This is a genomic window from Citrobacter sp. Cpo109, from assembly GCF_030332565.1.
Lineage (GTDB): Bacteria > Pseudomonadota > Gammaproteobacteria > Enterobacterales > Enterobacteriaceae > Citrobacter > Citrobacter portucalensis.
The window spans coordinates 113,021-170,691 of sequence record NZ_JAOWHQ010000057.1; the positions used below are offsets into that span (position 1 = coordinate 113,021).

General features: G+C 54.1%; 51 protein-coding genes, 3 tRNA genes and 3 pseudogenes (1 of these 57 cut by a window edge). 34 read left to right on the plus strand and 23 right to left on the minus strand.

What is annotated here, in order from left to right; translation table 11 throughout:
* Positions 1–49: 49 nt before the first annotated feature.
* Positions 50–471 (minus strand): annotated as a pseudogene (locus OGY71_RS11315) (B3/B4 domain-containing protein); the annotation flags it as partial.
* A 12-nt stretch (positions 472–483) separates the two neighbouring features.
* Between OGY71_RS11315 and OGY71_RS11320 the strand changes: the two are divergent.
* The 3 genes and pseudogenes from OGY71_RS11320 to OGY71_RS11330 form a co-directional block, all read left to right on the plus strand.
* Positions 484–726: pseudogene (locus OGY71_RS11320) on the plus strand (EamA family transporter); the annotation flags it as partial.
* A gap of 54 nt (positions 727–780) precedes the next feature.
* Positions 781–1,725, plus strand: coding sequence for a dihydrodipicolinate synthase family protein (locus OGY71_RS11325; protein WP_191221599.1), 945 nt, complete (start codon positions 781–783; stop codon positions 1,723–1,725).
* 264 nt (positions 1,726–1,989) lie between these two features.
* Positions 1,990–2,064, plus strand: coding sequence for an AraC family transcriptional regulator (locus tag OGY71_RS11330; protein WP_231133698.1), 75 nt, complete (start codon positions 1,990–1,992; stop codon positions 2,062–2,064).
* 90 nt (positions 2,065–2,154) lie between these two features.
* Here the strand turns inward: OGY71_RS11330 and fecE are convergent, their stop codons facing one another.
* From fecE to OGY71_RS11370, 8 genes are all read right to left on the minus strand, one after another.
* The gene (gene fecE, locus OGY71_RS11335) at positions 2,155–2,922 is read right to left on the minus strand and encodes a Fe(3+) dicitrate ABC transporter ATP-binding protein FecE (protein ID WP_003832212.1); all 768 of its coding nucleotides are present in this window, start codon (positions 2,920–2,922) and stop codon (positions 2,155–2,157) included.
* Complete coding sequence (gene fecD / locus OGY71_RS11340) at positions 2,923–3,879, minus strand: Fe(3+) dicitrate ABC transporter permease subunit FecD (protein WP_164562931.1); 957 nt, start codon at positions 3,877–3,879, stop codon at positions 2,923–2,925.
* Positions 3,876–4,874 carry an iron-dicitrate ABC transporter permease FecC gene (gene fecC, locus OGY71_RS11345; RefSeq protein WP_164562930.1) on the minus strand — a complete coding sequence of 333 codons (999 nt, stop codon included), beginning with the start codon at positions 4,872–4,874 and terminating at the stop codon, positions 3,876–3,878. The genes fecD and fecC overlap by 4 nt, the downstream gene beginning before the upstream one ends.
* Complete coding sequence (locus tag OGY71_RS11350; RefSeq protein ID WP_003832216.1) at positions 4,871–5,770, minus strand: Fe(3+) dicitrate ABC transporter substrate-binding protein FecB; 900 nt, start codon at positions 5,768–5,770, stop codon at positions 4,871–4,873. Before OGY71_RS11350 ends, fecC begins: the two co-directional genes overlap by 4 nt.
* A gap of 73 nt (positions 5,771–5,843) precedes the next feature.
* Positions 5,844–8,168 (minus strand): TonB-dependent Fe(3+) dicitrate receptor FecA, encoded by a 2,325-nt coding sequence (gene fecA / locus OGY71_RS11355; RefSeq protein ID WP_286613326.1) that lies wholly within the window; start codon positions 8,166–8,168, stop codon positions 5,844–5,846.
* An 86-nt stretch (positions 8,169–8,254) separates the two neighbouring features.
* Entirely contained in the window at positions 8,255–9,208 is a 954-nt protein-coding gene (gene fecR, locus OGY71_RS11360; protein WP_164562927.1) for a ferric citrate uptake sigma factor regulator FecR, read from the minus strand.
* Positions 9,205–9,726, minus strand: a complete 522-nt coding sequence (gene fecI / locus OGY71_RS11365) for a ferric citrate uptake sigma factor FecI (RefSeq protein ID WP_008784388.1) — start codon at positions 9,724–9,726, stop codon at positions 9,205–9,207. The genes fecR and fecI overlap by 4 nt, the downstream gene beginning before the upstream one ends.
* 291 nt (positions 9,727–10,017) lie before the next feature.
* Positions 10,018–11,001 (minus strand): alpha/beta hydrolase, encoded by a 984-nt coding sequence (locus tag OGY71_RS11370; protein WP_286552793.1) that lies wholly within the window; start codon positions 10,999–11,001, stop codon positions 10,018–10,020.
* Positions 11,002–11,184: 183 nt separating this feature from the next.
* Here OGY71_RS11370 and OGY71_RS11375 point away from each other — a divergent pair.
* Positions 11,185–11,271 (plus strand): annotated as a pseudogene (locus OGY71_RS11375) (type II toxin-antitoxin system PemK/MazF family toxin); the annotation flags it as partial.
* Positions 11,272–11,346: 75 nt separating this feature from the next.
* On the opposite strand, the gene OGY71_RS11380 reads toward OGY71_RS11375, so the two are convergent.
* Positions 11,347–11,422: transfer RNA gene (locus OGY71_RS11380), tRNA-Asn, on the minus strand.
* A gap of 326 nt (positions 11,423–11,748) precedes the next feature.
* On the opposite strand from OGY71_RS11380, the gene nac reads away from it, so the two are divergent.
* Complete coding sequence (gene nac / locus OGY71_RS11385) at positions 11,749–12,666, plus strand: nitrogen assimilation transcriptional regulator NAC (protein ID WP_008784390.1); 918 nt, start codon at positions 11,749–11,751, stop codon at positions 12,664–12,666.
* A 101-nt stretch (positions 12,667–12,767) separates the two neighbouring features.
* On the plus strand, positions 12,768–13,718 hold the full coding sequence (gene cbl, locus OGY71_RS11390; protein ID WP_126956003.1) for an HTH-type transcriptional regulator Cbl: 951 nt from the start codon (positions 12,768–12,770) through the stop codon (positions 13,716–13,718).
* A 530-nt stretch (positions 13,719–14,248) separates the two neighbouring features.
* On the opposite strand, the gene OGY71_RS11395 is transcribed toward cbl, so the two are convergent.
* Positions 14,249–14,324, minus strand: a tRNA-Asn gene (locus OGY71_RS11395).
* 99 nt (positions 14,325–14,423) lie between these two features.
* A complete protein-coding gene (locus OGY71_RS11400; protein ID WP_003846749.1) occupies positions 14,424–15,911 on the minus strand; it encodes an EmmdR/YeeO family multidrug/toxin efflux MATE transporter in 1,488 nt (495 codons plus the stop codon).
* Between the two features lie 160 nt (positions 15,912–16,071).
* Here OGY71_RS11400 and OGY71_RS11405 point away from each other — a divergent pair.
* Positions 16,072–16,147: transfer RNA gene (locus OGY71_RS11405), tRNA-Asn, on the plus strand.
* 82 nt (positions 16,148–16,229) lie between these two features.
* On the opposite strand, the gene paaZ is transcribed toward OGY71_RS11405, so the two are convergent.
* A complete protein-coding gene (paaZ, locus tag OGY71_RS11410) occupies positions 16,230–18,275 on the minus strand; it encodes a phenylacetic acid degradation bifunctional protein PaaZ (RefSeq protein WP_126956023.1) in 2,046 nt (681 codons plus the stop codon).
* 285 nt (positions 18,276–18,560) lie between these two features.
* On the opposite strand from paaZ, the gene paaA reads away from it, so the two are divergent.
* From paaA to paaY, 13 genes are all read left to right on the plus strand, one after another.
* Positions 18,561–19,490 carry a 1,2-phenylacetyl-CoA epoxidase subunit PaaA gene (gene paaA / locus OGY71_RS11415; RefSeq protein WP_193133915.1) on the plus strand — a complete coding sequence of 310 codons (930 nt, stop codon included), beginning with the start codon at positions 18,561–18,563 and terminating at the stop codon, positions 19,488–19,490.
* A 10-nt stretch (positions 19,491–19,500) separates the two neighbouring features.
* Positions 19,501–19,788, plus strand: coding sequence for a 1,2-phenylacetyl-CoA epoxidase subunit PaaB (gene paaB / locus OGY71_RS11420; protein ID WP_286613328.1), 288 nt, complete (start codon positions 19,501–19,503; stop codon positions 19,786–19,788).
* Positions 19,789–19,795: 7 nt separating this feature from the next.
* Positions 19,796–20,551 (plus strand): 1,2-phenylacetyl-CoA epoxidase subunit PaaC, encoded by a 756-nt coding sequence (gene paaC / locus OGY71_RS11425; RefSeq protein ID WP_020996485.1) that lies wholly within the window; start codon positions 19,796–19,798, stop codon positions 20,549–20,551.
* 11 nt (positions 20,552–20,562) lie between these two features.
* A complete protein-coding gene (gene paaD / locus OGY71_RS11430) occupies positions 20,563–21,060 on the plus strand; it encodes a 1,2-phenylacetyl-CoA epoxidase subunit PaaD (RefSeq protein ID WP_063941442.1) in 498 nt (165 codons plus the stop codon).
* Between the two features lie 7 nt (positions 21,061–21,067).
* Positions 21,068–22,138: a 1,2-phenylacetyl-CoA epoxidase subunit PaaE gene (paaE, locus tag OGY71_RS11435; protein WP_126956029.1), complete on the plus strand. Its 1,071-nt coding sequence runs from the start codon at positions 21,068–21,070 to the stop codon at positions 22,136–22,138.
* Positions 22,135–22,902, plus strand: a complete 768-nt coding sequence (gene paaF, locus OGY71_RS11440) for a 2,3-dehydroadipyl-CoA hydratase PaaF (RefSeq protein ID WP_267395328.1) — start codon at positions 22,135–22,137, stop codon at positions 22,900–22,902. The genes paaE and paaF overlap by 4 nt, the downstream gene beginning before the upstream one ends.
* A 2-nt stretch (positions 22,903–22,904) precedes the next feature.
* A complete protein-coding gene (gene paaG, locus OGY71_RS11445) occupies positions 22,905–23,693 on the plus strand; it encodes a 2-(1,2-epoxy-1,2-dihydrophenyl)acetyl-CoA isomerase PaaG (protein WP_164562923.1) in 789 nt (262 codons plus the stop codon).
* 3 nt (positions 23,694–23,696) lie between these two features.
* Positions 23,697–25,115 carry a 3-hydroxyacyl-CoA dehydrogenase PaaH gene (paaH, locus tag OGY71_RS11450; RefSeq protein WP_003832237.1) on the plus strand — a complete coding sequence of 473 codons (1,419 nt, stop codon included), beginning with the start codon at positions 23,697–23,699 and terminating at the stop codon, positions 25,113–25,115.
* On the plus strand, positions 25,108–25,530 hold the full coding sequence (paaI, locus tag OGY71_RS11455) for a hydroxyphenylacetyl-CoA thioesterase PaaI (protein WP_003832239.1): 423 nt from the start codon (positions 25,108–25,110) through the stop codon (positions 25,528–25,530). The genes paaH and paaI overlap by 8 nt, the downstream gene beginning before the upstream one ends.
* The gene (gene pcaF, locus OGY71_RS11460) at positions 25,530–26,735 is read left to right on the plus strand and encodes a 3-oxoadipyl-CoA thiolase (protein WP_003832241.1); all 1,206 of its coding nucleotides are present in this window, start codon (positions 25,530–25,532) and stop codon (positions 26,733–26,735) included. Before paaI ends, pcaF begins: the two co-directional genes overlap by 1 nt.
* Before the next feature lie 28 nt (positions 26,736–26,763).
* Positions 26,764–28,083 (plus strand): phenylacetate--CoA ligase PaaK, encoded by a 1,320-nt coding sequence (gene paaK, locus OGY71_RS11465; RefSeq protein WP_003832244.1) that lies wholly within the window; start codon positions 26,764–26,766, stop codon positions 28,081–28,083.
* A 157-nt stretch (positions 28,084–28,240) separates the two neighbouring features.
* Positions 28,241–29,167: a phenylacetic acid degradation operon negative regulatory protein PaaX gene (gene paaX, locus OGY71_RS11470; RefSeq protein ID WP_286613331.1), complete on the plus strand. Its 927-nt coding sequence runs from the start codon at positions 28,241–28,243 to the stop codon at positions 29,165–29,167.
* A gap of 11 nt (positions 29,168–29,178) precedes the next feature.
* Positions 29,179–29,775, plus strand: coding sequence for a phenylacetic acid degradation protein PaaY (gene paaY, locus OGY71_RS11475; protein ID WP_149335816.1), 597 nt, complete (start codon positions 29,179–29,181; stop codon positions 29,773–29,775).
* Between the two features lie 22 nt (positions 29,776–29,797).
* Here the strand turns inward: paaY and fhuE are convergent, their stop codons facing one another.
* Entirely contained in the window at positions 29,798–31,984 is a 2,187-nt protein-coding gene (fhuE, locus tag OGY71_RS11480; RefSeq protein ID WP_286613333.1) for a ferric-rhodotorulic acid/ferric-coprogen receptor FhuE, read from the minus strand.
* A gap of 349 nt (positions 31,985–32,333) precedes the next feature.
* Here fhuE and hinT point away from each other — a divergent pair, with 349 nt between their 5' ends.
* The 8 genes from hinT to OGY71_RS11520 all read left to right on the plus strand — a co-directional run bounded on the left by hinT (position 32,334) and on the right by OGY71_RS11520 (position 39,186).
* The gene (hinT, locus tag OGY71_RS11485; RefSeq protein WP_003030826.1) at positions 32,334–32,693 is read left to right on the plus strand and encodes a purine nucleoside phosphoramidase; all 360 of its coding nucleotides are present in this window, start codon (positions 32,334–32,336) and stop codon (positions 32,691–32,693) included.
* Positions 32,694–32,695: 2 nt separating this feature from the next.
* Positions 32,696–33,070, plus strand: coding sequence for a YcfL family putative periplasmic lipoprotein (locus tag OGY71_RS11490; RefSeq protein ID WP_079937935.1), 375 nt, complete (start codon positions 32,696–32,698; stop codon positions 33,068–33,070).
* Between the two features lie 13 nt (positions 33,071–33,083).
* Positions 33,084–33,725: a penicillin-binding protein activator LpoB gene (lpoB, locus tag OGY71_RS11495; protein WP_003832255.1), complete on the plus strand. Its 642-nt coding sequence runs from the start codon at positions 33,084–33,086 to the stop codon at positions 33,723–33,725.
* Positions 33,706–34,530 carry a thiamine kinase gene (thiK, locus tag OGY71_RS11500; RefSeq protein WP_286613335.1) on the plus strand — a complete coding sequence of 275 codons (825 nt, stop codon included), beginning with the start codon at positions 33,706–33,708 and terminating at the stop codon, positions 34,528–34,530. Before lpoB ends, thiK begins: the two co-directional genes overlap by 20 nt.
* Positions 34,531–34,540: 10 nt before the next feature.
* Entirely contained in the window at positions 34,541–35,566 is a 1,026-nt protein-coding gene (gene nagZ / locus OGY71_RS11505; protein WP_032943019.1) for a beta-N-acetylhexosaminidase, read from the plus strand.
* Positions 35,567–35,587: 21 nt separating this feature from the next.
* Complete coding sequence (gene ycfP, locus OGY71_RS11510; protein WP_003030817.1) at positions 35,588–36,130, plus strand: alpha/beta hydrolase YcfP; 543 nt, start codon at positions 35,588–35,590, stop codon at positions 36,128–36,130.
* A gap of 1,043 nt (positions 36,131–37,173) precedes the next feature.
* Positions 37,174–38,478 carry an NADH-quinone dehydrogenase gene (gene ndh, locus OGY71_RS11515; RefSeq protein WP_003832263.1) on the plus strand — a complete coding sequence of 435 codons (1,305 nt, stop codon included), beginning with the start codon at positions 37,174–37,176 and terminating at the stop codon, positions 38,476–38,478.
* A 168-nt stretch (positions 38,479–38,646) separates the two neighbouring features.
* Positions 38,647–39,186, plus strand: a complete 540-nt coding sequence (locus OGY71_RS11520) for a glycine zipper 2TM domain-containing protein (RefSeq protein WP_003030814.1) — start codon at positions 38,647–38,649, stop codon at positions 39,184–39,186.
* Positions 39,187–39,243: 57 nt separating this feature from the next.
* On the opposite strand, the gene OGY71_RS11525 is transcribed toward OGY71_RS11520, so the two are convergent.
* Both OGY71_RS11525 and comR read right to left on the minus strand, forming a co-directional pair.
* Entirely contained in the window at positions 39,244–41,424 is a 2,181-nt protein-coding gene (locus OGY71_RS11525) for a TonB-dependent siderophore receptor (protein WP_286613337.1), read from the minus strand.
* 255 nt (positions 41,425–41,679) lie between these two features.
* Positions 41,680–42,315 carry a TetR family copper-responsive transcriptional repressor ComR gene (gene comR, locus OGY71_RS11530; RefSeq protein WP_003832266.1) on the minus strand — a complete coding sequence of 212 codons (636 nt, stop codon included), beginning with the start codon at positions 42,313–42,315 and terminating at the stop codon, positions 41,680–41,682.
* Positions 42,316–42,558: 243 nt separating this feature from the next.
* Between comR and bhsA the strand changes: the two genes are divergently transcribed.
* Positions 42,559–42,816, plus strand: a complete 258-nt coding sequence (gene bhsA, locus OGY71_RS11535) for a multiple stress resistance protein BhsA (protein WP_003030810.1) — start codon at positions 42,559–42,561, stop codon at positions 42,814–42,816.
* A gap of 86 nt (positions 42,817–42,902) precedes the next feature.
* On the opposite strand, the gene ldtC is transcribed toward bhsA, so the two are convergent.
* The 3 genes from ldtC to OGY71_RS11550 form a co-directional block, all read right to left on the minus strand.
* The gene (ldtC, locus tag OGY71_RS11540; RefSeq protein ID WP_126318429.1) at positions 42,903–43,868 is read right to left on the minus strand and encodes a L,D-transpeptidase LdtC; all 966 of its coding nucleotides are present in this window, start codon (positions 43,866–43,868) and stop codon (positions 42,903–42,905) included.
* A gap of 155 nt (positions 43,869–44,023) precedes the next feature.
* Positions 44,024–47,470: a transcription-repair coupling factor gene (gene mfd, locus OGY71_RS11545; protein WP_218667493.1), complete on the minus strand. Its 3,447-nt coding sequence runs from the start codon at positions 47,468–47,470 to the stop codon at positions 44,024–44,026.
* A gap of 118 nt (positions 47,471–47,588) precedes the next feature.
* Positions 47,589–48,653, minus strand: a complete 1,065-nt coding sequence (locus OGY71_RS11550; protein WP_003832275.1) for an acyltransferase family protein — start codon at positions 48,651–48,653, stop codon at positions 47,589–47,591.
* Positions 48,654–48,914: 261 nt separating this feature from the next.
* On the opposite strand from OGY71_RS11550, the gene lolC reads away from it, so the two are divergent.
* The 5 genes from lolC (at position 48,915) to cobB (ending at position 53,890) form a co-directional block, all read left to right on the plus strand.
* A complete protein-coding gene (gene lolC, locus OGY71_RS11555) occupies positions 48,915–50,114 on the plus strand; it encodes a lipoprotein-releasing ABC transporter permease subunit LolC (protein ID WP_032934420.1) in 1,200 nt (399 codons plus the stop codon).
* Positions 50,107–50,808: a lipoprotein-releasing ABC transporter ATP-binding protein LolD gene (gene lolD / locus OGY71_RS11560; RefSeq protein ID WP_003832278.1), complete on the plus strand. Its 702-nt coding sequence runs from the start codon at positions 50,107–50,109 to the stop codon at positions 50,806–50,808. Before lolC ends, lolD begins: the two co-directional genes overlap by 8 nt.
* Positions 50,808–52,052, plus strand: coding sequence for a lipoprotein-releasing ABC transporter permease subunit LolE (gene lolE / locus OGY71_RS11565; protein ID WP_003030804.1), 1,245 nt, complete (start codon positions 50,808–50,810; stop codon positions 52,050–52,052). Before lolD ends, lolE begins: the two co-directional genes overlap by 1 nt.
* Positions 52,053–52,141: 89 nt before the next feature.
* Positions 52,142–53,053, plus strand: a complete 912-nt coding sequence (nagK, locus tag OGY71_RS11570) for an N-acetylglucosamine kinase (RefSeq protein WP_286613339.1) — start codon at positions 52,142–52,144, stop codon at positions 53,051–53,053.
* A 15-nt stretch (positions 53,054–53,068) separates the two neighbouring features.
* Positions 53,069–53,890, plus strand: coding sequence for a Sir2 family NAD+-dependent deacetylase (gene cobB, locus OGY71_RS11575; RefSeq protein ID WP_003832281.1), 822 nt, complete (start codon positions 53,069–53,071; stop codon positions 53,888–53,890).
* Between the two features lie 102 nt (positions 53,891–53,992).
* On the opposite strand, the gene potD is transcribed toward cobB, so the two are convergent.
* The 4 genes in view from potD to potA are tightly spaced (at most 27 nt apart) and all read right to left on the minus strand, a layout consistent with a single transcriptional unit that may run on beyond the window.
* Positions 53,993–55,039: a spermidine/putrescine ABC transporter substrate-binding protein PotD gene (gene potD, locus OGY71_RS11580; RefSeq protein ID WP_003030797.1), complete on the minus strand. Its 1,047-nt coding sequence runs from the start codon at positions 55,037–55,039 to the stop codon at positions 53,993–53,995.
* Positions 55,040–55,066: 27 nt separating this feature from the next.
* Positions 55,067–55,846, minus strand: a complete 780-nt coding sequence (gene potC / locus OGY71_RS11585; protein ID WP_003030794.1) for a spermidine/putrescine ABC transporter permease PotC — start codon at positions 55,844–55,846, stop codon at positions 55,067–55,069.
* Positions 55,843–56,700 (minus strand): spermidine/putrescine ABC transporter permease PotB, encoded by an 858-nt coding sequence (gene potB / locus OGY71_RS11590; protein WP_003832285.1) that lies wholly within the window; start codon positions 56,698–56,700, stop codon positions 55,843–55,845. Before potB ends, potC begins: the two co-directional genes overlap by 4 nt.
* Positions 56,684–57,671, minus strand: the 3' portion of a protein-coding gene (potA, locus tag OGY71_RS11595; RefSeq protein ID WP_003832287.1) for a spermidine/putrescine ABC transporter ATP-binding protein PotA. The gene runs 149 nt beyond the window's last position; the window shows 988 of its 1,137 coding nt (coding positions 150–1,137); the start codon falls outside the window, past its right edge; the stop codon is at positions 56,684–56,686. Before potA ends, potB begins: the two co-directional genes overlap by 17 nt.

A 57,671-nucleotide genomic window follows, 5' to 3' on the forward strand; every position in this document is an offset into this window, starting at 1 on the left:
GGACTCTTTCGTGGTAATTCCAGCACTCATAATGCCGGATTAAAATTTATCAGTTGGTTTGAGACGCCTCAATTAACCTAACTTCAGACTTCAATCTCGGCATCATGGCTTCCAGTCCGTTTGGCAGCATTTTCCGGCCTTATACAGGGCTTCAAGTGGCATTTCCGGCTGGCTTTCCAGGAAGCCACATTTGCTAGTTCTTACGCCCTGTCGCCAGTTCCAGCGATGACAGGTGACGCCCGTGTCGTCACACCAGATTACCTCCCCAAGCCTCGGAGCTCTCCACGTATGGTTGACCCTCTTTCAGGTGTCAAACGGTTCACAGCCATCGGCAACAATGAGTCGTGGTGAACCACAATAGGCTTCCAGATTTTCATCACCATCAGGAATTGCATAGCGGAGACTCACTGCGTTATAAAGGTCTATCACAGGGTCAATTGTTGCCATAAAACCGTCGCGTATCACTCGTTTACCGGGAGTGACGTATCTGCCTGGGTCTCACAGAGTTATGTCTCCCTGTTCCGCATGCTGATTGACTTTATTTTCTGGTACAAGAAGCTCGCAACAGGGGGAATTGCTGCCGTTGTCCAGCTACAACTTCTTCAACCGTTCTTCGGGCTTGGTCTGTCAGCCACGCTTCTGCATGAGGCCATTAGCCCCCTCATGGTGTTCATTACGCTGGGTGTAATCCTCTGCGTTATGGGCACCCGTAAAGTTTCCCGGTAATCTTTTGTCTGCTAAGCGCTGGCAGACCAGACTCTTTTTGAATAAGGAACCACTATGTTTACTGGCCTGAGTGCATTTCCGCTGACCCCCCTGGATAACGGCGATATCGATGAAAGCCGATTCACATCTCTGATTGAAAATCTGGCTGACGCCGGAGTTGATTCAATTGGCGCTCTGGGATCTACTGGGAGCTATGCTTATCTGACCCGCGAACAACGTTTCGCTGCGACAAAGCTTGCCGTTAGTGCAGCAGGGGATATCCCGGTAATAACAAGCATTGGATCTGTTCGTACCGAGGATGTTATGAGTCTGGCGGAAGACGCACAGCGGGCAGGTGTCAGTGGAGTGTTGCTTGCCCCCGTAACCTATCAGCCACTTACCGATGCGGAGGTTTTCCGTCTATATCAGCGGGTGACAGCAGAGTTATCGGTCCCGCTTTGCATTTATGATAACGCGGCAACCACTGGATTCAATTTCAGCGATGACCTGCTGATAGCTCTGTCGCACCTTGACAACATAGGCTCCATCAAACTCGGGGAATTTCCTGCCGATCCGATTCAGGCTGGTCAGCGTGTTCAGCATCTGAAAAGCCAGATGGCAAAGGGGGTGACGCTAGGAATAAGTGGCGATGCTCAGGCGATTGCTGGCTTGTTAGCTGGTTGTGATACCTGGTACTCGGTACTAGGCGGGTTGTTCCCACATTATACGCTGGATCTTACCCGTACCGCTTTACGCGGGGATGACTCGGAGACCAGACAGATGAACATAGCACTTGAGCCATTGTGGACGTTCTACCGCCGCCACGGCAGCCTCCGGGTTATTGCCAGTGTCGCCGAGATTAAGGGAATCGTTCAGGCCCCCTGTCTGCCATTCCCCCTTCAGACGCTAACTGGAAAAGAACGAGCATCTCTCGAAGCTCTGATGGAACAATTTAGTTTCCTTGATCTTTCGAATGGACAGGGCCTACCTGTTATACCAGTTAGGCCAGAAAGCCATTAGATAATATTTAAATCATGAACGTCCGCTGTTGGCACACCGCGGACGTCGGTATGGAACAACCCAGCGCCCGTTAATATTAAGCGGAAAGATGAATTAGCGTGTCTCCCCGTTTCGTCATCCTCTTCGCGTTTTACTTAATCCTGCCTTTGTTGCTGTGCATACAGCGACGTGTTATCACTCGGTAAACTGCATTTCACGGGTTGCTATGGTGCAGAGAGTAATCCCTGAACACCGTTGTCTGCGGTTTATGAACCGATGATTCATATGGTTTTGACTGGTTCTAAACGCATGATGGTTGATGACAGAACGCTGCAACATGATCCAGCCCAGAACCGTTGAAATGTTACCTGGGCGGAGTGAAGTCATCGTAGCACGAGTGATATAACCGGCGACCTGTTGAAGCCATGGTACCATTACAGACTGTATCATCTACCTCACTACACACATCGGCCTGCCAGATACCGGTTCGGGGTGTATCTCCGTATCCACGCTGAATACGGTTCTCAGCAATCCAGGGTTCATCACCACTTCTGGTGTGCCTTGCGCCATAACATGTCCGTTCGCCATGACCACCAGATGGTCGCAGTACCGGCTGGCCTGATTAAGGTCGTGCAGCACGGCGACTACCGTTTTCCCCTGAGCCCGGAGTTCCCCCATCAGCCGCATCAGTTCCACCTGGTGATTGATATCGAGATAGGTGGTTGGCTCATCGAGTAGTACAACGGGCGTATCCTGCGCCAGGACCATCGCCAGAAATGCGCGCTGTCGCTGACCGCCAGAAAGATCAGTTAACCGTCGTTCGGCAAGATGTTGGATCCGCGTCTGGCTCATAGCATCATGGACCCGCGTATTGTCTTCAACGGAGAGACGCCCCCAGAGTGACAACCACGGGTTGCGACCGTACGAAACAAGCTCCTGGACGGTGATCCCCTCGGGAGTTAAATGGTGCTGGGGCAGCAGCGCCAGCCTGCGGGCTAGCTGGCGTGATGAGAGCGTATTGATGGCACTATCGCCGAGAAATACGCCACCGGACTGCGGTGTTAACAGTCGTGAAAAACAGTTTAACAACGTTGACTTCCCGCAGCCGTTAGGGCCGAGCAGGGCAGTTGTCTTCCCCGCTGGTAGGGCGAGTGAAACGCCATCAAGCACCTTGTTTGTTCCGTAACAGACCGTCAGATTTTCAGTTCGTAATGTCATTTATCGCATTCTCACAAGCAGCCAGACAAACCATGGTGCACCGATAATGGCGGTCAGCACGCCAGCCGGAAGCTCCAGCGGAGGATGAATAATTCGCGCCAGCAGGTCGGCAACCACCAGCAGTAACGCACCTGTCATGGCTGAAACGGGCAGCAGCCAGCGGTGACGTCCACCGGTAATGCTGCGCACCATGTGCGGCACCACAAGACCAATAAAGCTAATTGGGCCGCAGACGGCCACGCCGGTCGATGTCATGGCTACGGCCAGTAGCAAAGCCTGGATCCGAATACGCGGCACCGACACACCGAGCGTGGCGGCGCGCGCATCGCCCAATGCCAGGAGGTCGAGATCGCGGCAAAAACGCAGACTCAGCGGCAGAAACAAAATCAGCAGTGGGGCGGCTATTTTCACAAAGCTCCAGTCACGGCCCCATAAGCTGCCGGTCAGCCACAGCAGGGCGCTGTTCACATCCTGCGGGTGCGAGAGCATCAGATAATCCGTCAGGCTGGCCCAGCAGGCAGAGAGCGCAACACCCGTGAGCGCCAGCTTCATCGGCTGGCTGGTGTTCGCCAGTATTCTCAGCAGGATCAGGCCCGCCATGCCACCGGCAAAGGCCAGCAGCGGCAGAGCAATCACCGGTAGTGACGGTAAAAGAAGCAGTGCGCCTACAGAGGCAAGACTGGCGGCATGGTTTACGCCGAGGATATCCGGTGATGCCAAAGGGTTACGCACGATCCCTTGCACCAGCACGCCTGCCACCGCGAGGGCTGCACCGACAAGCAGCGCCAGTAGCAGTCGCGGCAGGCGGTACGCCGTTAATACGTAATGATATTCGCGCCCGGTCTGCCAGTCGCTCAGCAGAGCACGCCAGGGAATGGCGATCACCCCCATTTGTAGTGACAAAGCCGAAAGTCCTGCCAGCGCGAGGGCGATGAAAATGACGAACGCAATTTTCATCCACGCCTCCTGACCAGCCAGACAAAACAGGGTGCACCAATCAGCGCCACTACTGCCCCCGCGGGCAATTCGCCAGGGAAGGCCAGCGCTCGGGCCAGAACATCAGCCAGCAGCAGCAGTGTGGCGCCCATAAGAATGCTCATCGGCAGGACCTTGCGCTGATCGAATCCCACCCAGAAGCGAGCCAGATGCGGCATCAGCAGACCGATAAACGCCACCGGACCTGCCACGCTGACGCAGGTACCGACCAGAAGCAGCACCAGAATATTGATGATCAAACGGAGCTTCGGCAGATTCACCCCCAGCGTGCGGGCGGTGCTGTCACTGACGTTAAGCAGGTTCAGTTGATTAGCCAGCAGCAATACCACCGGTACAGCAACCACTACCATTGGGAAAAGCTGCCAGAACTCCTGCCAACGAGCGTGGGATACGCCTCCCGCAAGCCAGTAAAAAATGCCGTAGGCGTGATCTTCCGTCAGCAGCAGGGTGATGCGGGTAAGGGCCATACAGAAAGCTGAGAACGCAATGCCCGCGAGGATCAGTTTGTTTCTGTCCTGGGTGTGGCGAAATCCACCACCTGCGGTCATCACCATCAGCCAGCTTACGCCGCCACCGCAGGCGGCGATAAAGGCGATGGAGTAACCCGTAACGGGCGCAGGGCTGATAGCGCTGGTAAGCGCCATCGCCAGCGCTGCGCCACTGTTAATACCGAGTAGTGAAGGGGAGGCCATTGCATTATGCGTCAGGGTCTGCAGCAGCGTTCCCGCCAGAGCCAGGCTTGCGCCGATCAAAATGGCGACCAGGCTTCTCGGCAAACGAAGGTTTTGCACCAGCGCTTGTGGAAGCGTCGGCGTATGGCCTGGCAGCAGGGCGTGAATGGCATCAACGCCAGAAACAGGAATGGCCGAGTAGCAAAACAGACTCAGCCAGAAGATAGCGATAAGCGCGACAAGGGGAATCCCCCACTGTAGCGCTGGATGTTTGAAAACTGTCATTTCACATCGGATAAAGGCTGGTGGTGAAAGATTTTTACCGTGTCGCTGGCAATGCGTTCGGCTGCGAAAATGCCGCGCATCCGCGCCCAGGCGTTACTGTCGACCGACGCCGTCTGCTGCTTCTGCGCCGCAGTTAACATCTGCCACAGCGGGTCTTGTTGCCAGCGTTTCACGATGCTCTCTTCACGATAGTGCGCGACCAGCAGCCATGCCGGATTGAGCGCCAGCAGCTGTTCCAGACCGATGGAAGGCATAGACGAACCCGCCATAGCCGCAGGCACCGTCAGCCCCAGAGAGGTCAGGACGCCCCCGGTCCAGGTCTCCTGCGTGTGCAGGTTGAACTGCTGCTCTCGGGACGTACCAAACACCACCATCGTGTCTTTTGGCAGTTGGCTGGCCCACTCTGACATCTGTTGTTGGTGTTGCGCCAGGCGTGACTGCATCTGTGCCTTTTTACCCACGATTTCACCGATGATGGCCGCAGACTGAAGATTTTCAGCGTAGGTTTCATTGCGGGACTTGAGCAGCAGTACCGGTGCGATTTGCTGTAAGGCGCTGTAAATACCCGCATGGCGGCTGCTGTCGGCAATGATCAGATCCGGTTTCAGCGCGCTGATGGCTTCTAAACTCGGCTGCGCACGCGTGCCGACAGACTGCCAGGGTTTCAGATGGGTACGAACCTCTGGAAGAATACGCATGGCATCGTTATCGTCGGCAATGCCGACCGGACTGACATCGACAGCAGCCAGTGCGTCCGCGAACGACAGTTCCAGCACCACTATCCGTTGTGGCGTTTTATCAAGCGTAAAGGTGCCATGTTCGTCATGAACCGTGGCGGCAAAAGCATGGCCGGTGAGCAGCAGAGCGGCGAATAGCGTGCGTAATGGTGTGAACATGTAAATTGCCTGCGTCGGGTGGCGTTTCATTTGCCCGACCTACAAAACAGCATGCAGGCCGGGTTAACGGGGTTTAGAACTTCAACGAACCCTGCATATACAGCGTGCGCGGCTGGCCTGCGTAGATGCCTTTGTTGTTGTCGTCGTAAGAGCGGGTGAAATACTCTTGGTCGAAGATATTTTTCACACCGAACGCCAGGTTCAGGTCTGCCATCTGCGGGCCGAAGTCATAGGCTACGCGTGCGCCCCAGAGCATAAAGCCAGGGATGCGACCGGTACTACCGTCAGCGCTCTCTTTAACGGTGTTGGCGTTATCCGCAAACTGGCTGGACTGGAAATCGCTATTCAGGTTGAAGGTCCAGTTGCCCGGCTTATAGTCCACGCCCAACGTGCCTTTGTGCTTTGGTGAGAAGGGCACCTGATTGCCATAGGTATCGCCTTTCTCGCGAATCTCAGCGTTCACATACGCATAGCTTGCGTAGACTGAAACGTTGTCGAGCATTGGCGTCAATGTGCCAAGATCATAGCGAGTCTGAGTTTCCAGTCCGGTATGGCGCGTTTTACCGCGTGCGGTAACGGTGTCGTTGGTTTGGTTGGAATCGTACTGATTATTAAAGTTAATCAGGAACAGCCCCATTTCCGCCGTCAGCGCGCCATCGTCGTATCGGGTTCCGAGCTCCCAGGTTCGCGCTTTTTCCGGTTCCACATTGCCGCTTTGCACAGCCTTGCCAATTTGGCTGTACTGTACGGTGCCGAATGAGCCTTCAGTGTTTGCATAAAGATTCCAGCTATCAGTCAGGTGATAAAGTACGTTTAGCGCCGGAAGTGGGGCGTTGTAGCTTACTTCCTCATGTGAGCCTTTGATGGCGTTGTTCTGGTATGACTCGATATGTTCAAAGCGCATACCCGGTGTGATAGTCCAGTTGCCAATGTCGATTTTGTCATCCAGATACCAGGCGTGCGCTTCGGTACCCGAACGAGTGTCGCGATCGTAAGGGCTGGCGCTGGACGGCAGTTGTCCACTGCTGGTGGCCGTGTAGTAACGCATTTCATGCGTCGACTCGCTCACATAGCGGTATCCCACGCCCACTTCGTGCGCAGAAGGACCCACCATAAAGCTCTGACTGTAGCGTGGTTCAATGCCGCGTACCCAGTAGTTACGCGGTGAAAGGGTGAGGCGTTTTCCCTGTTCCAGGTAGCCGCTGCGCAGAGTTTCAGTGTAGAAGCCCTGAATATTGAATTTATACTGGCTGTCCGGCTGGAACTGATAGCCGAGGCTCGCCAGCTTGCGGCGCCCCCAGAAGCGATCGTAAGGGCGCGTGGATTGCCAGCGGTCGGCGTCGTAATCCGCGCGAGACAGGCCGCCGGGCATGTCAGCTTCACCGTCGTAGTATTGCAAAAGACTGTTGAAGGTATGCACTTCGTTTGGCGCATATTTGCTTTTCAGCATCAGGTCGTCGATGCGGGTCGCGCTGTGTTCGCGCCAGTCGCTTCCACGTGTGCCGGAGTAAAGCAGGGCGGTACCAAAACCGTTATCCGCCGTGCCGCCCACCATCAGGTTGTGCGTTTCTTTTGGGTTATTTTGTGAAGATGTTGGGCTGAGCTGGCCTTCCACGCCGGCTTCCATGCCGAAGTCTTGCGGAATAGCGCGGGTAACAAAGTTCACCACCCCGCCCACGCTCTGTGGCCCGTAACGCACCGCGCCACCGCCGCGAACCACATCGATGGCGTCCATATTTCCGAGTGAGACAGGCGCCAGTGAAAGCTGCGGCTGGCCGTAAGGGGCAAACGGCACGGGAATACCGTCCATCAGTACAGTTGAACGACTGGCCAGGCGCGGGTTCAGGCCGCGAATACCAAAGTTCATCGCCAGATCGTGGCTACCGGTGCCGTTGTTTTCTGGGGCGGTAACGCCAGGAATGCGGTTCAGTACCTCGCGCATGGATGTTGCGCCGGTTTTGGCGAAATCCTCACGACGGATAACGTCACGTGCGCCGGCATGCTCGAATACGTCGTTTTCGCGCGCATCCCCCAGCCAGTCACCCACCACGGTCAGGGCATCTTCTTGCGGTGTTGGTGTGGGCTCCAGCGTCCAGCTGTTATTACCCAGCGGTTTCACCTGCAGGCCACTACCGTTCAGCAGGTGTTGCAGGCCGGTTTCGACGTCGTAGTCACCGTGAAGACCGTTACTCTGTTTGCCGCGCGTCAGGCTGGCGTCAACCGACACGGTAATTCCGCTGAGCGCGGCATACTGATTAAGGGCTTTGTCGAGCGAACCCGGTGCAATATCAACCTGCGCTGCGAAGGCGGATAACGACAGCCCGGCCAGCGGCAGCAGGCTCAGGCGAACGGCGTTAACCAAAGGTGTTGTTTTGCGAAAAACGCGTAAAGGCGTCATACCTTCTCCATCATCATTTTTGTTGTGTTCATCTATGAGTCGAATGAGAAGGGGAAAAAGGACAATAGAAATGAGAATTATTTTGCTTACAATGCGGAAATATTTACCCAGTATCGCGTAACTGACTGAATTTTCACTGGAAGAGTCTTGGCAATAACATCCAGGATTGCATCAGTATTTTTCAGCGGGAAAGTGCCACTCAGGCGTAACCCGGCCACAGCCGGATCGCAGCGCAGCACGCCGTTGCGATAACGGCTCAGCGTGGCAATCACTTCACCCAAAGGTTTATCGCTGAAGCTCAGAATGCCCTGCGTCCAGGTGGCGCTTTCATCATCCGCTGAGGCTATTGCACCAAATTCAGACGCGCTAAACTGCAGGCTCTCGCCAGCGCTGACGATGCGTTTTTCCTGCGGACGATTTGCCAGTAAGACTTCAACAGCGTGTTGTTGAACGACAACGCGTGTGACGTTGTCCTGCTGGTAGACGGTAAATTCTGTGCCTAATGCGGTGAGCTGGCCCTGGCGGGTCACAACGCGGAAAGGTCTCTGCTGCGCGTCTTTTGCGGTGGTAATAGCAATTTCGCCGTACCAGAGATGGACAGCGCGTTGACGCGTATCAAAACGAACGTCCGCTGCGCTTTGTGTGTTGAGCGTCAGCAGCGAGCCGTCTTCCAGCCGCTGATGGCTGACCGCGCCTTTGGCGGTGCGGTAATCCGCGCGCAGACCTTCACCGGCTTCAGATTGCCAGAGCTGCCAGCCGCCGCCTACGCCAAGTAGCAGCAGTAGCCCTTTCATGACATGACGACGGGTAAGGCGCGTATCGTGCAGCGCCCGGCTGGCGACATCGCCCGGTACGCGGCTGAGCTGGCTGCGCAGGTTTTCAACCTGTTGCCAGGCCCACTGATGATCTTTGTCCTCTGCATACCATTGTTGCCAGCGCGCTTCTTGCTGTGGGCTGACACGCTCGCCGCTCAATACAGCATACCAGTGCGATGCCGAGCGCAATGCCTGGCGGCGAGAATCAGTGATAGAAGCGTTCACAGGCCGTGCTCCAGACGAAACAGCAGACAATGTTCGATAGCCTTTGCCATATACTTTTTCACCGAGCTGACGGAGATACCGAGCTTCAGCGCGATCTCGCTGTATGTCAGACCATCCAGTTGCGAAAGCAGAAACGCTTCTCGTGTTTTTCCGTTCAGCCCGTCAAGCATGCTGTCGATGAGTTGCAGGGTTTCGAGCTGGCTCTCGCGTTCCTCGGGGGAAGGCGCGAGCGCCTCCGGCATAAGCGCCAACATCTCCAGATAGGCTTTTTCCAGCGCGTTTCGGCGAAACAGGTCGACCATCACCCGTTTGGCGAGAGTGCACAGAAAGGAGCGCGGATCGCGGATCGTCGAGAGCGAGTCGCTGCCCATTACCCGTAGAAAAGTGTCCTGGGCAATGTCATCTGCATCAAAGGCGGACTGGAGTTTGCGCGTCAGCCAGCTTTTCAACCAGCCGTGATGTGCGCCATAAAGCGACTCGAGCGTAAAGGAAGCAGTGGTAGTGGCGTGGTCAGACATGTGGAATGTATCAAAAGTTAATTATCACGCGATTATAGTAATATGAGAATGGTTATCATTACAATTATAAATATAATTGTATTACGTTGAACTTCTTAATGCTTTGTTATTTATAAAAATGTTATGAGGTGGATATCGGATGGGGAAGGGGGAGTCTGCTTTTGGCATGTGACGGTTGGAATGACATCTGACCATGTCTGCTGTGAGCATGGAGCAGACGAATGCTTTAAAGCATGCTGAACTCTTTAAAAGTAAACCGTTTTTGGGAGGACACCGAGAGCAGAGCAGCTGTTACTTTTCGGGAAAAGGTGAGTTGCGGATCAGGAAATGCTCAATCGAGTCGATTAAACCGGGAGCTAAGGGGAGCGCGGGTTCAGCGTATGTCGCGATATTCGCTTTGCGATCGTCCGAAGTCACCTCTTTCATAACATGGTTCATATTGGGCAGTATAACCAGGGACGCTTGAGGATTCGCGGCCTTAAGCAGTCTTGCATCCGTTTCTTCCACCTGGAGATCGCGTTGCCCTTGTAGCACTAACACGGGTTTGGAAATACTCGAAATGAGATGACCCGGATTATATGAAAACGCATTGATCAAAAACCCCTGAACAGCAGGATTAAAGATACTTTGCAGTGCTGGGTGAATATTCGTAATATCGACTCGCCGCCGATGCTCCAGAGCATCAATTATCGGCAGTGCCTGCTTTAATAGAATTTCATTTTCCGGATTAGCGTTAAGTTGCCCCCTCAACACCTCGCCCATCGGCCTCCCGGGCGTTGCGATAAGAATCACACCGCACACATTCTCTTCTTGAGCCGAGGCAAGTGCGACTACGCCCCCTTCACTGTGCCCTAAAACCCAAATACAGGGGGTGTGCATGTGACGTCTAAGCACGTCTACCCAGGATCGAACGTCGTCAACATAGTCAGCAATCGTCACCGCATTGGCATCCTCTACGGCCATTGCGCTAGCGAACATTCCACGTTTGTCGATACGAAGCGTCGCAAAGCCTTTGGCAGCAAGGCCTTCAGCAAGAAGTCGGTAAGGCGATGCATTCACACCAAGCGGGTTGTTTCCATCCCGATCGGTTGGCCCGGAGCCAGGAATGATAAGAACAACGGCTGTTGGTTTTGAATTCGGGGTGAGTAACGTGCCTTTCAAAGGACCTTTTGGCCCTGCGGCATCCAGGACAGTTTCGGAAAAGGTCACCGGTACTGCCGCCAGACTCACAAATGGGCAAGCGCCCAAAAGGGCAATTGAGGCGGCAATATTCATTGGAGATGTTCCTGTAAAATTCAGCGTACCCGTCAATTTATATTATAAATTTGGCCTGCTCTCCATGGATTAATATATCAGCGGCGATAGAAAAGTCCTCTGCTGGCACAGAGCGGAGGTACTGGGTGAGTTTAAAGTCTGCAGTGAGCGAAGAGCGGACATCTCAACTCATTGGTGTTCCTGTCTATTGATATGAAAGCCCGGAACGGCAAGCGTCTGGAACAAATACCTGCGGCTATTATGAATGAAGTGTTGGCCAGGCTAAGTTGAGGTTTTGATATGCGCAATGAGCAATGGCATAAAAGCAAAAAGCCTGCTTAGTTTCCTAAGCAGGCTTCTTAAATATGGCTCCTCTGACTGGACTCGAACCAGTGACATACGGATTAACAGTCCGCCGTTCTACCGACTGAACTACAGAGGAATCGTTTGAACGAGGCGCATATTAGCGAGGGTGGTGAGGCTTGTCAAAGGGGTAAATACATTTGTGTGTTCGTTTGCTGACAAAATCAGCAAAGCGGCGATCTTTCCGTCTTTTTATGCTTTTGCCCCATTCTGGTGCGTGTCTACCTCTTCCAGGGCAGACTGAATGAGATACTTAGGTGTGCAGAATGATCTTTCTCCGCTTTTACTCCTGACTTTACGCGGCTTTAACCGTAAAACACCGTTTTAGACGAAAGTGGCAAGCATCTTGCAGTCCTGAATTTAATGACTGCCAGCACGGGTTCTGGTATTCCGACAGGAGGCAAAATGAACTTCAGACGACTGAAATATTTCGTGAAAATCGTCGATATTGGTAGCCTGACCCAGGCAGCGGAAGTGTTGCACATTGCGCAACCCGCGCTGAGCCAGCAGGTCGCTACGCTGGAAGGTGAGCTGGATCAGCAATTGCTGATTCGTACCAAGCGTGGCGTCACGCCGACGGAAGCAGGAAAAGTGCTATATACCCACGCCCGGACGATTTTACGTCAGTGCGAACAGGCGCAACTTGCGGTTAATAACGTGGGCCAGACCTTGAGTGGACAGGTCTCTATCGGCCTTGCGCCGGGGACAGTCGCGTCATCCATTACCATGCCGTTATTACAGACGCTACGTGCCGAACTGCCTGATGTGCTGGTCTATTTGCATGAAAACAGTGGGGCAGTGCTGAATGACAAGCTGCTCAGCGGGCAATTAGATATGGCAGTGCTCTATGAGCGTTCACCTGTGGCGGGCATCAGCAGTCAACCGTTGCTTAAAGAGGATCTCTACCTGGTCGGCACGCGTGAGTGTCCTGGCCAAAGCGTCGATTTAGCCGCGGTGGCGCAGATGAATTTGTTCTTGCCACGGGATTACAGCGCGGTTCGCCTGCGCGTGGATGAAGCTTTTTCGCTACGTCGCTTAACGGCTAAAGTGATTGGCGAAATTGAGTCTATCTCCACCCTAACGGCCGCCATTGCCAGTGGTATGGGTGTCACAGTGTTGCCTGAGTCGGCCGCCCGTTCATTATGCAATGCGGCTAACGGCTGGATGGCACGCATCACAACACCATCGATGAATCTGCCATTATCGTTGAACGTATCAGCCAGAGGGAGCTTATCGCCCCAGGCGCAGGCCGTGAAGGAGATCCTGTTGTCGCTGGTCAGCCGTCCGGCGCTGGAAAATCGCGAGCTGCAGCTGGTCAGCTAAACCTTATTCCCACAAGGAATAAGATGCAGGTTTTTATTATTTGTTATGCCGGGCATCAGACTTTAACAATAGCGTAATGTCTGATGTGCCCGGAGCGAAATGTGAATTTCCAGCAACTTAAAATAATCCGCGAGGCGGCCCGTCAGGATTACAACCTGACAGAGGTCGCGAATATACTGTACACCTCGCAGTCGGGCGTCAGCCGACACATTCGTGAACTTGAAGATGAACTTGGCATCGAGATTTTTATCCGTCGCGGTAAACGCCTGTTGGGCATGACCGAACCGGGTAAAGCCTTGCTGATTATTGCCGAGCGTATTCTGAATGAGGCCAGTAATGTTCGTCGACTGGCGGATCTGTTTACTAATGACACGTCCGGCGTTCTGACGATTGCCACCACGCATACCCAGGCACGCTATAGCTTGCCTGCGGTGATAAAAGCCTTTCGTGAGCTGTTCCCTGAGGTGCGTCTGGAACTTATTCAGGGTACGCCACAGGAGATTGATGTCCTGCTACAAAATGGCGGGGCAGATATCGGAATTGCCAGTGAGCGGCTGAGCAGCGATCCATTGTTGGTGGCTTTTCCCTGGTTTCGTTGGCATCACAGCCTGCTTGTTCCTCACGACCATCCATTAGTGAAAGCTTCTCCACTCACGCTGGAGTCTATCGCTCACTGGCCGTTAATTACCTATCGTCAGGGGATTACAGGGCGTTCCCGCATCGATGAAGCATTTGCTCGCAAAGGGCTGATACCGGATATTGTTCTCAGCGCCCAGGACTCGGATGTGATTAAAACTTACGTGTCGCTGGGGTTGGGGATTGGGCTGGTGGCAGAGCAATCCAGCGGCGAGCAGGAAGAGGGGACCTTAACCCGTCTTGATACCCGGCATTTGTTTGATGCAAATACCGTTTGGCTAGGGCTTAAACGCGGACAGCTGCAGCGCAACTACGTCTGGCGATTCATCGAGCTATGCAATGCAGGGTTATCCGTCGATGAAATTAAGCGCCAGGCGATGGAGCCAGATGAGGCGGTGATTGATTATCAGATTTAACTACAAAAGCCCGTGAGTAAACGGGCTTCCCTGACGTCGCTGAATGGCGGGTAGAAAGCTGCGTTACCTCAAAGTCTCCAGCCTCAGATCCTGCGTCGGTACCCGCGACAATATCGAACAAGACACCGCCCGTCCCGAATCCGCATAAATAAACTGAAATCCATTCTTCACCGAAAGAACATCTCGATTGGTAAACATATAGAATTTATTACTCTGACTACGCCGGGCAACGTAGCGTGACTTTCTCACCGGCTATTGTACTCAGTGGAATTACTAATAAAGCGGTTAGCGCTGCTTTCAGCAGTATCGGCATGGGCAAGTATGGGTCTCATTTTGATGTCGTTGCACGATAAGATACTTAACCATGACGTTAACGAATTGGATCATAGAGACATTTTGCATATGCAGACGGACATTCTCCCGTCGTCAGTATGGAAAAGCCTGGATGTGGAGTGAAGCGCTTTACCCGGCAAATGGGATCGCAGAAAAGCAAAAAGCCTGCTTAGTTTCCTGAGCAGGCTTCTTAAATATGGCTCCTCTGACTGGACTCGAACCAGTGACATACGGATTAACAGTCCGCCGTTCTACCGACTGAACTACAGAGGAATCGTTTGAACGAGGCGAATATTAGCGATGCCGCTCAGCGTTGTCAAAGCCTGAATAGATAAATGCGATCGTTTGCTGAAATATTCCCCATTTCGCCGCTTATTCAGACGCAACCGGTTGTTTTATGCACTTTTCGCGTTCGGGGCGCGGGTATTTCCACAGCCAGCGTCCGGTGACCATACGCCAGTAAAATAACGCGGCGCGTACGGCCCAGTCGAAGAACATACCTAACCAAACGCCGACAACGCCCCATCCTAATACGATACCCAGGGTGTAACCCGCGACTACGCGGCAGCCCCACATGCCCAGCATCGATACCCACATAGCAAAACGTGCATCTCGCGCACCTTTAAAGCCTGCTGGTAACACCCAGGATGCAGCCCATATCGGCATAAATGCTGCGTTGAGCCAAATCAGGATGACTATGACCTCTTTTACATCCTGATCGTGGGTATAAAACGAGGCCATCACCCCGGCGAAAGGAGCGGTTAGCCAGGCAATTGCCGTCAGGCCGATCGTCGACAGCCAGAATACATGCCGCAGCTGGATTTCAGCCTGGGCAATCTGACCATTTCCCAGACGCCTGCCGGTAATGATTGTCGACGCGGAACCTAAAGCATTCCCCGGTAAGTTGATAAGCGCGGCGATAGAAAATGCAATAAAATTCCCGGCGATAACGCTGGTTCCCATGCCTGAAACAAACATCTGCGTCAAAAGTTTACCGCCATTGAACAGCACTGACTCGATACTTGCCGGAATGCCGATCCCCATCACCTCCCAGATAATGGCGAGATTGAGTGGCTTAAAATAGCTTTTGAAGGGAATTCGCAGCGCGGGGTTAAAACCAATCATCAGTACCCAGATGATGGCAATCGCCCCGATGTAGCGCGAAATGGTCAGTCCCAGTCCTGCTCCCACAAATCCCAGACCTTGCCAGGAAAAGATCCCGTAAATCAGGATGCTACTGATGATGATATTCAGGATGTTCATGCCGCCGTTAATCAACAACGGTATTTTTGTATTTCCGGCTCCACGTAGTGCGCCACTGCCGATCAGCGCAATGGCTGCCGCCGGGTAGCTGAGCACCGTCAGCTCCAGATAGGTGAGTGCCAAAGCTTTAACGTCTGGCGTTGCTTCACCTGCGACAACGTCAATAATCTGTTGACCAAAATAGTGAATGACAGCTGCCAGAACGGTAGCAAAAATTGTCATGATCACCAGTGATTGTCTGGCCGCGGCTCTGGCCCGTCGACGATCTCGTTTCCCGAGGCTAAATGCTACAACCACGGTGGTGCCCAGATCGATGGCGGCGAAAAATGCCATGATGACCATATTAAAGCTGTCGGCGAGTCCGACACCGGCCATCGCTTCTTTTCCCAACCAGCTGACCAGGAAGGTACTCAGAACACCCATCAATAGCACACAGGTGTTTTCCAGAAAAATGGGGACAGCCAGCGGAGTGATTTCGCGCCAAAAGAGAACCTTATAACTCTTGCGTTTGGCATACCAGGGCGTGCGGGAAGCGACCTGGCGTAAGGCAGCGGAGACGTTCAAAGTGGACCTTAACGAAGAAAGTTGAAACCTCATTTCAAATGATGAGGGAGAATCAAAAAAGCTGCAAAGTTTTTTCTATTTAAAATGTCTGTAAATGCAACAAACTGTCGAGAGAAGCATCAATTGATTCGCATTCGAGGAAATGGGGTTTGACAAAATTTTTTTCGCCGCTAAGATAAGCCTCCACAACGATTCCTCTGTAGTTCAGTCGGTAGAACGGCGGACTGTTAATCCGTATGTCACTGGTTCGAGTCCAGTCAGAGGAGCCATATTTAAGAAGCCTGCTTAGGAAACTAAGCAGGCTTTTTGCTTTTTGTTTCAAGCCTGATCGAGCGAACCTACACCGGAATCTTACGCCGGGAAATCCCCATGCTGACGCGCAACCAACGTCAGAATGGAATACAGCGCCACCGCCTGCTGGTGCTGATTAAAGATCTCCACCGACCACTCCACCACGCCGGTCGCTTTTTCTTCGGCATTGCGCTGACGTTTCACTGTTTTGCGTTTGCAGGTTAAACGTACCTGGATAGTGTCGCCCGGCTTAACCGGCTCGATAAAGCGCAGATTTTCCATGCCATAGTTGGCAATCACCGGACCGACGCCCGCGTCAACAAACAGACCGGCTGCGGCGGAAATCAGGAAGTAACCGTGCACCACGCGCTCGCCGAAAATGGAATCGGCTGCTGCAATCTTGTCCATATGGGCGTAGAAGTGGTCACCGCTGAGGCAGGCAAAGTTAACGATATCCGCTTCGGTCAGTGTACGACGTGGCGTCAGCAGGCTGTCGCCCGGCTGGATCTCTTCGAAGTATTTACGAAACGGGTGAATACGATCTTCCTCTACCCGAGCGCCACGCACCCACTGTTGGCTTACCGCCGCGAGCATGGTTGGGCTGCCCTGAATGGCGGTGCGTTGCATGTAGTGTTTCACCGCACGCAGACCGCCCAGCTCTTCACCGCCGCCTGCACGTCCAGGCCCGCCGTGGACCAGCTGTGGCAGCGGAGAGCCGTGACCGGTCGATTCCGCCGAGGACTCTTCGTTCAGCACCTGAATACGCCCGTGGGCGCGGGCCGCACCGAGGATAAACTCTCGCGCCAGTTCGCCGCTCGCCGTCACCAGCGTTCCTGCCAGACTACCTTCACCGGCGCGCGCCAGCGTCATGGCATGCCCGGTATTTTGATACGGCATCAGCGTGGCGACCGGACCAAAGGCTTCAATTGCATGTACCGCGGCAATTTCATCCGGCTGCGGACAAAACAGCAGCGTTGGCGGGAAGAAAGCCCCAGCCGTGCTCAGATCTGCTTTTCCGCCCAGCAGCACCTCACACCCGGCTTCAACCAGACGATTCACATTATCCTGCACGTCCTGACGCTGATCGTTATTCACCAGCGACCCCATCTTCACGCCTTCCTGCGCCGGATCGCCCACTACCACTTTTTGCAGACGGGTAATCAGCGCCTCGCTGACTGCTTTCACCTGCGCCTGTGGCACGATAATGCGGCGGATAGCGGTACATTTCTGCCCGGCTTTGGTCGTCATCTCGCGCACGACTTCACGTACAAACAATGCAAACTCAGGCTGTTCTGGGGTGACGTCATCACCAAGCACACAGCAGTTGAGTGAATCCGCTTCCATGGTGAATGGAACCGATTTAGCCACCAGGTTGGGGTGCACGCGCAACTGCTGCCCGGTATGAGCAGAACCGGTAAAAGTCACCACATCCTGGCTGTCGAGGTGATCGAGCAGGTCACCCGCGCCGCCACAGATAAGGCTAATTGCGCCGTTCGGTACCAGGCCACTGTCGATAATCGCTTTCACCATTGCTTGAGTGAGCTGCGCGGTGGCGGTTGCAGGTTTGATAATGGCTGGCATCCCGGCAAGCCAGGTTGGCGCCAGCTTCTCCAGCATACCCCAGCAGGGGAAGTTAAAGGCGTTGATATGCACCGCAACACCGGATTTGGAGGTCAGCACGTGGCGTGCGGCAAAACCGCCCTGTTTGGACAGCGGGATCAGTTCGTCTTCCGGCCACAGTGTATCGTCCGGCAGCTCGCGGCCACCGAGACTGGCATAAGTGAAAAGCGTGCCAATGCCGCCTTCGATATCGACCCAGCTGTCACCGCGCGTTGCTCCGGTTTGCGCAGATATGGCATAGAAATCGGCTTTCAGTTCCATTAAATGCTTCGCCACCGCTTTTAGCATCGCGCTGCGCTCAATAAAACTCATTGCCTGTAACGCTTTGCCGCCGTGCTCAATAGCAAAGCGGCGCGCCTGCGCCATATCCAGTCCAACGCTTGTCACTTCCCAAAGCGCTTCACCGGTAAGGGCGTGGTGGATGGTGCGGGTGCGGCCCCGGCCTGTCTGCCAGGCACCGGATAAATAACTGGCTAACTGCTGCATCGTTAATCTCCAGATGTGTTCCGTAATATCTCTATAAATAGTTCTTTTATGAATCACAAAATGCAAGCGAGATTTTAATAATTTATTAACAATGAGATCGCGAACACTTTACCTTCATTGGTTATCTATCTGTTATTAATGGATAAACAAAAACCATTTGCGACAAGTATCGCAAAACCAGCAAACAAAATTTGTGGTTTTATTTAACCAAGATGTAACTTTTATAAAACGAAGTGATTCAAAAATATTGATTTGTTGAAATTATCGGAATCATAAGGTGATGACGTGACAGAAGAACAACGTTTTGACCAGCTCATCGCGCAGGAAACGGCCATCGAGCCGCAGGACTGGATGCCGGACGCATACCGTAAGACGCTGATCCGCCAGATTGGCCAGCATGCGCACTCGGAAATTGTCGGCATGTTGCCGGAAGGCAACTGGATAACCCGCGCACCCACGCTGCGGCGTAAGGCCATTCTGCTGGCAAAAGTACAGGACGAGGCCGGACACGGACTGTACCTCTACAGCGCGGCGGAAACACTGGGCTGCGCGCGTGAAGATCTGTACCAGAAGATGCTCGACGGCCAGATGAAATACTCCTCCATTTTCAACTACCCAACTCTGAGCTGGGCGGATATCGGTGTGATCGGCTGGCTTGTCGATGGCGCGGCGATTGTTAACCAGGTGGCGCTGTGTCGTACCTCCTACGGCCCGTATGCCAGGGCGATGGTCAAAATCTGCAAAGAAGAGAGCTTCCATCAGCGTCAGGGCTTCGAAGCGTGTATGGCGCTGGCTACCGGTAGCGAGGAACAGCGTCAGATGCTGCAGGACGCCATCAACCGTTTCTGGTGGCCTGCGCTGATGATGTTTGGCCCGAACGACGACAACTCACCGAACAGCGCCCGCAGCATGGCGTGGAAAATCAAACTGCACTCCAACGACGAACTGCGTCAGCGCTTTGTTGATAACACGGTCCCGCAGGTAGAAATCCTCGGTATGACCGTGCCGGACGCCGACCTACAGCTTGATGAAGCGACGGGGAAATATCGATTCGGCGAGATCGACTGGCAGGAATTTAATGAGGTCATCAACGGTCGTGGTGTCTGCAACCACGAACGTCTGGGCGCAAAGCGTAAGGCCTGGGAAGAAGGGGCATGGGTGCGCGAGGCCGCACTGGCGCACGCCGAAAAGCAACAGGCCCGCGACGCGGCGTAAGGAGAGAGTCATGAGCAAAACATACTGGCCGTTATACGAAGTTTTTGTCCGCAGCAAACAGGGGTTATCGCACCGTCACGTTGGCAGTCTGCATGCCGCCGATGACCAGATGGCGCTGGAAAATGCCCGCGATGCCTATACTCGCCGCAGCGAAGGCTGCTCCCTCTGGGTGGTGAAAGCCAGCGAAATTGTTGCGTCACAGCCGGAGGAACGCGGTGAATTTTTCGACCCGGCGGAGAGCAAAGTCTATCGCCATCCCACGTTCTACAGCGTGCCGGACGGCATGGAACATATGTGAGGCAACGATGAATAACCTGAATCCCGTTGCAACCTATGCCCTGCGTCTGGGCGATAACGGCCTGGTGCTGGCTCAGCGTCTGGGTGCCTGGTGCGGCCATGCGCCGGAGCTGGAGATTGATCTGGCGCTGGCTAATATCGGCCTCGACCTGCTGGGGCAGGCGCGCAACTTCCTCAGCTACGCAGCCGAACTGGCGGGTAGCGGCGACGAAGACACGCTGGCTTTTGGTCGTGATGAGCGTCAGTTCCGCAACCTGTTGCTGGTAGAACAACCTAACGGCAACTTTGCCGACACGATCGCTCGCCAGTTCTTTATCGACGTCTGGCACGTGGCGTTGTTCACTCGTTTGGTTAACAGCCGCGATAAGCAGATTGCGGCTATCGCTGCCAAAGGACTGAAAGAAGTGCGTTATCACCTGCGCTTCAGCCGCGGCTGGCTGGAGCGACTGGGGAATGGTACTGACTACTCCGCACAACTGATGCAGAAGGCGGTGGACAATCTGTGGCGTTACACCGGCGAATTGTTCCTTGCCGACGAACTGGAGATCGCTCTGGCCAGGCAGGGCATTGCCGTCGATCCGCGCGAACTGCAAACCGAATGGCAAACGACGGTACACACTGCGCTGATTGATTCTGGTTTACACGTTCCGCAAGAGGCGGCGTTTCGCAACGGCGGCAAGCAGGGGCTACACAGCGAACATCTCGGGCCGATGTTGGCGGAGATGCAGTACTTGCAGCGTGCGTATCCTGGTCAGCAGTGGTAGCAGGGGGGGCTATGCAACGTCTTACCGCGATCGCACCGCCAGAGGTGCACACCGTTTGGGGGCTGTTAAGTGCGATTTCCGATCCGGAAGTGCCGGTGCTGACCATCACCGATCTCGGCATGGTACGCAGCGTTGAGCGCTGCGGCGACGGCTGGGTAATCGGCTTTACGCCGACGTACTCCGGCTGCCCGGCCACCGAGCATCTACTGGGTGAAATTCGCGCGGTGATGGCGGAGCGCGGCTATACGCCAGTACATATCGTCCTGCAGCTTGACCCACCGTGGACCACTGACTGGATGAGCCCGGACGCCCGCGAACGCCTGCGCCAGTATGGTATCAGCCCGCCGCAGGCCCACGCCTGTCATGCCGAAATGCCAACTGACGTACAGTGCCCGCGCTGCGCCAGCACCCATACTTCGCTGATTAGCGAATTCGGTTCCACGGCCTGTAAAGCGTTATATCGCTGCGACAGCTGCCGTGAACCCTTTGATTACTTTAAATGTATTTGAGGTTGCGATGACAACATTTCATTCGCTTACCGTGGCCAACGTCGAAGCGGAAACGCGCGATGCGGTGACCATCACTTTCACCATTCCTGACGCGCTGCGTAATGACTACGCCTTTCGACCGGGCCAGCATTTGACGCTGAAAGCTCACCTCGGTGGAGAAGAGCTGCGTCGTTGTTACTCCATTTGTCGCAGCCGCTCGCCGTCGGAAATTAGCGTCGCGGTTAAAGCTATTGACGGTGGGCGTTTCTCCCGCTATGCCCAGCAGGATATCCAGCAGGGTATGACGCTGGAAGTGATGGTGCCGCAGGGCCATTTTGGCTACCAGCCGCAGGCCGAGCGCGAAGCCGAATATCTGGCGATTGCCGCCGGGTCCGGCATTACGCCGATGATGGCGATTATTGAAGCGACGCTGACGACCGAACCGGCCAGCCAGTTCACGCTGATCTACGGCAACCGCAGCAGCCACAGCATGATGTTCCGTCAGGCGCTGGCCGATCTGAAAGACCGCTATCCGCAGCGTTTACAGGTGGTGCACCTGTTTAGTCAGGAGTCGATGGACAGCGATCTGCTACAGGGTCGTATTGACGGCGACAAACTGCGTGCGCTGGGCAAAAACTTGCTCGATTTCAGCCGCTTTGATGACGCCTTTATCTGTGGCCCATCGGCGATGATGGATGAAGCCGAAGTGGCACTGCGTGAACTGGGTATAGCGGAAAAATCCATTCACCTTGAGCGTTTTAATACGCCGGGGACCAGCGTGAAACACGCCACCGGCATCCAGGCGGAAGGCCGCACGGTCACCCTTCGTCAGGATGGGCGCGATCGCCTGATTTCACTGAATGCGGAAGATGACAGCATTCTCGACGCCGCGCTGCGCCAGGGCGCTGACCTGCCGTTCGCCTGTAAAGGCGGCGTGTGCGCCACCTGCAAATGCAAGGTGGTCAGTGGCGAGGTGGCGATGGCCGCCAACTACAGCCTTGAAGCCGATGAACTGGCGGCGGGCTATGTGCTGAGCTGCCAGGCGCTGCCAACCAGCGGTGACGTAGTGGTCGACTTCGATGCGCGGGGGATGGCATGAGCGAACTGCTGATTTCCCGTCACGACCGTGTACTGCAACTGATTCTGAACCGTCCGCAGGCGCGTAACGCCCTGAACAATGCGCTGCTAACGCAGATTGCTGACGCGCTGGAAAGCGCGGCGGCGGACGCCAGCATCAGCGTTTGCGTGATTAGCGGCAACACGCGCTATTTCGCCGCCGGGGCCGATCTCAATGAAATGGCGGAAAAAGATCTGCCCGCCACTTTCGACGATATTCGCCCACGCCTGTGGGCACGTATTGATGCCTTCAACAAGCCGTTGATCGCGGTGGTTAACGGTTACGCACTGGGCGCGGGCTGCGAGCTGGCGCTGCTGTGCGACCTGGTGATTGCCGGGGATAACGCGCGCTTTGGTCTGCCGGAGATTACTCTCGGCACCATGCCAGGGGCGGGCGGTACGCAGCGGCTTATCCGTTGTGTTGGCAAAGCGCTGGCCAGCCGAATGGTGCTGAGCGGTGAAAGCATTGATGCCGAACGAGCACAACGGGCCGGGCTAGTGAGTGACATTCACCCGGCGAACCTCTCCGATGAATACGCGCTCAAGCTGGCGGCGACCATCGCCCGTCACTCACCGCTGGCGCTGCGGGCGGCAAAACAGTCTCTACGCGCTGCGCAAGAAGTGGGTCTCCAGGCCGGTCTGGTGCAGGAACGTCAGCTGTTTACGCTGCTGAGCGGCACCGAAGATCGTCGTGAAGGCGTCAGCGCCTTTTTAGAAAAACGCACACCGGAATTTAAAGGACGCTAATCGTGGACGCATTTATTCTCAGCGAAGTGGAGCAGGGCGTGATGACTATCATCCTGAACCGCCCGGACCGACTCAACAGCTTTAACGACGTGATGCACCAGCAGCTTGCCGATTGCCTGAAACAGGCCGAGCGCGACGACACCATTCGTTGCCTGCTGATCACCGGCGCCGGACGCGGATTTTGCGCCGGACAGGATCTGAACGACCGTAACGTTGACCCGAGCGGCCCCGCGCCGGATCTGGGCATGTCGGTGGAACGCTTCTACAACCCGCTGGTGCGCCGCTTAGCCGCGCTGCCGAAGCCGGTTATCTGTGCCGTCAACGGCGTTGCCGCTGGTGCCGGTGCCACGCTGGCCATGGGCTGCGACATCGTCCTCGCCGCGCGCTCGGCGAAGTTTGTCATGGCCTTCAGCAAGCTCGGCCTGGTGCCGGACTGCGGCGGAAGCTGGGTGCTGCCGCGCGTAGCCGGTCGCGCTCGCGCCGTCGGCTTACTGATGCTTGGCGATAACCTCAGCGCCGAACAGGCCGCGCAGTGGGGCATGATCTGGCAAGTGGTCGACGATGCCGAGTTGAAAGATACCGCGTTGACCATGGCGCGCCGTTTCGCGACGCAGCCGACCTATGGCCTGGGGCTGATTAAGAAAGCCTTGCAGCTTTCCGAAACCAACACGCTGGATCAGCAGCTTGAGCTTGAGCGCGACTACCAGCGCATGGCCGGTCGCAGCGACGACTATCGCGAAGGGGTCAGCGCCTTTCTCGGCAAACGCCCACCACAGTTCAGCGGGAAATAAGCCATGACGAAAACTCTTCACCGCGTTGCCGTGATCGGCGGCGGAACAATGGGTGCAGGCATTGCCGAAGTGGCTGCCAGCGCCGGGCATTCGGTCCTGCTGTATGACATTTCCGCTGAGGCGATTACTCGCGCCATTGAGGGTATTCGCCAGCGACTCGACGTTCGTGTTGGTCGTGGAAAAATTAGTGCGGAACAGGCCAGTGAGCTGCTGGCACGAATCGTACCCGCGACTGAACTGAATCAGCTTGCCGATGCACAACTGGTGATTGAAGCCGCTTCCGAGCGGCTGGAAATTAAAAAAGCGCTGTTCAGTCAGTTGGCGGAGATCTGTTTGCCGTCAACGCTGCTGACCAGTAATACCTCGTCGATCTCAATTACCGCAATTGCGGCGGGAGTGAAGCATCCGGAACGTGTGGCGGGGCTGCACTTCTTTAACCCGGCACCGGTGATGAAACTGGTGGAAGTGGTGAGCGGCCTTGCCACCTCAACTGAGGTAGTCGAGCTGCTTTGCCAGTGCGTAATCGCCTGGGGCAAGCAGCCGGTGCGCTGCCGCTCAACGCCGGGTTTTATCGTCAACCGCGTGGCGCGTCCGTACTACGCTGAAGCCTGGCGCGCGCTGGAAGAACAGGTTGCGTCAGCGGAAGTGATTGATGCAGCGCTGCGTGACGGCGGCGGCTTCCCGATGGGACCGCTGGCGCTGACCGACTTGATTGGTCAGGACGTCAATTTTGCCGTGACCTGTTCGGTGTTTAACGCCTTCTGGCAGGACCGCCGTTTTCTACCGTCTTTGCTGCAACAGGAGCTCGCTCTGGCGGGGCGTCTGGGCAAGAAGAGCGGCCACGGCGTCTATTGCTGGCCTGCTGAAGTATCGCCTGAACTGGCTGTTGCAGCGGTAGCGCCTGAAAATGCAGCAAAAAATATCAAGCGTGACGTTGTCACTGAACTGGATGATGTGCTGCTCCTTGAAACAACCGGTGAAACCGCGCTGGCCTTAAGCGTGCAGCACCAGCGCCCGGTGGTGGTGTATGACCATGCTGTGGGCGACACCGTCGTGCTGGCAAGCGCACCAACCAACCCGGCTTCAGCCACCGACAAAGCGGTGTACTACTTCCAGCAGCAGGGCAAAAAAGTGCTGCGTATTGCCGACTACCCAGGGCTGCTGGTATGGCGCACGGTAGCGATGCTGGCGAACGAAGCGCTGGATGCGCTGCAAAAAGGAGTCGCCAGCGCCGAGGATATCGATATCGCCATGCGCTTGGGGGTTAACTACCCGCACGGGCCGCTGGCCTGGGGCGACTCGCTCGGCTGGGGACGTGTGCTGCGTCTGCTGGAAAACCTACAACAGCACTATGGCGAAGAACGCTATCGCCCGAGTGCGCTGCTGCGCCAGAAAGTGCTGATGGAGATGCGTCATGAGTAATGAAGCCTGGCGCAACGCCCGCGCCATGTATGTGAAAGACACCTGCGCGCAGGCGCTGGGGATTGAAATTATTGAGATGGACGACGGTTATTCGCAGATGACCATGACCGTGTCGCCGTCGCAGCTGAATGGCCATCAGACCTGTCACGGCGGGCAACTGTTTTCGCTGGCGGATACTGCCTTTGCTTACGCCTGCAACAGTCAGGGACTGGCAGCAGTAGCCTCAGCAGCGAGTATCGACTTTCTGCGTCCGGCCTTTGCAGGTGACAAACTGACCGCCACCGCGCGGGTTAAGCAGCAAGGCAAACTCACTGGCGTTTACGACATTGAAATTGTCAATCAGCAACACAAAACCGTGGCTCTGTTTCGCGGCAAATCTCACCGCATCGGTGGCACGATTACAGGAGAAGTCTAATGCGTGACGCATTTATTTGTGACGGTATTCGTACCCCGATTGGTCGCTACGGTGGGGCGCTGGCAGGCGTGCGTGCCGACGATCTGGCGGCCATCCCGTTGCGTGAATTACTCAACCGCAACCCACGCCTGGATCCCAGCGCTATTGACGATGTGATCTTCGGTTGCGCCAACCAGGCGGGCGAGGATAACCGCAACGTGGCGCATATGGCGACCCTGCTGGCGGATTATCCGCACAGCGTTGCCGGCACGACCATCAACCGTCTGTGCGGCTCCGGGCTTGATGCGATCGGCTTCGCTGCTCGCACGATCAAAGCCGGTGATGCCGATCTGCTGATCGCCGGTGGTGTTGAGTCAATGTCACGCGCGCCGTTTGTAATGGGCAAAGCGACCGCGCCGTTTCAGCGTCAGGCAGAGATGTTTGATACCACCATTGGCTGGCGTTTTGTGAACCCGCTCATGCAGCAACAATTCGGAACTGACAGCATGCCCGAAACGGCGGAGAATGTAGCTGAATTGTTAAATATAAGCCGAGAGGACCAGGACGCCTTTGCGTATCGCAGCCAGCAGCGCACGGCGAAAGCCCAGTGTGACGGCATTCTGGCGCAGGAAATTGTGCCGGTACAAATCATTGGCAAGAAAGGGGCAGTTAGCGCAGTACGTGAAGATGAACATCCGCGTGCAGAAACCACGCTGGAGCAACTCGCACAACTGAAAACACCGTTTCGTAAGAACGGCGTGGTCACCGCAGGCAATGCCTCTGGGGTGAACGACGGCGCGGCAGCAATGATCGTAGCCAGCGAGCAACACATAAAGGCCCAGGGACTAACGCCGCGTGCACGCATTGTCGCCATGGCGACCGCGGGCGTTGAACCGAAGTACATGGGTCTTGGGCCAGTTCCTGCGGTACGAAAAGTGCTGGAGCGCGCCGGGCTGAATATCAACGATATGGATGTGATTGAGCTGAATGAAGCCTTTGCCGCCCAGGCGTTGGGTGTGATGAGACAGCTTGGACTGGCAGATGACGCAGAACACGTGAATCCCAATGGGGGGGCTATCGCTTTAGGTCACCCGCTGGGGATGAGCGGTGTGCGGTTAGCGCTGGCCGCAACGCTGGAGCTGGAACGACGCAATGGACGTTATGCGCTGTGTACGATGTGTATTGGCGTGGGTCAGGGCATTGCCATGATCCTTGAGCGAGTGTGAGCTAATTGACCTGCGAGTGCCCTACAAAATGACAACGACAACAACAAAATTAGATCCGATTGAAACCGCATCGCGTGACGAATTACAGGCTTTGCAAACCGAGCGCCTGAAATGGACGTTAAAACACGCCTATGAAAATGTCCCGATGTACCGCCGTAAGTTCGACGCGGCGGGGGTTCACCCGGATGATTTCCGTGAGCTGAGCGATCTGAGCAAGTTTCCCTGCACCACCAAGCAGGACCTGCGTGACAACTATCCCTTCGACACCTTCGCGGTACCGATGGAGCAGGTGGTGCGTATCCATGCATCATCCGGCACCACGGGTAAACCGACTGTGGTGGGCTATACGCAAAATGATATTGATACCTGGGCTAATATCGTCGCCCGCTCGCTGCGTGCCGCAGGCGGTACCGCGAAAGATAAAATCCACGTCGCTTATGGCTATGGCCTTTTCACCGGCGGCCTGGGCGCGCACTACGGCGCGGAGCGCTTAGGGGCAACGGTTATCCCAATGTCCGGCGGGCAGACTGAAAAGCAGGCGCAGCTGATTCGCGATTTCAAACCTGACATGATTATGGTCACGCCATCCTACTGTCTGAACCTGATTGAAGAGCTGGAGCGCCAGATGGGCGGTGACGCGCGGGGTTGTTCACTGCGTACCGGTGTATTTGGCGCAGAGCCGTGGACCACGGGGATGCGCGCGGAGATCGAACGTCGCCTCGGTATTACGGCGCTGGATATTTATGGCCTCTCGGAAGTGATGGGGCCGGGCGTGGCGATGGAGTGCATCGAAACGGGTGATGGTCCGACAATATGGGAGGATCATTTCTTCCCGGAAGTGGTCAATCCGGATGACGGTACGCCACTGGCCGACGGCGAGCACGGCGAACTGCTGTTCACCACGCTGACGAAAGAAGCGCTACCGGTCATTCGTTATCGTACCCGCGACCTGACGCGCCTGCTGCCGGGTACCGCGCGCACGATGCGTCGTATGGATCGCATTAGCGGGCGCAGCGACGATATGCTGATTATTCGCGGCGTCAACGTCTTCCCATCGCAGGTGGAAGAAGAGATCCTCAAGATTGAGCATCTGGCTCCGCATTACCAGTTGGAAGTGGATCGCCGAGGGCATCTTGATTCGCTTTCGGTACGCGTGGAGCTTAAAGAGAGTAGCCTGGTGCTAAGCCATGAGCAGCGCTGCCAGATTTGCCATCATTTGCGTCATCGTATTAAGTCGATGGTCGGTATTTCAACGGACGTAAGCATTGTTAACTGCGGCAGCATCCCGCGCTCTGAAGGTAAGGCGTGCCGGGTGTTCGACCTGCGCAAAGTTGCCGCCAACGGTTAACCCTGTAGGCCTGATAAGCGTAGCGCCATCAGGCAGAACAGTGCAACGCTGCCGGATGGCGGCGTTGCCTTATCCAGCCTACAAACTCCTGGCGTTTCGCTGCTTTATTCCTGTGCTATGATTCAAAAAGGACAAAAATAACAACACTATGAATCATATGGAAAAACTCGATAATTTTATTCAGCAGGCGGTCACCGCGATGCCGGTCAGCGGCACCTCGCTTATCGCCTCGCTTTACGGGGACTGTTTATCGCAACGCGGTGGAGAAGTCTGGCTCGGTAGCGTTGCCGCGCTGCTGGAAGGGCTTGGCTTCGGTGAACGTTTTGTACGTACCGCACTGTTTCGCCTTAATAAAGAAGAATGGCTGGACGTAGTACGTATCGGCCGCCGCAGTTTCTACCGCCTGAGTGATAAAGGGCTACGCTTGACGCGCCGCGCCGAGAGCAAAATCTATCGTGCCAGCGCCCCTGAGTGGGACGGTACCTGGCTGCTGCTGCTGTCGGAGGGGCTGGAGAAAAATACCCTGGCCGAAGTTAAAAAGCAGCTGTTATGGCAAGGTTTTGGCGTACTGGCGCCGAGTCTGCTGGCGTCGCCATCGCAAAAGCTGGCGGACGTACAGTCGCTGCTCCATGAGGCTGGGGTGGCGGAAAATGTCATCGTTTTTGAGGCGCATTCGCCGTTGGCACTCTCCCGCGCTGCGCTGCGTGAGCGGGTAGAAGGGTGCTGGCACTTAAACGAACAAAATGCCATGTACGAGGCGTTTATCACGCTGTTCCGTCCGTTGTTACCGCTACTGCGTGACGCCGGGCCGGACGAACTTACGCCAGAGCGCTGCTTCCAGATCCGCCTGTTGCTCATTCACTTCTATCGTCGGGTTGTGCTCAAAGATCCGCTGCTGCCGGAAGAATTGCTGCCTGCTCACTGGCTGGGTCAGACGGCGCGTCAGCTGTGCATTAATATTTATCAACGTGTTGCGCCCGGCGCCCAGGTTTTCGTCAGCGAAAAAGGCGAGAGTTCGGTGGGGGAACTGCCCGCGCCGGGGCCGCTCTATTATCAACGTTTCGGCGGATTAGCCGAGGTGTAACAGGAGAAGCCATGCCGATTTACCAGATTGACCGGATGATCCCGGTAGTTCCTGCAGAAAGCTATGTTCACCCAACCGCAGTGCTGATTGGCGATGTCATTCTCGGCAAAGGTGTTTATGTTGGTCCCAACGCCAGCCTGCGCGGAGATTTTGGGCGTATCGTGGTTAAAGATGGGGCGAATATCCAGGATAACTGCGTGATGCACGGATTTCCCGGCCAGGATACGGTGGTGGAAGAGGACGGACATATCGGCCACGGGGCGATTCTGCACGGCTGTGTGATTGGGCGGAACGCGCTGGTCGGCATGAGTGCGGTGATTATCGATGGCGCGACCATCGGTGAAAACAGTATCGTTGGTGCCTCGGCGTTTGTGAAAGCGCGCGCTGAGATGCCTGCCAACCATCTGATTGTCGGTAGCCCGGCGAAAGCGATTCGCATGTTAACTGAGCAGGAACTGGTGTGGAAAAAACAGGGCACTCGCGAGTATCAGGTGCTGGTGGAGCGCTGTCAGCAGACGCTTGCAGAAGTGGAGCCGCTGACTGCGGTAGAACCCGACAGAAAGCGGCTGGAGTTTGATGAGAATTTGCAACCTAAGTCAGCGAGTTAGCGATTCTACGCAATACCCGATGTCAGAACTGATAGCTGGCGGTGATGCTGACGTTGCGCGGCTCACCATAAACGATAGAACCGTCGATATTCGTGTCGTAGGTTTTATCGAACAGGTTATTAAGGTTACCCTGCACTGAGAAGTTTTTTGTTACCTGGTAGCGGGTGAACAAATCTACCAGGGCGTAGCTTCCCTGTTCCGCGCGGAATGTGCCATAAGGCGTGACCGTATCGCTGTAAACACGATTCTGCCAGTTAACTCCACCGCCGACGGTCAGTTCCGGCATGGCTGGCAGGCGATAACGGGTAAACAGTTTGACCGTGGTCCGCGGCAGGTTTGGGTTTACTGCATTGCCTTCGTTGTCTTCTGCAACATAGCGTGTCGCACCAAACGTCATCTGCCAGTTATCAGTGATCGCACCGTTAATCTCGAATTCAACCCCTTTGCTGACCGTGCCATCCATCGCTTTAAAGGCCGTGTCGCCATTGCTACCGGCGATTGGCACGCCGGTTGATTGCGCTACGTTATCCTGTTCAATGCGGAACACCGCGAGAGTGGTGGTTAAACGGCTGTTCATCCAGTCGGACTTCAGGCCAAGCTCATAGTTGTTGCCGGTGATCGGAGAGAGATATTTACCGGAACTGTCGCGCTTGTTCTGCGGCTGGAAGATTGAGGTATAGCTGGCGTAGGTAGACCAGTTATCGTCAATGTCATATACCAGACCCGCATACGGCGTGGTGTGGTTTTGCTCCATGCTGTAGGTCAGGGTGTCGATACGCCAGTTGGTGTAACGTGCGCCGACAATCAAATGCAGTGGGTCAGCCAGCGAAATACGCGTTGCGGCGTACAGCGATTTCATGTGCGTGGTATCGTCCTGAGCCAATGACTGCGGGTTCCAGTTGGTTTCCGGGAAGTTACCATCGTAGGTATAGAAGCTGCCGATTTCGTTGGGGAAAACGTTCGCCCACGAGCTTTCATAACGGTTATTCTGTTTACTGTAGCTGCCGCCCAGCATCAGATTATGCTGACGACCAAACAGATCGTAACCGCCGTCGGCAAATAGATCGACAGCATCCACTTTACGTTTGCCGCTGTTCCAGCCGGTTCCTCCGACGTAGTCATATCCCGGACCATAGTTGCCATATGGGCCAATCAGCGTGCCGTCGGCCTTATTAACATAGGCATCGACGTACATCATTTTACTGTCGAACTTGACCTCGGAGTGGGTGGCGTTCATGGTCGCCTGCCAGGTATCGGCAAAACGTTGTTTGATGGTGACAAACACTTTGTTGAAGTCTTTATCGTTGTAAGCCCAGTCCGGCGCAGTGCTGCGCGAACGGCCATAGCTGTTTTTACTGCCATCGGTATTCCAGCGCGGCAATCCACCCCAGGTTGGGCTGTTGATATCAATGCGCTGATATTCATAGCCCGCAGACAGGCTGGTGGTGTCACCCAAATCGGCATCGACAATCCCGGAGAAGAACATTTTTTCGCTATTGTAGCGATCAAGCCAGGAGTCGTTATTCTGGTAACCCGCCACGATGCGGCCGCGCACGTTGCCGTCTGCCGTAAGCGGGCTTTGCAGATCGGTCACATAGCGTTGTTTATTCCAGCTGCCATATTCCGCTGAAACATTACCGGTGAACTCGCGGCTGGTGGCATGCTTACGGATCATGTTAATGGAGGCTGAAGGGTTACCCGTCCCGGTCATTAGCCCGTTTGCGCCACGGACCACTTCGACACGCTCAAAAAGGGCGGTGTCAGAAAGGGCGTCACCGAGATTCCAGCGGGATTCAAAATAGGTCGGGATCCCATCGACCATATAGTTATCAATCTGAAATCCGCGCGAGTAATAGCTGCTGCGATCTGAATCCGCCTGGCTTTTGCTTATCCCCAACGTGTTGTCCATCACATCGCCCAGCGTTTGCAATTGCTGATCTTCCATGCGTTGCTGGCTGACAATGCTGACCGATTGCGGAATATCGCGCTGTGTCATCTGCATTTTTGTGCCAGCGGTGGTCGATTTAACGCTGTAATCCTGCTCCTCACCGGATGCGGATGGAGCAGAACCCTCCACGATCACTGTCTCTTCTGCAGGGGCTGCGAGGCTGGTGGAAGGTAAAAGGGCTAGCGTGATGCATGCTGCCAGCAAAGAAAGGGCAAGCCCCGGTTGGCGTTGAACATTCCCGTTGAGTGTTGTGAAAGACATCGAAAAGCCCTTGATAATTATTAATATTAAGTTCGAATCACCGGTAGTTGTGATGAACCCTTTGGTTGTAAATTATTAAATGCGCATGTAAATACAAATGCGAAATATACGCATTAGCAGTCAATGTGTAAACAGATGCTACGACATAAATGAAATATTGTTTCAGTACTATGCTTGAGCAATAGCGCAGGGAAATGGTTATAAGAGCAGCACTAACTGAGGTTTTCGCTTAAAAAATCGAGGGTTAAAGTTGAAAGAGCGTGAGTAACTCGCTCATACTCTATACTCGCAGAGTTACCCGGCGTAGCATGGCAAAACGCTTGGGCTGTTAATGAAAAAGGAAAACGTCGTGGCAGAAGAAACTATATTCAGCAAAATTATTCGTCGTGAGATTCCGTCAGATATCGTATACCAGGATGAACTGGTCACTGCGTTTCGTGATATTTCCCCTCAGGCACCAACGCATATCCTGATCATTCCTAACATTCTGATCCCAACTGTCAACGATGTGACGGCGGAACATGAACAGGCATTGGGCCGCATGATCACCGTTGCGGCGAAAATTGCTGAGCAGGAAGGCATTGCTGCAGATGGGTACCGCTTAATCATGAACACCAACCGCCACGGGGGGCAGGAGGTGTATCACATTCATATGCACCTGCTGGGTGGACGTGCGCTTGGCCCAATGCTTGCGCATAAAGGTCTGTAAGCATGACCAGAGGATGCATTGCGCTTTCACTGGGTTTGCTGTTGCTGGCGGGTTGTCGAACACATCCTGAAATTCCGGTAAGTGATGAACAGTCGCTGGTGATGGAATCAACGATTCTGGCGGCGGGTATAACAGCAGAACAGCCCACGTTAACCACGTCTGATATTCAGGCCTCGGCATCCTCTCGACTCTATAACGAAAGACAAGAACCCGTTACCGTTCATTATCGGTTTTACTGGTATGACGCCAGAGGGCTGGAAATGCACCCTCTGGAAGCGCCACGCAGTGTGACTGTTCCGGCTCATTCGTCGGTGACGCTGTATGGCAGCGCCAATTATCTGGGGGCGCACAAGGTTAGACTTTATCTTTATTTGTAAGGGGTGAATCTTGATGAACAAAATGAATCGCTACGCACTGATTGCCGCGCTGGCGATGTTTCTCTCTGGCTGTGTGGTGCAACGAGAGCCCGCGCCGGTAGAGGAAGTCAAGCCGGTGCCGGAACAGCCTGCGCAGCCGCAACAGCCGGTTCCGGTTGTGCCAACGGTGCCAACCATACCGCAGCAGCCGGGCCCGATTGAGCACGAGGACCAAACGGCGCAGCCGACGCCACGTCAACGTCATTATGACTGGAATGGGGCGATGCAGCCGATGGTCGGCAAAATGCTGCAGGCCGACGGCGTCAAAGCGGGTGGCGTTCTGCTGGTTGATAGCGTGAATAACCGTACCAACGGCTCGTTGAACGCGGGGGAAGCCACCGAGACCTTGCGTAACGCGCTGGCGAATAACGGTAAGTTTACTCTGGTTTCCGCTCAGCAACTGGCCGTCGCCAAGCAGCAGTTAGGTCTGTCGCCAAACGATAGCCTGGGAACACGCAGTAAAGCGATTGGTATCGCCCGTAACGTTGGTGCGCAGTATGTGCTTTATTCCAGCGCATCTGGCAACGTCAATTCGCCTGCGCTGCAAATGCAATTAATGCTGGTACAAACTGGCGAGATAATCTGGTCAGGTAAAGGTGCCGTTCAGCAACAATAACAGACTCACGCGCGGCGAAGTGTTGTCGCGCTATTTCCCGCAGTATCATCCCGTTGCAACCAGCCAAACCGGCCTGAGCGGCGGGAGCTGCATCATTGAACACCGTTCCCACCGGCTGGTACTGCGCTGCCATCACGACCCTGACGCACCGGAATCTCATTTCTTACGCCAATACCATGCGCTAAAACACCTGCCAGAAAGCCTTGCGCCACGTCCTCACTTTTATACGCGTGGGTGGATGGCAGTCGAGTTTTTTCACGGTAAGGTAGAATCCAGATTACCGGACGCCGACGAACTCGCAGGCTTACTGTATCATCTGCACCAGCAACCCCGATTGGGCTGGCGAATTAGCCTGCTTCCGCTACTTGAACAGTACTGGCAGTGTGGCGATCCGGCACGTCGTACACCATGCTGGCTGCGCGCGCTGAAGCGGCTAAGTAAACGAGGTGAGCCCCGACCTTTGCGCCTGGGGCCGCTGCATATGGATGTTCACGGTGACAACATCGTACGTACAGCCTCAGGGCTGCGGCTGATTGACTGGGAATACGCCGGAGACGGTGATATTGCCCTGGAGCTGGCGGCAGTATGGGTTAGCGATGAATCCCAGCACCAACAGTTGGTTAGCACCTACGCCCAACGAGCGCACATTGAGCCAGACGTTTTGTGGCGACAGGTCAGACAATGGCAACCCTGGATAATGATGCTGAAGGCGGGGTGGTTTGAGTATCGCTGGCGGCAAACCGGCGATCGACAATTTATCAGGCTGGCCGATGAAACCTGGCGGCAGCTAACAATGAAAGGATAAGGAGAGCAGTGTGGGCCCAGTAATGTTGGATGTCGAAGGGTATGAGCTGGACGCTGAAGAGCGTGAGATTCTGGCACATCCGCTGGTAGGTGGGTTGATCCTCTTTACCCGAAATTATCATGACCCGGAACAGCTGCGTGAATTAGTGCGCCAGATCCGGGCTGCGTCACGTAACCATCTGGTGGTGGCGGTAGATCAGGAAGGCGGACGCGTACAGCGTTTTCGTGAAGGCTTTACCCGCCTGCCTGCGGCTCAATCCTTTGCTGCGTTGCACGGTCTGGAAGAGGGCGGCAAACTGGCTCAGGACGCCGGGTGGTTGATGGCCAGCGAAATGATCGCGATGGACATTGATATCAGCTTTGCACCGGTACTGGATGTGGGCCATATCAGCGCGGCAATCGGCGAGCGTTCTTATCATGCCGATCCGCTAAAAGCGCTGGCGATGGCGACCCGCTTCATTGACGGGATGCATGCTGCTGGCATGAAAACGACCGGTAAACATTTCCCAGGACATGGGGCGGTGACGGCGGATTCACACAAAGAAACCCCAACCGATCCACGCCCAGAAGCCGAGATTCGTGCGAAAGATATGTCCGTGTTCCAGACGTTGATTACGGAAAACAAACTGGATGCCATTATGCCTGCGCACGTCATCTACAGTGATGTAGATCCGCGTCCGGCGAGTGGTTCACCTCACTGGCTGAAAACGGTGCTGCGCCAGGAGCTTGGCTTCGATGGTGTCATTTTCTCCGACGATTTGTCGATGGAAGGGGCGGCGATTATGGGAAGCTATGCGGAGCGTGGACAGGCATCGCTGGATGCAGGTTGCGATATGATCCTGGTCTGCAATAATCGTAAGGGAGCGGTCAGTGTGTTAGATAATCTGTCGCCGATCAATGCAGAACGTGTTACACGTTTGTATCATAAAGGTTCATTTTCACGTCAGGAACTGATGGACTCGGCACGCTGGAAGACGGTAAGCGCTCAACTTAACCAACTTCATGAGCGCTGGCAGGAAGAGAAAGCAGGTCATTAACGCAAGTTTGGCGAGGATGCGATGATTATCTATTTACACGGTTTTGACTCTAACAGCCCGGGCAACCATGAGAAGGTGTTGCAGCTGCAATTCATCGACCCGGATGTCAGGCTGATTAGCTACAGTACGCGGCATCCTAAACATGATATGCAGCATCTGCTGAAAGAAGTGGACAAAATGCTGCAGCTGAATGTGGATGACCGTCCGCTGATTTGTGGTGTGGGGCTCGGGGGATATTGGGCTGAACGGATTGGTTTCCTGTGTGATATTCGTCAGGTAGTGTTTAATCCCAACCTGTTCCCGTATGAGAACATGGAAGGCAAAATCGACAGACCTGAGGAGTATGCAGACATCGCAACAAAATGCGTGACCAATTTCCGTGAGAAGAATCGCGATCGCTGCCTGGTGATCCTGTCACGTCATGATGAAGCGCTTAACAGTCAGCGTTCGTCGGAAGAGCTGCATCATTTTTACGAGATAGTCTGGGACGAAGAGCAGACGCATAAGTTTAAGAATATCTCTCCGCATTTGCAGCGCATCAAAGCGTTCAAGACGTTAGGTTAATTCTTATTGAGCGTTTAAAAAAACAGCCTCCAGGCTAATGCTCGTCAGTTACGAACGTATGGTGAACATGTGATCCCGGCTCAGGGTTCCGTTCACCTCAGCGGTGTCATTTCTCTGAAGCGCAGATACCTGTGAACGTGCAAGGGAGGCTCACCGCCGCCTCCCTTGCAACCCAGGCTCCCGGCGGGAAAATCGTCGCTGCGCGATTATTCGCCCCATCCCTGGGGCTTACCCCTTCGGGGCCAGCGCAAGCGCTGTTCAAAATTGCTCCCGGCAATTTTGTTATTCGTCTTATGCCGTCTGCCTGTCGGGTCGGGGTCGAGCCTGCATCCATGCAGGCCGTCCCCTCTGTCCGCATCCCTGCGGACAGACCCGGTCAGCCGTCAATGCCTCATCGATTTTCAGCCGGACCGGGGTCATCGCTTCAACGCACTGACTTCCAGTTAAATCTTTTTTGCTGTTTAAACAAAAAACGCAGATGGTCAGGTGTGGGCTGGTCCGGCTGAAAATTGTCGACGTGTTTCCGTAAGGCCGGGAGAGCCAGCATGAATGCTGGCTCAGGGCGCGCTTTGCAAGGACGCTTCCTCGCGCCCGGCCCGGTAGCCTGGAGGAATAAGCGGAGGGTATTGCGCAGCAACAATTTTCCTGCCGGGAGCCGGGATTGTAAAGGGCGTGGCGGAGAACGCCCTTTACACGTTCACAGGAATCGGTGCTTAAGAGAAATGATGAGCATGAGGTGAACGGAACTCTTTCTCCGAGATAGTATGTTCTTTACCTCGGGCAGCACAGCTTGAAGCTTTCTGAAACTGAGGCGCTAACTGACTGGCATTACAGCCATCGGGCTGTTTTTTTGTTCTTAAAGTTCCGGTTGTCTATCTTTTCAGCATCAAAACTTGATACACATCAATTTTGGTATGACCAATGCACCGTTCGTGTTATTCTCACTCTCGAAGAACATTTTCATTACCGTAACTTGTTGTTAATTAAAGGCTATGCTCATAACCTTTAATTAACAATTGGTTAATAAATTTGAGGGGGTCACGTTGACTACACCATTGAAAAGGATCGTGATTGTCGGCGGCGGTGCTGGCGGACTGGAAATGGCGACGCAGCTGGGTAAAAAACTCGGGCGTAAGAAAAAGGCCAAAATCACACTGGTAGACAGAAACCACAGTCACTTGTGGAAACCGTTACTGCATGAAGTGGCGACGGGTTCACTGGACGAAGGTGTGGATGCGCTGAGTTATCTGGCTCATGCCCGTAACCATGGCTTCCAGTTCCAGTTAGGCTCGGTGGTGGATATCGATCGTGAAGCGAAGACCATTACTCTTGCTGAGCTGCGCGATGAGAAGGGTGAGCTGCTGGTTCCTGAGCGTAAAGTGCCGTATGACACGCTGGTGATGGCGTTGGGCAGTACGTCCAACGATTTCAACACCCCTGGCGTGAAAGAAAACTGCATTTTCCTCGATAACCCGCATCAGGCGCGTCGTTTCCACCAGGAGATGCTGAATCTGTTCCTGAAGTATTCCGCGAATCTGGGCGCTAACGGAAAAGTGAATATCGCCATTGTGGGTGGCGGTGCGACGGGTGTTGAACTCTCCGCTGAGCTGCACAATGCGGTAAAACAACTGCACAGCTATGGTTACAAAGGGCTGACCAACGACGCGCTGAACGTTACGCTGGTCGAAGCCGGTGAGCGTATTCTGCCTGCGTTGCCGCCGCGTATTTCCGGAGCTGCGCATAATGAGTTAACCAAATTGGGCGTACGCGTACTGACCCAGACGATGGTAACCAGCGCTGACGAAGGCGGACTGCACACCAAAGATGGCGAATACATTAAAGCCGATCTGATGGTGTGGGCGGCGGGTATCAAAGCGCCAGACTTTATGAAAGACATTGGCGGTCTGGAAACGAACCGTATTAACCAACTGGTGGTTGAGCCAACTCTGCAGAGCACGCGCGATCCTGACGTGTACGCGATTGGCGACTGCGCTTCCTGCGCCCGTCCGGAAGGCGGTTTTGTGCCTCCGCGCGCTCAGGCTGCACACCAGATGGCGACCTGTGCGATGAACAATATTCTGGCACAGATGAACGGCAAGCCGCTGAAAGCGTATCAGTACAAAGATCACGGCTCTCTGGTCTCGCTCTCTAACTTCTCTACCGTGGGTAGCCTGATGGGCAACCTGACTCGTGGTTCGATGATGGTGGAAGGGCGTATTGCGCGCTTTGTATACATCTCACTGTACCGCATGCACCAGATTGCCTTGCACGGCTACTTCAAAACCGGCCTGATGATGCTGGTCGGCAGTATCAACCGGGTGATTCGCCCGCGTCTGAAACTGCATTAATATCGACGTGTGGCGCCGGATGATTTTACGCATCCGGCGTCTTCCTTCAGAGTTCTCCGAATCATCCTGCGTTCGTGCCTCATCCTGCTATTTTCATCCGTAATCTGATTGGCATTCCTTACCTTCTGTTGCAAAGTTGTTGCTAATAGCAAAAAAGGAGGAAGTCCCGTGAATAAATCAATGTTGGCGGGTATAGGGATTGGCGTAGCTGCTGCGCTGGGTGTTGCAGCAGTGGCCAGTCTGAACGTTTTCGAGCGTGGCCCACAGTATGCACAAGTTGTCTCTGCAACACCGATTAAAGAGTCGGTAAAAACACCGCGTCAGGAGTGCCGGAACGTAACGGTCACGCACCGTAAGCCGGTACAAGATGAAAACCGTATTGCGGGTTCCGTATTGGGCGCGGTTGCGGGTGGCGTTATTGGCCATCAGTTTGGTGGCGGACGAGGTAAAGATATTGCCACCGTGGCCGGGGCTTTAGGCGGCGGCTATGCAGGTAACCAGATTCAGGGTTCGATGCAGGAAAACGATACTTACACCACCACGCAGCAGCGTTGTAAAACGGTGTATGACAAATCTGAAAAGATGCTGGGCTACGACGTGACGTACAAAATTGGCGATCAGCAGGGGAAAATCCGTATGGATAAGGACCCCGGTGCGCAAATTCCGTTGGATAACAACGGACAGTTGGTACTGAATAACAAAGCGTAAAATAGCATTATCCTGAACATTAGCCCCCCATTCGCTCAGGCTGGGGGGCTTTTTTTATCAGAAGGTTAAGGCGTAGTTCAGACCAAAAGTACGACCCCGGCCCTTGTATTCATACAGTGACGGGCTGCCGTAGGTTGGGCTGTACAGCAGTGGCGCACGTTGTCCCCACAGTGTGGTGTACTCTTCATTCAGCAGGTTTTCCACGCTGAAGGTCAGCTTACCCAACGGGAGCTGATAGCTGCCGATAAAGTCCATGGTGTTATAGCCATCGAGCTTGTTACCGCTGGCGTCGGTCAGATCAAATGTTTGCTGGCTCTGTACGCGCAAGGTCCACGGTTCTGGTGCCCAGCCGACCCACGCGGTTGCTTTGGACGGTGAGGCCAGCGTGACATCCCATTTTTGCCATTTACCGTTCTGCTTCACTTCCGATTTAATGACATTGAAGTTGCCGCCCAGACTCCAGTCCGTATTCGCAATGAAATAATCCACTGCACCTTCAAGGCCATAAATGCGGCGATCGTCGGGCTGAACGTTAATGGTCATATCGCTGCGGTTGATAACGATCGATTTATCCGAAGTCGAGTAGTAAGCGGCCAGTTGCGTGCGCAGACTATCGCCGGTGTAGCGCCACCCCAGTTCGTACGAGTTCACTTTAATCCCTTCCAGACGTGAATCCGCCACGTTGACGCTGCGCTGGAGCTGGTAATGATCGCCAACCAGCGAATAGGTACCGTTACCGTAATATTTCCCTGGGTCCGGAAGCTCCACGCCCTGAGAAAAGTTAAACCACGTTTGCTGACGGTCGGTCAGGTGGGCAAGGATACCGGCGTTGAACAGGAAATTATCATAATCGGTTTTGCCGCCTGGAATGGTATCGGCAGAGTTCGCAAGCCCGGTCGCGATTCCCTGCTGTTGAGCATAGCCAACGAAATCATCAACCCTGTTTTCGGTCCACTGATAGCGCACGCCGCCGCTGAGGGTAAAGATATCGTTAATGTCATAGCTGTTTTGCAGGAAAGGCGCGAAGTTGGTGATGCTGTAACCGGGGTAACGCCCGGTAGTATAAGCTGTACGGTTATCCATACCGCCGGAGGGTAGGGACCAGGCCAGATCGAAGAATTTCTGATTGGAGTCGAAGGTTTCGTGATCGGCATCGACACCCCACGTCAGCTCCCAGTTATCCATCAACTGGCTGTTGAGAGTAATTTTGGCACCAAACTGGTCTGTGTCCTGCTGTGATGCGGAGAAACTGGTGACCTTACCTTTGCTGAGCTTAGGGAAGGGGTAGAATTTCAGTGATTCATCACGGTAATAGATTTGGCTGACCAGGTTCTGGCCATAAAAATCCGCATCTGAATATTGCAGGCTAATAAGATGACGTTCGGTGCCGGGAATACGATCGGAATTCAGTCCGCTGCTGGTGTATGCTTTGCCGTTTCCGGTCACGGCGGACATGTTCTCGCCGAGATCCAGCCCGTAATCGTCATCCCCCTGACTCTTATAGTACTGAGTAACCAGTTGCAACTGACGGTTGTCGTCAAGTTCAATTGTCCCGGTGCCCATGATGTCCAGACGATCGGAGTGCTGTAGCCCGGTTTGGGTGTTATCCAGCAGCAGGGCATCGTGATTACCGTCATACCAGCCGCCAAATCGTTGATACGCGACGGACATACGCCCGGAAGCTCGATCGGTTCCGCCACTCACCGCCGCGGCAACACGTTCATCATGATCGTTGCTATTGTTGAAACCGCTTTTGCTCCCCAGTTCGAGTTCTACTTCACGCTCCGGCTGGCCTTTTTTGGTGACAATGTTGATTAATCCGCCGGTACTGCCACCGCCATAAAGTGAGGTTGCGCCTGAAATGACTTCAATGTGCGCAATATTAAACGGGTCAATGGAGTCAAGTTGACGGCTGTCGGTTCGCGAGGAGTTCAGACGGACGCCGTCAATGAGCACGACAATGGCGCGACCACGCATGTTCATGCCGTAGTTTGTGCGTCCCTGGCTACTAACATCGATTCCTGGGATTAGCTGAGCAAGAACATCCTTGAACTCTTTTCCTCCCTGAACCTGTTGTTCAATCTCGCTTCCTTCAATAACCCAGGTCGTTTGCGCCATTTCTGCCACGGTGCGCTGGCTACGGTTGGCGCTGACGATGAGATTCTCTTCCTCAGCCGCAATGGCCGGAAGGGTTAAAGACAACAGGAGAGGATTGAGCACCCAGAGACGCTTATGCATTTGTATTCCTTTTAAAAAAGAGTCGATCTGTTTTTGTTATGACGGTAAAGAAACCGATGGTTACATTGTGAAACAGGCGTTAAAACAAATGCGAATATTGCTGATAATAATTGTCGTTATCAATACATTTTACAAAAAATGATCGGGTAAGATGATGAAAACAATGAAGAATGTAGGGGTAATGCGTGAAATTCTAACCGGGGGCTTTATCAGCTCCCGGGGTTGTGAGTACTGCGGGGGAATTACGGGAAAGGGTTAAGCTTTGACGAGTTCGGGCCACAGACGCAGCGTTGTATGTGCGATCTGCATCAGTTTTTCAAACGTTGCACCTTCCCGGGCGCTGATCGACATACCTTGTAAAATACAGTTCAGGTATTCGGCCAGTTTTTGCACGTCGCAATGGGCTGGAATTTCGCCTCGTTGCTGGCGCTGGCGAAGAAACTGGGTAAGCGTCTGTTCCTGCATTGCATGGCGGGATTTCACCGTGTGCGCAATATCGCGGGAAGAGGCCGCCAGCGTCGCAGAAGTGTTAATCATGAAACATCCCGCCGGGGTGTCCTTGCTGGTAAAGCAGGTCGCTATGGCGGTGAAATAGTCTTCTAGTGCGGACTCAAGGCTTTTTTCTTCACAAAACAGTTGGGCTTCGTGTTTCGCCGCAAAGCGGGTGATGTAGCGGTCCAGTACGGCACGGAACAACCCTTCTTTATTGGTGAACTCCGCATACAGCGTGGGCGCTTTTGCGCCGGTGGCTTCCACGAGATCGGCGAGTGATGTCGCTTCATATCCGTGCTGCCAGAAGAGTGTCATGGCCTTATCAAGCGCGGCTTCCCTGTCGAACACTTTTGGTCGGCCACGGCTTTTTTTAGCACAACCTGTCGTTTCAGTTGTCATGGCGCCGATGTACCTTTGTTGGGTTTATTGAATAACCATTATAAAAATATTCGACTGCACACTCCAGCGGATTCACGATAAAAATAATTTATAGCTATTAGCATGAAAAATAAGACCTTTATATTTTATATAACGATCATTATAAAAAAATGTTGACGTGTGACATGGATCACATCTATGATTTACCTATCGATCGTTAAGTTAATATTTTCGACACCCATTCATCTGCTAAAGGTCACTATCATGAAAAACGTAAAAACACTGTTTGTCGCTGCTGTTCTTAGCTCACTGTCATTTGCAAGTTTTGCCGCTGTTGAAGTTCAGTCCACTCCTGCGGGTCAAGAGAAAGTCGGTACTATTTCTGCGAATGCGGGGACTAACTTAGGTTCTCTGGAAGATCAACTGGCGCAGAAAGCCGATGAGATGGGTGCGAAGTCTTTCCGTATTACTTCCGTTACCGGTCCTAACACTCTTCACGGAACTGCTGTTATCTACAAATAAGATTTAACCCATCGCAATGCCACTGCGAGTTAAATAAAAAACCCCCGCGGAATAAAATCCAGCGGGGGTTTTTTTATACGCTACGATTACAGCGGTTGTTGAGCAACGTCATGATGACGGGTCACATCGACCGGCATGCCTGAGCGAATCTCCATCGCATGATCCATGACGGCGGTATCTGTTTGCGCCGCATTTTTAAATGTCTGCATGGACGCGTTCAGCACGATCGGCAGCAGTTGCGGATCGTCATTGATTTTTTCGGACAGCGGTTGGTGTACTTCCACCAGGCGCACGCCATTAGGCTCTACGGATGCTTTAATCGGCGTATTGATAATATTGACCTTAGTTCCGGGCGTTACCTGACGGAACAGGGTTTCGATATCACCGTCGCGCAGACGAATACAGCCGGAACTGACACGCATTCCGATGCCAAAATCAGCATTTGTACCGTGCAACAGGTACACGCCGCCGTATGCCGCTAAGCGAATCGCATGATGGCCCATCGGGTTATCCGGACCGGCAGGCACAACGGCAGGCAGGTCAATCCCGTTTGCTTTGTATCGCGCGCGGATATTTGCCGTTGGCGTCCAGGTGGGATTGGCGCGTTTATCAGAGATGGTGGTTACCATCGTAGGCGTCAGCGTGTCACCACCTAACTGGCCAATACCAATAGGATACACGGTCACCGAATTGGTCCCCGGCTGGTAATAATAAAGACGCAGTTCGGCGAGGTTGATAACAATACCTTCGCGCGGGGCGTCAGGTAGCAGAGTTTGTAACGGGATCGTCAAAACGCTGCCCGGACGTGGTACGTAAGGGTCAACGCCAGGGTTGGCCTGCAGTAGCGCGAGAAAGCCGACATTGTACTTTTTCGCAATCGCCTCCAGAGAACCGCCATTGTCTTCAACAACATGAACGGCATTCTGACCCACCAGACGGCTTCCCGGTGGCGGCAGCGGCCAGGTGTTTGCCTGAACCGGAAGTGCTAACGCGAATGTCGCTGCAAGCGTAAAAAACGCGAGCCAGCGAGAGAGTCGTTTATTGTTTAACATCACCATAAATCCATTGTTTTTACGTGGTTTTTATTATGTAAAAGTAAACGAGAATTATGGCTGTTTGCTGTGTCGGGAAGTGCAGGGAAGTGCAAAGAGTTTGTAAATTCATCAGGCCGGGTGAGTGGTGTGCTCACCCAGCCTGTTCGCTATGCTTATGCTACGGCGTTTTCTTCAAGCTGACGCATAAACTGGCGGACCCAGTCGATCCGCGTTTTACGCTCGCTCAACTCCTGCATGAATTTCAGCCGGGTTGGACCGTCCAGACGGAAGTGCTGCGGCTGCTTTTGCAGTAAACCAATCAGCCAGACGGGGTTGACGTGGTTTTTCTCGGCAAATTCAATGGTACCGCCTTTTTCATTGCCTTCGAGCTTTCTGATCCCCAGTTTCTGCGCCTGCTGGCGTAAACGGGCGATATCCAGCAGCGTACGAGCCGGGTCGGGCAGCAAGCCAAAACGGTCTATCAGCTCAACCTTAATTTCTTCCAGTTCGTTTTCGCCTTTCGCACTGGCAATGCGCTTGTAGAACGACAGTCGGGTGTTTACATCCGGGATATAGTCATCCGGCAGCAGAGACGGCATGCGCAGTTCAACTTCGGTTTGCTGGCTGGTGAGATCTTCCAGTGACGGCTCACGCCCTTCTTTGAGCGCATCGACCGCGTTTTCCAGCAGTTCCATATACAGTGAGAAGCCGATGCTTTCCATGGAACCACTCTGATCTTCACCCAGTAATTCCCCGGCGCCGCGAATTTCGAGGTCGTGGGTCGCCAGCGCAAAACCTGCGCCCAAATCTTCCAGCGAGGCGATGGCTTCCAGACGTTTTTGCGCGTCGGTGGTCATTGCTTTCGGATGCGGCGTCAGCAGCCAGGCGTAAGCCTGGTGGTGAGAACGTCCCACACGACCGCGCAGCTGGTGTAATTGCGCTAAACCGAAGTGATCCGCTCGTTCGATGATGATGGTGTTAGCGGTGGGGATGTCGATCCCGGTTTCGATAATGGTGGTACACACCAGCACGTTAAAACGCTGATGGTGGAAATCGTTCATCACGCGTTCCAGTTCGCGCTCGCGCATTTGTCCGTGACCGATACCAATACGCGCTTCCGGCACCAGTTCAGCCAGCCTGTCAGCGGTTTTCTGGATGTTTTCGACGTCGTTAAACAGATAATAAACTTGTCCCCCGCGCAGAACTTCACGCAGGATCGCCTCGCGTACCACCAGGTTGTCGTATTCGCGCACGAAGGTTTTGACCGCCAGACGACGAGCGGGTGGTGTGGCGATAATCGACAGATCGCGCATGCCGCTCATTGCCATATTGAGCGTACGTGGAATTGGCGTTGCCGTCAGGGTCAGAATATCGACATCTGCGCGCATCGCCTTGATGCGTTCTTTGTGGCGAACGCCGAAACGGTGCTCTTCATCGACAATCAGCAGACCCAGATCTTTTAACTTCACATCCGCTTGCAGCAGTTTGTGCGTGCCGATGAGAATATCAATTTTTCCCTCGGCAACTTGCTCCAGAATCTGCGCTTGCTCTTTGGCGCTACGGAAACGGGACAACATCTCAATGCGTACCGGCCAGTTGGCAAAGCGGTCGCGGAAGTTGTCGAAGTGCTGCTGTGCGAGCAGGGTGGTCGGCACCAGCACGGCAACCTGCTTGTGGTTCTCTACGGCGAGAAAGGCCGCGCGCATCGCGACTTCGGTTTTACCAAAGCCGACGTCGCCGCACACCAGACGGTCCATGGCCAGCGGTTGACACATATCGCTGAGTACCGCGTTAATCGCCTGCGCCTGGTCAGGCGTGGTTTCAAACGGGAAGCTGTCGCAAAACAGCTGGTACTGTTCACGGTCATGCTTAAAGGCAAAGCCTTCTTTCGCCGCGCGCTGGGCATAAATATCCAGCAGCTCTGCCGCAACATCGCGCACCTTCTCAGCGGCTTTCTGTCGGGCGCGTGACCAGGCATCGCCGCCAAGTTTATGCAGCGGCGCATTCTCTTCCGCGCCACCGGCATAGCGGCTGATCAGATGCAGTGACGACACCGGCACGTACAGTTTGGCGTCGTTGGCATAAGTGAGCATCAGGTATTCACCGGTGATGCCGCCCGCTTCCAGCGTGGTCATACCGGCATAACGACCCACGCCGTGCTCCAGATGCACCACCGGTTGACCGGGATGCAGCTCTGCGAGGTTACGAATTAACGTATCCGGGTTGATGGTGCGACGAGAATCCTGGCGGCGGCGCGCCACGCGTTCCCCAAGCAGATCGCTTTCACAAATCAGCGCCAGATTGCGTTTGCTATCGATGAAGCCGTGCTCAGCTGCGCCAATCATCAGATAACGACCGTTATCTACGGCTTCATCGAGTCGCAATATCCGCTTCGGCGCCACTTTGATACGGGCGAGCAGTTCGCCAAGCGCTTCACGGCGGCCTTCACTTTCCACCGAGAAAATTACCGGACCGGTGAAGCCTTCAAGGAATTTACGTAACGCATCTAACGGCGCTTTTTGCTGCGCCTGAACGGCAATATCCGGCAGCTTCTGGAACCCGAGGTTGGTATTTGCTGCTTTGTTCGCCAGACTCTCGGTTTTCAGTTGAACGCGCGGCCAGCGTTTAAGTTCAGAAAACAGCTCATCAACCCGCAGCCACAGCGATTCCGGCGGCAGAAGCGGGCGCATCGGATCAACACCGCGATTTTCAAAGCGTGACAGGGTATCGGCCTGGAAGCGTTCTGCGCTGGTCTCGATATCACCGGTATTCACCAATAATGTATTGGAGGGGAAGTAGCTGAACAGCGGCGGCAGCGGCTCGCTGAAAAACAGCGGTTGCCAGTATTCAATACCCGCAGGTAACGTGCCTTTGCTGACCTGCTGGTAAATATGTTCGGCGTCGCGTTTCACCTCAAAGGTATCGCGCCACTGGCTACGGAATAGCTCGATGGCCGTTTTGTCAGTCGGGAATTCGTGCGCGGGAAGCAAATTAATGGCATCGACTTCTTCCAGCGTGCGCTGGGTGTCGGTATCAAACAGACGCAGGCTGTCGATTTCGTCATCAAAGAAATCCAGACGATAAGGCAACTCGCTGCCCATCGGGAACAAATCCAACAACGCGCCGCGGGTGGCGTATTCGCCGTGTTCCATGACCTGATCAACATGGCGATAGCCCGCACTGTCCAGCTGTTCACGCAGAGCGTCACGTGAAAGTTGCTGGCCCTTTTTCATGACCAGCGCATGGCCGTGCAGATAGCTGTGCGGACAAACGCGCTGCATCAGTGTATTTACCGGAACGATCAGCACGCCGCGCTGCATGGCAGGCAGTTGATACAGCGTGGAGAGCCGCGAGGAGATAATCTCCTGATGGGGAGAAAAGCTGTCGTAGGGTAGCGTTTCCCAGTCGGCCAGGTTCATCACCATCTGGTCGGTAAACTGACGAATTTCATCATGCAGACGCAGCGCATTTTGCATGTCCGGCGCGATCAGGACCACTGGACCCGCGTGATGTTCGGCGATTTCGGCGACCAGCGTTGCGCAGGCTGCACCGGTAAGCTCACCTAACTGGCGCTGATCGCCAGCTTTCGCCGGGAGCGTATAACGATGTTGTTCAGGCATTCGGTTGTTAGGATCTCGTTTAGATATACATCTGATAAGCAATGTTCTTTATTATCCGTGATCGTTTCTCATAAGCAAATTGATTCGCCCCCTGATGGGGGCAAAAAGCGCGTAGGGGTTAGCGCGAGACAGCCGATAAAGAAGGCGGGGAAAAGAGCAGATCGGCCACTGTTTTTTGTGAAATTTTACGTACCAACAGGCCAAACAAGGTGCACAGCAGCAGGCAGGCGAACGGATACACCAGCAGCAGGGCCAGCTCCGCATAGGCAGGCCAGGCGGTATAATTGATTTTAGGGATTAGCGTTAAGCTGAACAGCTCAACCAGAATACGGTGGGTGGTGTAGATGGCAATGGTATTGGCACCAATCACGCTTAACGGGCCGGACTCACGCATACCAAAGCGCAGCTCAAATTGATAAAACAGCTTCATGATCAGCACAATGGAAAGCAGAGAAAGTAATAGTGAGACATTTGCCAGCCACGCGACGACGGCGGCGATTGCGCTAACCAGAACAATGACCGCATGGCGGCGCAGAGGCACCTCCTTGATCCATACCATCAGCGTTGCGCCAAACCATGCACCGAGGCTGTACCAGGGCAGATTGCGAATCACGCTGTTCATTCCCCACCACGGCGTCGGGACAAAATTGATCGCCACGCTCAGCACCACAAATAACGCCAACAGCGGCGCCGCCCAGCGGCTGAAAATCTTACACAGAACAAAATAGACAATCAGCGCATACAGATACCACAAGCTGGTGCTGGCGGTCAGCATTCCGTGGGTAAAACCTGTGATCGAATCGGCATAAGCGGCGTTGGCGGCATGGCTCAGATCGCGCTGTGGGGCCAACCAGTTATTGAGCGCGACTAACGCCAGCCATTGCACCACACCCCAAAGTACCAGCACCCAGGCAATGCTCCAGATCCGTTTTTCCACGCAGGTTGTCCACGGGACGCTATCAATGTAGCGACGGATCAGATATCCCGAAATAAAGAAAAACACCGGCATGCGAAATGGCGCCAGGTACAAATTGAGGTAAATCCAGCATTTGCTCAGCAGCTCTGAAAGCGGATGCTGAAAAGTAGTAAGGTGCGGGTAAAATGTGATTACCGAGTGGTAAATCACCACCAGACAAATACATAACCCTTTGATTTGATTAATCCATAGTTCTTTTTTCTTCATCGAGACGGCGTATCCATATTGTTGGCTATAGCCTGCCATCCTGCGCAACCCGCTGTGCGCTGTAATGCGTAACTGTCTGCATTTTGTTTTTTTAAGATAAAGATCAGGGACCCGGGCTGAAGGGAAGAGGGACAACTTTAGCGAATTGATTTATTTATACTTTTAGGAATAGTGCTGACGAACACTTACGGTTCAGTCATTTACCCATTCCGCTTTCGCTTATATACTCGTGACTTTGCTAACAGCAACCAGACGGATTTCATGTACCAACCTGTCGCTCTATTCATCGGCCTGCGTTATATGCGTGGGCGTGCAGCAGATCGCTTCGGTCGCTTCGTTTCCTGGCTCTCCACCATAGGCATTACTCTCGGGGTAATGGCGCTGGTCACGGTGTTGTCGGTGATGAACGGTTTCGAGCGCGAGCTGCAAAACAATATTCTTGGCCTGATGCCTCAGGCCGTACTCTCGTCTGAACAGGGTTCCCTCAACCCGCAACAACTGCCGGAAAAAGCGGTGGTGTTGAACGGCGTCAACCGCGTTGCACCCATAACTACGGGAGATGTGGTGCTGCAAAGCGCGCGTAGCGTGGCGGTCGGCGTGATGCTCGGTATCGATCCGGCACAAAAAGATCCGTTAACGCCGTATCTGGTCAATGTGAAGCAAACAGATCTGCAACCGGGTAAGTATAATGTCATCCTCGGCGAGCAGCTTGCCGGGCAGTTGGGCGTGAACCGTGGCGATCAAATCCGTGTGATGGTGCCCTCGGCCAGCCAGTTTACGCCGATGGGGCGTTTGCCGAGCCAGCGTTTGTTTACGGTGATTGGCACTTTCGCCGCCAACAGCGAAGTCGATGGCTACCAGATGCTGACCAACATTCAGGATGCCTCGCGTCTGATGCGCTATCCGGTGGGTAATATCACTGGCTGGCGTCTGTGGCTGAACGAACCGTTAAAAGTTGACACGCTGAGCCAGCAAACGCTGCCGCAAGGCACCAAATGGCAGGACTGGCGCGAGCGCAAAGGGGAACTGTTCCAGGCCGTGCGCATGGAAAAGAACATGATGGGGCTGCTGCTTAGCCTGATCGTGGCGGTGGCGGCTTTTAATATTATTACCTCGCTGGGTCTGATGGTAATGGAGAAGCAAGGGGAAGTGGCGATTTTACAAACGCAGGGGCTAACGCCGCGGCAGATAATGATGGTGTTTATGGTTCAGGGGGCCAGTGCCGGGGTGATTGGCGCGCTGCTGGGCGCTGTACTGGGTGCATTGCTCGCCAGCCAACTGAACAATCTGATGCCAATTATTGGTGTGCTGCTGGATGGCGCTGCGCTGCCGGTCGCTATCGAGCCGCTGCAGGTTATCGTCATTGCGCTGGTGGCGATGGCCATCGCGCTGCTGTCTACGCTTTATCCTTCCTGGCGCGCTGCCGCCACTCAACCCGCTGAGGCTTTACGTTATGAATAAGATCCTGTTGCAATGCGACAACCTGTGCAAACGCTATCAGGAAGGCACTGTGCAGACCGATGTACTGCACGATGTCAGTTTTTGCGTCGGTGAAGGTGAGATGATGGCGATTGTCGGCAGCTCCGGCTCCGGCAAGAGTACGCTGCTGCATCTGTTAGGTGGGTTGGATACCCCGACTTCCGGCGACGTCATTTTTAGCGGTCAGCCAATGAGCAAGCTCTCGTCGGCGGCGAAAGCGGAACTGCGTAATCAGAAGCTGGGCTTTATTTACCAGTTCCACCATTTGCTGCCGGATTTTACCGCGCTGGAAAACGTAGCGATGCCGCTGCTGATCGGCAAGAAAAAACCGGCTGAAATCACCGAGCGCGCACGGGATATGCTGAAAGCAGTAGGGCTGGATCATCGTGCCAGTCATCGCCCGTCTGAACTGTCTGGCGGCGAACGCCAGCGTGTGGCCATCGCGCGTGCGCTGGTGAATAACCCGCGCCTGGTCCTGGCAGATGAGCCAACAGGTAACCTGGATGCGCGTAACGCGGACAGCATTTTTGAGCTTCTGGGCGAGCTGAACCGCTCTCAGGGCACGGCATTTCTGGTGGTGACGCACGATTTGCAACTGGCGAAGCGGATGAGCCGCCAGCTTGAAATGCGCGATGGTCGTCTGACGGCTGAACTGAGCCTGATGGGAGCTGAGTAATGGCTTCGCCTTTATCGTTATTGATTGGTCTGCGCTTTAGCCGTGGTCGGCGTCGCGGCGGTATGGTTTCTTTGATTTCGGTGATATCTACCGTTGGCATCGCGTTGGGTGTGGCGGTGCTGATCGTCGGTTTAAGTGCCATGAACGGATTTGAGCGTGAGCTGAACAACCGTATTCTGGCCGTAGTCCCACACGGAGAGATTGAAGCCGTAAATCAGCCGTGGAATAACTGGCAGGAAGCGCTCGACAAGGTACAAAAAGTGCCGGGTATTGTCGCCGCGGCGCCTTATATCAACTTTACCGGACTGGTGGAGAGCGGGGCGAACTTACGCGCGGTGCAGGTGAAGGGCGTTGACCCGAAACAGGAACAGCGTTTAAGCGCGCTGCCATCCTTTGTGCAAAACCACGCCTGGGATAATTTTAAAGCCGGTGAACAACAAATCATCATTGGTAAGGGTATTGCCGATGCGCTGAAGGTGAAGCAGGGCGACTGGGTGTCGATTATGATCCCTAACGCCAGTGCGGATCATAAGCTACAGCAGCCTAAACGCGTGCGTTTGCACGTGACGGGGATCCTGCAACTGAGCGGTCAGCTCGATCACAGCTTTGCCATGATCCCAATGGAAGATGCGCAGCAATATCTCGATATGGGAACCAGCGTTTCCGGGATCGCGCTGAAGGTTAACGACGTGTTTAACGCCAATAAGCTGGTGCGAGACGCGGGTGAAGTCACCAATAACTATGTTTACATCAAGAGCTGGATTGGCACCTACGGCTATATGTACCGCGATATTCAAATGATCCGCGCCATTATGTATCTGGCTATGGTGCTGGTGATTGGCGTGGCCTGTTTTAATATCGTTTCCACGTTAGTGATGGCGGTAAAAGACAAAAGTGGCGATATTGCGGTATTAAGAACACTCGGGGCGAAAGATGGGTTGATCCGTGCCATTTTTGTCTGGTACGGCCTGCTGGCGGGTCTGTTCGGTAGCCTGATAGGCGTCGTCATCGGGGTGGTTGTCTCGTTGCAACTGACGCCGATCATAAACGGGATTGAGGCGCTTATCGGCCATCAGTTCCTGTCCGGCGATATCTATTTCATTGACTTCCTGCCATCGGAATTACACTGGCTGGATGTGATTTACGTGCTGGTGACAGCACTCGTGCTGAGTCTTTTGGCAAGTTGGTATCCGGCGCGTCGCGCCAGCAATATTGATCCTGCGAGAGTACTTAGCGGCCAATAACAACAATAATACACGACAGCATTCATGCTGCATCAAGGCGTAGCCAACGCAGAGGCATCTTGAAGGATGACGTGTATCAAGGAGCGGTGATGTATTACGGATTTGACATCGGCGGGACCAAAATTGCGCTGGGCGTGTTTGATAAGCAACGTCGTCTGCAATGGGAAACTCGCGTTCCTACGCCTCGCGACAGCTACGACGCTTTCCTTGATGCGGTCTGCAATCTGGTGACGGAAGCGGATCAGCGGTTTGGCATCAAAGGTTCGGTAGGCATCGGCATTCCAGGCATGCCGGAAACCGAAGACGGCACGCTGTACGCGGCCAACGTTCCTGCCGCCAGTGGCAAACCGCTCCGCGCCGATCTCAGCGCCCGCCTTGACCGCGATGTCCGCCTGGACAACGATGCCAACTGTTTTGCCCTCTCTGAAGCCTGGGACGACGAGTTCACTCAGTATCCGCTGGTGATGGGGTTGATCCTCGGTACGGGCGTCGGCGGCGGCCTGGTGCTTAACGGGAAATCCATCACCGGACGCAGCTATATCACCGGTGAGTTTGGTCATATTCGTTTGCCGGTCGATGCGCTGACGCTGATGGGCTTTGATTTCCCGCTGCGCCGCTGCGGATGCGGTCAACTGGGATGCATCGAAAGTTATCTTTCCGGCGGTGGATTTGCGTGGTTGTATCAGCATTACTACCATCAACCGCTGGATGCCCGCGAAATTATCGCGCTGTGGGAGCAGGGTGATGAGCACGCGCGGGCCCACGTTGAACGCTATCTGGATTTGCTGGCGGTGTGTCTTGGGAATATCCTGACTATCGTCGATCCTGATTTGGTGGTGATTGGCGGAGGCTTGTCGAATTTTACCGCTATTACGACGCAACTGACGAACCGATTGCCGCGTCATCTGCTGCCGGTTGCCCGGGTACCGCGTATTGAGCAGGCACGGCACGGTGATGCCGGCGGGATGCGCGGGGCTGCTTTCCTACATCTTACCGATTAATACAAAGAGGTTGTTATGCTGTCGCGTCGGGGTCATCGGTTAAGCCGCTTTCGTAAAAATAAACGCCATTTGCGCGATCGCCTGCGTCAACGAATCTTTTTCAGAGACAGAGTGGTGCCTGAATTGATGGAAAAACCAAGAGTGCTGGTACTGACTGGAGCGGGAATCTCCGCTGAGTCAGGAATTCGAACATTCCGCGCGGCGGATGGTCTCTGGGAAGAACATCGGGTAGAGGACGTTGCGACTCCGGAAGGATTTAGTCGAAACCCGGAACTGGTTCAGTCGTTTTATAACGCCCGTCGCCATCAGTTGCAACAGCCGGAAATCCAGCCCAACGCGGCGCATATCGCACTGGCAAAACTCGAAGCCGAGTTGGGCGATCGTTTTTTACTGGTGACGCAGAACATTGATAATCTGCATGAGCGTGCGGGCAGCCAGAACGTTATCCATATGCACGGCGAGTTGCTCAAAGTTCGCTGTTCGCAAAGCGGGCAGATTCTGGAATGGACGGGCGATGTGACCCCGGAAGATAAATGTCATTGCTGCCAGTTTCCGGCACCGCTGCGACCACACGTAGTGTGGTTTGGTGAAATGCCGCTGGGTATGGATGAAATTTATATGGCACTGGCAATGGCAGATGTGTTCATTGCGATTGGCACATCGGGACATGTTTATCCGGCAGCGGGTTTTGTGCATGAGGCGCGGCTGCATGGGGCACATACGGTAGAACTAAATCTCGAACCGAGCCAGGTAGGCAGCGAGTTTGAAGAGAAGTATTACGGTCCGGCAAGCCAGGTAGTGCCTGAGTTTGTTGAGAAGTTATTGAAAGGGCTGTGATTTTTTTTGCCGGATGGCGGTAAATGCCTTATCCGGCCTACGGTTTGCATTTATGTAGGCCCGATAAGCGTCGCGCCATCGGGCATTCCTTACAACGCTGAATTAGCGTCCTGCTTTTAGCTTCTGATAATACTCTTCGTAGATAGCACTGGCGGAACCGACATCGTTCTGCCATTCCCCTTTGTTGATGGTTTCTGCATCAGGGTAGAGCGTTTTGTCGTTCGCGACCTCAGGACTTAACAGCTTGCGTGCTGCCAGGTTTGGCGTCGGGTAACCGATAGTTTCTGCGACTTCTTTCGCCACGTCCGGGCGCAGCAGGAAGTTAATCAGCTTCAGCGCACCTTCTTTGTTTTTCGCGTTAGCCGGAATAGACAGGCTGTCCATCCAGAAAATGCCACCTTCTTTTGGCCAAACCACTTCCAGCGGTGTGCCCGCCTGACGCGCAACATACGCGGAGCCGTTCCACACCATCCCCAGATTAACTTCGCCTTCCATATACGGGTTGGCCGGGTTGTCAGAGTTAAATGCAGCAACGTTAGGCATCAGCTTCTTCAACTCGTTATAGGCGGCTTCAATCTCTTTAGGATCGGTGGTATTGCCGGAATATCCCAGCTTGCGCAGCGCCATCTGGAACACTTCTCGCGCATCATCCGTTAACAGCAGACTGCCTTTGTACTCCGGCTTCCACAGATCGGCCCAACTGGTGACGGTTTTAGGATCGATAGCATCGCTGTTGACGCCAATGGCCGTCGCACCCCAGATATACGGGATGGAGTAGTCATTGTTCGGGTCAAACGGCTTGTTGAGCATTTCCGGATCGAGGTTGTGGAAGTTGGTCAACGTCGACTTGTCGATCTTCTGGATCATGCCTTCTTTACGCATTTTATCGACGTAATAGGTGGACGGAACCACCAAATCGTATGCGCCGTCTTTATAGGTTTTGAGCTTGGCGTACATGGTTTCATTCGACTCGTAGGTCGAATAGATAACCTTAATGCCGGTTTCTTTGGTGAACTGTTCCAGCAGACCCGGTGGTACGTATTCAGTCCAGTTATAGAAATAGAGCGTGTTGTTGTCATTCGCGTGAGCGGCGCTCATGCCCAGTGCCAGAGCACCCGCCGCGAGCAGGTGGCGTGACCATTTTTTCATCATTTAACGTCCCCTGAATTAAGGGCCTTAGCGGCCCTTGGTTTTATCACGTGCAATAAGCTGGCTGGCAATCACCATAACCAGCGACAGAACCAACAAAATGGTCGCCAGCGCGTTCACCTCTGGTGATACGCCGACTTTAACCATTGAGTAGATTTTTAATGGCAAAATTTCATAACCCGGTCCGGTGACGAAAGATGAAACAACAACATCATCCATCGACAGCGTAAAACTCAGCAACCAACCCGCAGCCACCGCAGGCATAGCAAGTGGTAGTATTATCTTGCGCAGAATAGTTACTTCGCTGGCACCCAAATCTTTAGCCGCCTCAAGCATGCGGACATCAAAACCTTTCAGGCGAGAGTAAACCGTCACCACCACAAAAGGCAGACAAAAAGTGATATGCGAGAACAGCAGCGACCAGAAACCCAGTTGAATGCCGATCAGCATAAACAGCACCAGCAGAGATATTGCCATCACAATATCCGGCGACATCATCACCACGAACAGCATGCCACTGACGAACGGTTTACCGCGAAAACGGTAACGGTACAGCGCAACCGCAGTAAGTGAGCCGATCAAGGTGGCAAACGTGGCGGATAGCACCGCCATCGTCAGCGAGTGCTGTGCTGCCTGCAACAGGCTGTCGTTATTCATCAGCAGGCCGTACCATTTGGTAGTAAAACCCTGCCAGTTGATGCCAAAGCGCGAACTGTTAAAGGAGTTCACAATCAGAATGATGATTGGAATATACAGATACGCGTAGATAGCGGTCATAAAACCGCCGCGAAGCAGTCGACCGATCATTCGAGTTCCACCTTCTTGTTCAGTAAGCGGGAGGCGCGCCAGTAGATCAGCAGCATCAGACCCATCACGATGGTCAGCGTAATGCTGGTGGCTGCACCAAACGGCCAGTCGCGGATGTTCAGGAACTGAACTTTAATTACGTTACCAATCAGCAGGTTTTTCGCACCGCCCATTAAGTCGGAAACGTAAAACAGCCCCATTGCGGGCAGCATGACCAGCAGGCATCCGGCGATAATCCCCGGCATCGTCAACGGAATAATGATGCGAGTGAAGGTCTGAAGCTTATTGGCACCTAAATCGCGTGCGGCTTCCAGCAGCGGTTTATCGAGCTTTTCAATGCTGGAATAGAGCGGCATCACCATAAACGGCAGCAGGATGTATACCAGCCCGATAATCACCGCGCTGGGGGTAAACATAATGCGAATGGGTGTATCGATAACGCCGAGCCATAACAGAAACTCGTTGAGATAGCCTTTGGTACTGAGGAAAATTTTGAGTCCGTAGATGCGAATAAGGGAATTGGTCCAGAACGGAACAATCAGCAGGAATAGCAGCAGCGGGCGTACTTTTTCCGGCAGTTTCACCAAAAACCAGGCAAACGGGTAGCCGAGTACCAGACAGGCGAGCGTGGCAATCAGCGCCATATTGAGGGAGTGAACCAGCACCTCAAAATAGAGCGGATCGAGCAGACGCGTATAGTTCTCCAGCGTAAAGACCATTTTGACGAAATTGGCGTCGTCACGGGTCAAAAAGCTGGTGCCGATGATCATCAGGTTGGGCAGAAAGACAAATAACACAAGCCAACCGACAATGGTGAAGATCACCACACTCTGGAATTTACTTGTGCTCTTCATCAGCCAGTACGACCTCCCAGCTTTCTACCCAGTTAATTGCCATTTTCTGGTCGAGCGAGTGGTCAAAGTCAGGATCATCTTCGTTGAAGAATTCGCTGACCATCACCATCTTGCCATTTTCCAGTTCTACAACCGACTCCAGCGTCATGCCTTTGTAGTTGCGTTCGCGCACGTAGCCGATCAGGCCTTCGATATGATTATCATCGTTGATTTCATCAACGCGTAAATCTTCAGGGCGTAACAGAACGTGCAGCTTTTGTCCGGGAACTACCGCGAAGTTGACATAAATATTGCACTCGCGGCCTTCAACGTTAGCACGAACACGTTGTTCATCCAGACGTTCAATCACCGTGGCGTTAAACATATTGATCTCGCCGATAAACCCGGCGACAAACAGATTCTTTGGCTCTTCGTAGATTTCGCGCGGCGTACCGTCCTGCTCAATCTTACCATCGCGCATCACCACGATGCGGTCAGACATAGTCAGCGCTTCTTCCTGATCGTGTGTGACAAAGACAAAAGTGATACCAAGCTTACGCTGCAGCGCTTTCAGTTCGTTCTGCATCTGCTTACGCAGCTTGTAGTCCAGCGCAGAGAGGGATTCATCTAACAAGAGTAAGCGGGGTTTGTTGACCACTGCTCGGGCAATCGCTACGCGCTGCTGCTGTCCGCCGGAAAGTTGATGCGGTTTTCGCTGGGCGAACTCTTCCAGTTGCACCATGCGCAGGGCTTCGGTAACGCGGGGAGAAATGTCGGCTGCGGGCGTTTTTTGCATGCGCAAACCAAAGGCCACATTCTCAAACACAGTCATGTGGGGGAATAGCGCATAGCTTTGGAAGACGGTATTCACGTAGCGATTTTCCGCTGGAACGTGAGTGATGTCCTCGTTGTCCAACAAAATATGACCGGAATCAACCGTTTCCAGACCGGCAATCAGGCGAAGAACGGTTGTTTTACCGCAGCCAGAGGGG

What these genes read in the sequence shown, in the direction of transcription:
- pcaF (WP_003832241.1), top strand. Translation starts at nt 25,530, where the DNA reads ATGCGTGACGCATTTATTTGTGACGGTATTCGTACCCCGATTGGTCGC.
- mfd (WP_218667493.1), bottom strand. Translation starts at nt 47,470, where the DNA reads ATGCCTGAACAACATCGTTATACGCTCCCGGCGAAAGCTGGCGATCAG.
- cobB (WP_003832281.1), top strand. Translation starts at nt 53,069, where the DNA reads ATGCTGTCGCGTCGGGGTCATCGGTTAAGCCGCTTTCGTAAAAATAAA.
- potD (WP_003030797.1), bottom strand. Translation starts at nt 55,039, where the DNA reads ATGAAAAAATGGTCACGCCACCTGCTCGCGGCGGGTGCTCTGGCACTG.
- paaH (WP_003832237.1), top strand. Translation starts at nt 23,697, where the DNA reads ATGACGAAAACTCTTCACCGCGTTGCCGTGATCGGCGGCGGAACAATG.
- paaE (WP_126956029.1), top strand. Translation starts at nt 21,068, where the DNA reads ATGACAACATTTCATTCGCTTACCGTGGCCAACGTCGAAGCGGAAACG.
- lpoB (WP_003832255.1), top strand. Translation starts at nt 33,084, where the DNA reads ATGAACAAAATGAATCGCTACGCACTGATTGCCGCGCTGGCGATGTTT.
- fhuE (WP_286613333.1), bottom strand. Translation starts at nt 31,984, where the DNA reads ATGTCTTTCACAACACTCAACGGGAATGTTCAACGCCAACCGGGGCTT.
- ldtC (WP_126318429.1), bottom strand. Translation starts at nt 43,868, where the DNA reads ATGTTAAACAATAAACGACTCTCTCGCTGGCTCGCGTTTTTTACGCTT.
- lolD (WP_003832278.1), top strand. Translation starts at nt 50,107, where the DNA reads ATGAATAAGATCCTGTTGCAATGCGACAACCTGTGCAAACGCTATCAG.
- fecC (WP_164562930.1), bottom strand. Translation starts at nt 4,874, where the DNA reads ATGACAGTTTTCAAACATCCAGCGCTACAGTGGGGGATTCCCCTTGTC.
- paaC (WP_020996485.1), top strand. Translation starts at nt 19,796, where the DNA reads ATGAATAACCTGAATCCCGTTGCAACCTATGCCCTGCGTCTGGGCGAT.
- paaK (WP_003832244.1), top strand. Translation starts at nt 26,764, where the DNA reads ATGACAACGACAACAACAAAATTAGATCCGATTGAAACCGCATCGCGT.
- paaB (WP_286613328.1), top strand. Translation starts at nt 19,501, where the DNA reads ATGAGCAAAACATACTGGCCGTTATACGAAGTTTTTGTCCGCAGCAAA.
- fecI (WP_008784388.1), bottom strand. Translation starts at nt 9,726, where the DNA reads ATGTCTGACCACGCCACTACCACTGCTTCCTTTACGCTCGAGTCGCTT.
- OGY71_RS11550 (WP_003832275.1), bottom strand. Translation starts at nt 48,653, where the DNA reads ATGAAGAAAAAAGAACTATGGATTAATCAAATCAAAGGGTTATGTATT.
- lolC (WP_032934420.1), top strand. Translation starts at nt 48,915, where the DNA reads ATGTACCAACCTGTCGCTCTATTCATCGGCCTGCGTTATATGCGTGGG.
- bhsA (WP_003030810.1), top strand. Translation starts at nt 42,559, where the DNA reads ATGAAAAACGTAAAAACACTGTTTGTCGCTGCTGTTCTTAGCTCACTG.
- lolE (WP_003030804.1), top strand. Translation starts at nt 50,808, where the DNA reads ATGGCTTCGCCTTTATCGTTATTGATTGGTCTGCGCTTTAGCCGTGGT.
- OGY71_RS11325 (WP_191221599.1), top strand. Translation starts at nt 781, where the DNA reads ATGTTTACTGGCCTGAGTGCATTTCCGCTGACCCCCCTGGATAACGGC.
- OGY71_RS11370 (WP_286552793.1), bottom strand. Translation starts at nt 11,001, where the DNA reads ATGAATATTGCCGCCTCAATTGCCCTTTTGGGCGCTTGCCCATTTGTG.
- OGY71_RS11490 (WP_079937935.1), top strand. Translation starts at nt 32,696, where the DNA reads ATGACCAGAGGATGCATTGCGCTTTCACTGGGTTTGCTGTTGCTGGCG.
- OGY71_RS11350 (WP_003832216.1), bottom strand. Translation starts at nt 5,770, where the DNA reads ATGTTCACACCATTACGCACGCTATTCGCCGCTCTGCTGCTCACCGGC.
- comR (WP_003832266.1), bottom strand. Translation starts at nt 42,315, where the DNA reads ATGACAACTGAAACGACAGGTTGTGCTAAAAAAAGCCGTGGCCGACCA.
- paaI (WP_003832239.1), top strand. Translation starts at nt 25,108, where the DNA reads ATGAGTAATGAAGCCTGGCGCAACGCCCGCGCCATGTATGTGAAAGAC.
- nac (WP_008784390.1), top strand. Translation starts at nt 11,749, where the DNA reads ATGAACTTCAGACGACTGAAATATTTCGTGAAAATCGTCGATATTGGT.
- fecA (WP_286613326.1), bottom strand. Translation starts at nt 8,168, where the DNA reads ATGACGCCTTTACGCGTTTTTCGCAAAACAACACCTTTGGTTAACGCC.
- potC (WP_003030794.1), bottom strand. Translation starts at nt 55,846, where the DNA reads ATGATCGGTCGACTGCTTCGCGGCGGTTTTATGACCGCTATCTACGCG.
- paaY (WP_149335816.1), top strand. Translation starts at nt 29,179, where the DNA reads ATGCCGATTTACCAGATTGACCGGATGATCCCGGTAGTTCCTGCAGAA.
- paaZ (WP_126956023.1), bottom strand. Translation starts at nt 18,275, where the DNA reads ATGCAGCAGTTAGCCAGTTATTTATCCGGTGCCTGGCAGACAGGCCGG.
- fecD (WP_164562931.1), bottom strand. Translation starts at nt 3,879, where the DNA reads ATGAAAATTGCGTTCGTCATTTTCATCGCCCTCGCGCTGGCAGGACTT.
- paaD (WP_063941442.1), top strand. Translation starts at nt 20,563, where the DNA reads ATGCAACGTCTTACCGCGATCGCACCGCCAGAGGTGCACACCGTTTGG.
- paaF (WP_267395328.1), top strand. Translation starts at nt 22,135, where the DNA reads ATGAGCGAACTGCTGATTTCCCGTCACGACCGTGTACTGCAACTGATT.
- ycfP (WP_003030817.1), top strand. Translation starts at nt 35,588, where the DNA reads ATGATTATCTATTTACACGGTTTTGACTCTAACAGCCCGGGCAACCAT.
- fecE (WP_003832212.1), bottom strand. Translation starts at nt 2,922, where the DNA reads ATGACATTACGAACTGAAAATCTGACGGTCTGTTACGGAACAAACAAG.
- potB (WP_003832285.1), bottom strand. Translation starts at nt 56,700, where the DNA reads ATGAAGAGCACAAGTAAATTCCAGAGTGTGGTGATCTTCACCATTGTC.
- nagK (WP_286613339.1), top strand. Translation starts at nt 52,142, where the DNA reads ATGTATTACGGATTTGACATCGGCGGGACCAAAATTGCGCTGGGCGTG.
- OGY71_RS11525 (WP_286613337.1), bottom strand. Translation starts at nt 41,424, where the DNA reads ATGCATAAGCGTCTCTGGGTGCTCAATCCTCTCCTGTTGTCTTTAACC.
- paaX (WP_286613331.1), top strand. Translation starts at nt 28,241, where the DNA reads ATGGAAAAACTCGATAATTTTATTCAGCAGGCGGTCACCGCGATGCCG.
- OGY71_RS11400 (WP_003846749.1), bottom strand. Translation starts at nt 15,911, where the DNA reads ATGAGGTTTCAACTTTCTTCGTTAAGGTCCACTTTGAACGTCTCCGCT.